The 55,879-nt window shown below is 68.5% G+C and carries 54 protein-coding genes and 1 tRNA gene; 25 read left to right on the top strand and 30 right to left on the bottom strand.

Going from position 1 to position 55,879, the window contains the following annotated elements:
* Window positions 1-146 precede the first annotated feature (146 nt).
* The 3 genes from SLQ33_RS29865 to aroA are packed head-to-tail and all read right to left on the bottom strand — an operon-like array spanning window position 147 to window position 3,316.
* Window positions 147-995 carry an aldo/keto reductase gene (locus tag SLQ33_RS29865; protein WP_319457530.1) on the bottom strand — a complete coding sequence of 283 codons (849 nt, stop codon included), beginning with the start codon at window positions 993-995 and terminating at the stop codon, window positions 147-149.
* 42 nt (window positions 996-1,037) lie between these two features.
* A complete protein-coding gene (rsgA, locus tag SLQ33_RS29860) occupies window positions 1,038-2,018 on the bottom strand; it encodes a ribosome small subunit-dependent GTPase A (RefSeq protein WP_319457529.1) in 981 nt (326 codons plus the stop codon).
* Window positions 2,015-3,316 (bottom strand): 3-phosphoshikimate 1-carboxyvinyltransferase, encoded by a 1,302-nt coding sequence (gene aroA, locus SLQ33_RS29855; RefSeq protein ID WP_319457545.1) that lies wholly within the window; start codon window positions 3,314-3,316, stop codon window positions 2,015-2,017. Before aroA ends, rsgA begins: the two co-directional genes overlap by 4 nt.
* Window positions 3,317-3,352: 36 nt before the next feature.
* On the opposite strand from aroA, the gene SLQ33_RS29850 reads away from it, so the two are divergent.
* Window positions 3,353-4,108 (top strand): SOS response-associated peptidase, encoded by a 756-nt coding sequence (locus SLQ33_RS29850; RefSeq protein ID WP_319457528.1) that lies wholly within the window; start codon window positions 3,353-3,355, stop codon window positions 4,106-4,108.
* Between the two features lie 12 nt (window positions 4,109-4,120).
* Here the strand turns inward: SLQ33_RS29850 and SLQ33_RS29845 are convergent, their stop codons facing one another.
* From SLQ33_RS29845 to SLQ33_RS29830, 4 genes are all read right to left on the bottom strand, one after another.
* Window positions 4,121-5,275, bottom strand: coding sequence for an acyl-CoA dehydrogenase family protein (locus SLQ33_RS29845; RefSeq protein WP_319457527.1), 1,155 nt, complete (start codon window positions 5,273-5,275; stop codon window positions 4,121-4,123).
* A 121-nt stretch (window positions 5,276-5,396) separates the two neighbouring features.
* Window positions 5,397-7,049: a LuxR C-terminal-related transcriptional regulator gene (locus SLQ33_RS29840; protein ID WP_319457526.1), complete on the bottom strand. Its 1,653-nt coding sequence runs from the start codon at window positions 7,047-7,049 to the stop codon at window positions 5,397-5,399.
* A gap of 24 nt (window positions 7,050-7,073) precedes the next feature.
* Window positions 7,074-7,919 (bottom strand): NAD(P)-dependent oxidoreductase, encoded by an 846-nt coding sequence (locus tag SLQ33_RS29835; protein WP_319457525.1) that lies wholly within the window; start codon window positions 7,917-7,919, stop codon window positions 7,074-7,076.
* Between the two features lie 9 nt (window positions 7,920-7,928).
* Complete coding sequence (locus tag SLQ33_RS29830) at window positions 7,929-8,420, bottom strand: YbaK/EbsC family protein (protein WP_319457524.1); 492 nt, start codon at window positions 8,418-8,420, stop codon at window positions 7,929-7,931.
* Between the two features lie 203 nt (window positions 8,421-8,623).
* Between SLQ33_RS29830 and SLQ33_RS29825 the strand changes: the two genes are divergently transcribed.
* Window positions 8,624-9,274, top strand: a complete 651-nt coding sequence (locus SLQ33_RS29825; protein ID WP_319457544.1) for a sigma-70 family RNA polymerase sigma factor — start codon at window positions 8,624-8,626, stop codon at window positions 9,272-9,274.
* On the top strand, window positions 9,271-9,582 hold the full coding sequence (rsrA, locus tag SLQ33_RS29820; RefSeq protein ID WP_319457523.1) for a mycothiol system anti-sigma-R factor: 312 nt from the start codon (window positions 9,271-9,273) through the stop codon (window positions 9,580-9,582). The genes SLQ33_RS29825 and rsrA overlap by 4 nt, the downstream gene beginning before the upstream one ends.
* On the opposite strand, the gene SLQ33_RS33655 is transcribed toward rsrA, so the two are convergent.
* Complete coding sequence (locus SLQ33_RS33655; protein ID WP_090355725.1) at window positions 9,579-9,671, bottom strand: 50S ribosomal protein bL37; 93 nt, start codon at window positions 9,669-9,671, stop codon at window positions 9,579-9,581. The two genes, rsrA and SLQ33_RS33655, sit on opposite strands and share 4 nt — an antisense overlap.
* A gap of 142 nt (window positions 9,672-9,813) precedes the next feature.
* Here SLQ33_RS33655 and SLQ33_RS29815 point away from each other — a divergent pair, with 142 nt between their 5' ends.
* Complete coding sequence (locus SLQ33_RS29815; protein ID WP_319457522.1) at window positions 9,814-10,029, top strand: biotin/lipoyl-binding carrier protein; 216 nt, start codon at window positions 9,814-9,816, stop codon at window positions 10,027-10,029.
* Window positions 10,030-10,068: 39 nt separating this feature from the next.
* Window positions 10,069-11,568 (top strand): sensor histidine kinase, encoded by a 1,500-nt coding sequence (locus SLQ33_RS29810; protein WP_319457521.1) that lies wholly within the window; start codon window positions 10,069-10,071, stop codon window positions 11,566-11,568.
* Between the two features lie 72 nt (window positions 11,569-11,640).
* On the opposite strand, the gene whiB1 is transcribed toward SLQ33_RS29810, so the two are convergent.
* Together whiB1 and SLQ33_RS29800 are read right to left on the bottom strand one after the other, a co-directional pair.
* Window positions 11,641-11,895 carry a transcriptional regulator WhiB1 gene (whiB1, locus tag SLQ33_RS29805; RefSeq protein WP_319446023.1) on the bottom strand — a complete coding sequence of 85 codons (255 nt, stop codon included), beginning with the start codon at window positions 11,893-11,895 and terminating at the stop codon, window positions 11,641-11,643.
* 239 nt (window positions 11,896-12,134) lie between these two features.
* Window positions 12,135-13,115, bottom strand: a complete 981-nt coding sequence (locus tag SLQ33_RS29800) for a diacylglycerol kinase family lipid kinase (RefSeq protein WP_319457520.1) — start codon at window positions 13,113-13,115, stop codon at window positions 12,135-12,137.
* 57 nt (window positions 13,116-13,172) lie between these two features.
* Here SLQ33_RS29800 and SLQ33_RS29795 point away from each other — a divergent pair, with 57 nt between their 5' ends.
* The gene (locus tag SLQ33_RS29795) at window positions 13,173-13,595 is read left to right on the top strand and encodes a hypothetical protein (protein WP_319457519.1); all 423 of its coding nucleotides are present in this window, start codon (window positions 13,173-13,175) and stop codon (window positions 13,593-13,595) included.
* Here the strand turns inward: SLQ33_RS29795 and SLQ33_RS29790 are convergent.
* Genes SLQ33_RS29790 through SLQ33_RS29780 form a run of 3 tightly spaced genes read right to left on the bottom strand, consistent with a single transcriptional unit; the run spans window position 13,550 to window position 15,728 of the window.
* Window positions 13,550-14,029 carry a GNAT family N-acetyltransferase gene (locus SLQ33_RS29790; protein WP_319457518.1) on the bottom strand — a complete coding sequence of 160 codons (480 nt, stop codon included), beginning with the start codon at window positions 14,027-14,029 and terminating at the stop codon, window positions 13,550-13,552. The genes SLQ33_RS29795 and SLQ33_RS29790 overlap by 46 nt on opposite strands.
* A complete protein-coding gene (locus tag SLQ33_RS29785) occupies window positions 14,026-15,120 on the bottom strand; it encodes an isochorismate synthase (protein ID WP_319457543.1) in 1,095 nt (364 codons plus the stop codon). The genes SLQ33_RS29790 and SLQ33_RS29785 overlap by 4 nt, the downstream gene beginning before the upstream one ends.
* Entirely contained in the window at window positions 15,117-15,728 is a 612-nt protein-coding gene (locus tag SLQ33_RS29780; protein ID WP_319457517.1) for an acid phosphatase, read from the bottom strand. Before SLQ33_RS29780 ends, SLQ33_RS29785 begins: the two co-directional genes overlap by 4 nt.
* 89 nt (window positions 15,729-15,817) lie before the next feature.
* Between SLQ33_RS29780 and SLQ33_RS29775 the strand changes: the two genes are divergently transcribed.
* Window positions 15,818-16,612, top strand: coding sequence for an AAA family ATPase (locus SLQ33_RS29775; RefSeq protein WP_319457542.1), 795 nt, complete (start codon window positions 15,818-15,820; stop codon window positions 16,610-16,612).
* Here SLQ33_RS29775 and SLQ33_RS29770 read toward each other — a convergent pair whose 3' ends face one another.
* On the bottom strand, window positions 16,613-17,824 hold the full coding sequence (locus tag SLQ33_RS29770; protein ID WP_319457516.1) for a PQQ-binding-like beta-propeller repeat protein: 1,212 nt from the start codon (window positions 17,822-17,824) through the stop codon (window positions 16,613-16,615).
* Window positions 17,825-17,831: 7 nt separating this feature from the next.
* On the bottom strand, window positions 17,832-19,349 hold the full coding sequence (locus SLQ33_RS29765; protein ID WP_319457515.1) for a DEAD/DEAH box helicase: 1,518 nt from the start codon (window positions 19,347-19,349) through the stop codon (window positions 17,832-17,834).
* 211 nt (window positions 19,350-19,560) lie between these two features.
* Here SLQ33_RS29765 and SLQ33_RS29760 point away from each other — a divergent pair, with 211 nt between their 5' ends.
* The gene (locus SLQ33_RS29760; RefSeq protein WP_319457514.1) at window positions 19,561-20,265 is read left to right on the top strand and encodes a ferritin-like fold-containing protein; all 705 of its coding nucleotides are present in this window, start codon (window positions 19,561-19,563) and stop codon (window positions 20,263-20,265) included.
* A 4-nt stretch (window positions 20,266-20,269) separates the two neighbouring features.
* Here SLQ33_RS29760 and SLQ33_RS29755 read toward each other — a convergent pair whose 3' ends face one another.
* A complete protein-coding gene (locus SLQ33_RS29755) occupies window positions 20,270-20,965 on the bottom strand; it encodes a hypothetical protein (RefSeq protein WP_319457513.1) in 696 nt (231 codons plus the stop codon).
* Between the two features lie 218 nt (window positions 20,966-21,183).
* Between SLQ33_RS29755 and SLQ33_RS29750 the strand changes: the two genes are divergently transcribed.
* Window positions 21,184-21,432, top strand: a complete 249-nt coding sequence (locus tag SLQ33_RS29750; protein WP_319457512.1) for a DUF3107 domain-containing protein — start codon at window positions 21,184-21,186, stop codon at window positions 21,430-21,432.
* On the opposite strand, the gene SLQ33_RS29745 is transcribed toward SLQ33_RS29750, so the two are convergent.
* A complete protein-coding gene (locus SLQ33_RS29745) occupies window positions 21,419-22,090 on the bottom strand; it encodes a TetR/AcrR family transcriptional regulator (protein ID WP_319457511.1) in 672 nt (223 codons plus the stop codon). The genes SLQ33_RS29750 and SLQ33_RS29745 overlap by 14 nt on opposite strands.
* 99 nt (window positions 22,091-22,189) lie before the next feature.
* On the opposite strand from SLQ33_RS29745, the gene SLQ33_RS29740 reads away from it, so the two are divergent.
* The 3 genes from SLQ33_RS29740 to SLQ33_RS29730 all read left to right on the top strand — a co-directional run bounded on the left by SLQ33_RS29740 (window position 22,190) and on the right by SLQ33_RS29730 (window position 25,405).
* A complete protein-coding gene (locus SLQ33_RS29740) occupies window positions 22,190-23,230 on the top strand; it encodes a DUF3152 domain-containing protein (protein ID WP_319457510.1) in 1,041 nt (346 codons plus the stop codon).
* Between the two features lie 108 nt (window positions 23,231-23,338).
* A complete protein-coding gene (gene moeZ / locus SLQ33_RS29735) occupies window positions 23,339-24,514 on the top strand; it encodes an adenylyltransferase/sulfurtransferase MoeZ (protein ID WP_319457509.1) in 1,176 nt (391 codons plus the stop codon).
* A gap of 36 nt (window positions 24,515-24,550) precedes the next feature.
* Window positions 24,551-25,405, top strand: coding sequence for a TIGR02569 family protein (locus SLQ33_RS29730; protein ID WP_319457508.1), 855 nt, complete (start codon window positions 24,551-24,553; stop codon window positions 25,403-25,405).
* Between the two features lie 10 nt (window positions 25,406-25,415).
* On the opposite strand, the gene SLQ33_RS29725 is transcribed toward SLQ33_RS29730, so the two are convergent.
* Together SLQ33_RS29725 and SLQ33_RS29720 are read right to left on the bottom strand one after the other, a co-directional pair.
* Window positions 25,416-25,712 carry an MGMT family protein gene (locus SLQ33_RS29725; protein ID WP_319457507.1) on the bottom strand — a complete coding sequence of 99 codons (297 nt, stop codon included), beginning with the start codon at window positions 25,710-25,712 and terminating at the stop codon, window positions 25,416-25,418.
* A 2-nt stretch (window positions 25,713-25,714) separates the two neighbouring features.
* Window positions 25,715-26,497, bottom strand: a complete 783-nt coding sequence (locus SLQ33_RS29720; protein WP_319457506.1) for an alpha/beta hydrolase — start codon at window positions 26,495-26,497, stop codon at window positions 25,715-25,717.
* Between the two features lie 64 nt (window positions 26,498-26,561).
* Here SLQ33_RS29720 and SLQ33_RS29715 point away from each other — a divergent pair, with 64 nt between their 5' ends.
* The gene (locus SLQ33_RS29715) at window positions 26,562-29,669 is read left to right on the top strand and encodes an ATP-dependent DNA helicase (RefSeq protein WP_319457505.1); all 3,108 of its coding nucleotides are present in this window, start codon (window positions 26,562-26,564) and stop codon (window positions 29,667-29,669) included.
* Entirely contained in the window at window positions 29,666-32,893 is a 3,228-nt protein-coding gene (locus tag SLQ33_RS29710; protein ID WP_319457504.1) for an ATP-dependent DNA helicase, read from the top strand. The genes SLQ33_RS29715 and SLQ33_RS29710 overlap by 4 nt, the downstream gene beginning before the upstream one ends.
* On the opposite strand, the gene SLQ33_RS29705 is transcribed toward SLQ33_RS29710, so the two are convergent.
* Window positions 32,890-33,291, bottom strand: a complete 402-nt coding sequence (locus tag SLQ33_RS29705; protein WP_319457503.1) for a hypothetical protein — start codon at window positions 33,289-33,291, stop codon at window positions 32,890-32,892. The two genes, SLQ33_RS29710 and SLQ33_RS29705, sit on opposite strands and share 4 nt — an antisense overlap.
* Before the next feature lie 45 nt (window positions 33,292-33,336).
* Between SLQ33_RS29705 and SLQ33_RS29700 the strand changes: the two genes are divergently transcribed.
* Together SLQ33_RS29700 and nudC are read left to right on the top strand one after the other, a co-directional pair.
* Window positions 33,337-34,431, top strand: a complete 1,095-nt coding sequence (locus tag SLQ33_RS29700) for a potassium channel family protein (protein WP_319457502.1) — start codon at window positions 33,337-33,339, stop codon at window positions 34,429-34,431.
* A 1-nt stretch (window position 34,432) separates the two neighbouring features.
* Window positions 34,433-35,356 carry an NAD(+) diphosphatase gene (gene nudC / locus SLQ33_RS29695; protein ID WP_319457501.1) on the top strand — a complete coding sequence of 308 codons (924 nt, stop codon included), beginning with the start codon at window positions 34,433-34,435 and terminating at the stop codon, window positions 35,354-35,356.
* A gap of 43 nt (window positions 35,357-35,399) precedes the next feature.
* On the opposite strand, the gene SLQ33_RS29690 is transcribed toward nudC, so the two are convergent.
* A complete protein-coding gene (locus tag SLQ33_RS29690; protein WP_319457500.1) occupies window positions 35,400-35,642 on the bottom strand; it encodes a mycoredoxin in 243 nt (80 codons plus the stop codon).
* A gap of 81 nt (window positions 35,643-35,723) precedes the next feature.
* Between SLQ33_RS29690 and SLQ33_RS29685 the strand changes: the two genes are divergently transcribed.
* The 3 genes from SLQ33_RS29685 to SLQ33_RS29675 all read left to right on the top strand — a co-directional run bounded on the left by SLQ33_RS29685 (window position 35,724) and on the right by SLQ33_RS29675 (window position 38,629).
* Entirely contained in the window at window positions 35,724-37,862 is a 2,139-nt protein-coding gene (locus SLQ33_RS29685; RefSeq protein WP_319457499.1) for an ATP-dependent DNA helicase UvrD2, read from the top strand.
* 143 nt (window positions 37,863-38,005) lie between these two features.
* Window positions 38,006-38,185 carry a hypothetical protein gene (locus SLQ33_RS29680; protein ID WP_319457498.1) on the top strand — a complete coding sequence of 60 codons (180 nt, stop codon included), beginning with the start codon at window positions 38,006-38,008 and terminating at the stop codon, window positions 38,183-38,185.
* A 150-nt stretch (window positions 38,186-38,335) separates the two neighbouring features.
* On the top strand, window positions 38,336-38,629 hold the full coding sequence (locus tag SLQ33_RS29675) for a WhiB family transcriptional regulator (protein ID WP_319457497.1): 294 nt from the start codon (window positions 38,336-38,338) through the stop codon (window positions 38,627-38,629).
* Between the two features lie 26 nt (window positions 38,630-38,655).
* On the opposite strand, the gene SLQ33_RS29670 is transcribed toward SLQ33_RS29675, so the two are convergent.
* From SLQ33_RS29670 to SLQ33_RS29660, 3 genes are read right to left on the bottom strand one after another with little or no spacing between them, the layout of a single operon-like run.
* Window positions 38,656-39,996, bottom strand: a complete 1,341-nt coding sequence (locus SLQ33_RS29670) for an ABC1 kinase family protein (protein WP_319457496.1) — start codon at window positions 39,994-39,996, stop codon at window positions 38,656-38,658.
* A gap of 60 nt (window positions 39,997-40,056) precedes the next feature.
* A complete protein-coding gene (locus SLQ33_RS29665) occupies window positions 40,057-40,896 on the bottom strand; it encodes a TOMM precursor leader peptide-binding protein (RefSeq protein ID WP_319457495.1) in 840 nt (279 codons plus the stop codon).
* Window positions 40,897-40,951: 55 nt separating this feature from the next.
* Window positions 40,952-42,292 (bottom strand): zinc-dependent metalloprotease, encoded by a 1,341-nt coding sequence (locus tag SLQ33_RS29660; protein WP_319457494.1) that lies wholly within the window; start codon window positions 42,290-42,292, stop codon window positions 40,952-40,954.
* Between the two features lie 88 nt (window positions 42,293-42,380).
* Here SLQ33_RS29660 and SLQ33_RS29655 point away from each other — a divergent pair, with 88 nt between their 5' ends.
* Both SLQ33_RS29655 and SLQ33_RS29650 read left to right on the top strand, forming a co-directional pair.
* Window positions 42,381-43,403 carry a PDZ domain-containing protein gene (locus tag SLQ33_RS29655; RefSeq protein ID WP_319457493.1) on the top strand — a complete coding sequence of 341 codons (1,023 nt, stop codon included), beginning with the start codon at window positions 42,381-42,383 and terminating at the stop codon, window positions 43,401-43,403.
* A 108-nt stretch (window positions 43,404-43,511) separates the two neighbouring features.
* Entirely contained in the window at window positions 43,512-46,517 is a 3,006-nt protein-coding gene (locus SLQ33_RS29650) for a UPF0182 family protein (RefSeq protein ID WP_319457492.1), read from the top strand.
* A gap of 3 nt (window positions 46,518-46,520) precedes the next feature.
* Here SLQ33_RS29650 and trhA read toward each other — a convergent pair whose 3' ends face one another.
* A complete protein-coding gene (trhA, locus tag SLQ33_RS29645) occupies window positions 46,521-47,216 on the bottom strand; it encodes a PAQR family membrane homeostasis protein TrhA (protein ID WP_319457491.1) in 696 nt (231 codons plus the stop codon).
* A 304-nt stretch (window positions 47,217-47,520) separates the two neighbouring features.
* Between trhA and SLQ33_RS29640 the strand changes: the two genes are divergently transcribed.
* From SLQ33_RS29640 to SLQ33_RS29630, 3 genes are all read left to right on the top strand, one after another.
* Window positions 47,521-47,594, top strand: a tRNA-Met gene (locus SLQ33_RS29640).
* Window positions 47,595-47,783: 189 nt separating this feature from the next.
* The gene (locus SLQ33_RS29635; RefSeq protein ID WP_319457490.1) at window positions 47,784-48,395 is read left to right on the top strand and encodes a hypothetical protein; all 612 of its coding nucleotides are present in this window, start codon (window positions 47,784-47,786) and stop codon (window positions 48,393-48,395) included.
* Window positions 48,392-49,765, top strand: a complete 1,374-nt coding sequence (locus tag SLQ33_RS29630) for a hypothetical protein (RefSeq protein WP_319457489.1) — start codon at window positions 48,392-48,394, stop codon at window positions 49,763-49,765. Before SLQ33_RS29635 ends, SLQ33_RS29630 begins: the two co-directional genes overlap by 4 nt.
* Before the next feature lie 57 nt (window positions 49,766-49,822).
* On the opposite strand, the gene SLQ33_RS29625 is transcribed toward SLQ33_RS29630, so the two are convergent.
* Together SLQ33_RS29625 and SLQ33_RS29620 are read right to left on the bottom strand one after the other, a co-directional pair.
* A complete protein-coding gene (locus tag SLQ33_RS29625) occupies window positions 49,823-50,737 on the bottom strand; it encodes an MBL fold metallo-hydrolase (protein ID WP_319457488.1) in 915 nt (304 codons plus the stop codon).
* A 107-nt stretch (window positions 50,738-50,844) separates the two neighbouring features.
* A complete protein-coding gene (locus tag SLQ33_RS29620) occupies window positions 50,845-51,327 on the bottom strand; it encodes a MarR family winged helix-turn-helix transcriptional regulator (RefSeq protein ID WP_319457487.1) in 483 nt (160 codons plus the stop codon).
* 91 nt (window positions 51,328-51,418) lie between these two features.
* Here SLQ33_RS29620 and SLQ33_RS29615 point away from each other — a divergent pair, with 91 nt between their 5' ends.
* Entirely contained in the window at window positions 51,419-52,381 is a 963-nt protein-coding gene (locus SLQ33_RS29615; RefSeq protein ID WP_319457486.1) for an NADP-dependent oxidoreductase, read from the top strand.
* Between the two features lie 11 nt (window positions 52,382-52,392).
* Here the strand turns inward: SLQ33_RS29615 and SLQ33_RS29610 are convergent, their stop codons facing one another.
* Genes SLQ33_RS29610 through SLQ33_RS29600 form a run of 3 tightly spaced genes read right to left on the bottom strand, consistent with a single transcriptional unit; the run spans window position 52,393 to window position 55,833 of the window.
* Window positions 52,393-53,193, bottom strand: a complete 801-nt coding sequence (locus SLQ33_RS29610) for a CoA ester lyase (protein WP_319457485.1) — start codon at window positions 53,191-53,193, stop codon at window positions 52,393-52,395.
* Window positions 53,193-54,416: a CoA transferase gene (locus SLQ33_RS29605; protein ID WP_319457484.1), complete on the bottom strand. Its 1,224-nt coding sequence runs from the start codon at window positions 54,414-54,416 to the stop codon at window positions 53,193-53,195. Before SLQ33_RS29605 ends, SLQ33_RS29610 begins: the two co-directional genes overlap by 1 nt.
* Window positions 54,417-54,444: 28 nt before the next feature.
* Window positions 54,445-55,833: a citrate:proton symporter gene (locus SLQ33_RS29600; RefSeq protein WP_319457483.1), complete on the bottom strand. Its 1,389-nt coding sequence runs from the start codon at window positions 55,831-55,833 to the stop codon at window positions 54,445-54,447.
* Window positions 55,834-55,879 lie beyond the last annotated feature (46 nt).

Raw genomic sequence — 55,879 nt, 5'->3', positions numbered from 1 at the left:
AGAAAATCCTCACGCGCCGACTCCGGCACCTGATTGCAGCCATGCTTGCGAAACCCCATCGAACAACACCCCAAAACAATTCAGGTGTTGCAGCGATCACTTGAGTTCAAGCGCACTTCCTCGCCCTGAGCGCTATTTCAATGCGGCTACTTCGGCACGTAGTCCATCGTGTCGGGGTTCGGCCCGATGCGGCCCGGCTCACCCTGATCCAGCGCGGTCAACGCGTCGACGTCCGCCGCGCTGAGCTCGAAGTCGAAGAGCTCGAGGTTCTCCTTGATCCGCTGCGGCGTCACCGATTTCGGGAAGACGATGTCGCCGCGCTGAACGTGCCACCGCAGCACCACCTGGGCCGGCGAGCGGCCGACGGTCTCGGCGATGCCGGTGATCACGGGGTCGTCGAGCACCTTGCCCTGCGCGATCGGCGACCACGGTTCGGTGGCGATGCCATGCTTGGCGCCGTAGCCGCGGAGCTCGTCGTTGGTGAAGTACGGGTGCGCCTCGATCTGATTCACCGCGGGCACGGTGTTCGTCTCGCTGGCCAATCGCTCGAGATGCGCGATCTGGAAGTTCGACACCCCGATGCTGCGGGCGCGGCCGTCCGCCTTGAACTCCTCGAGCACGCGCCACGTCGATGGGTAGTCACCGCCGTACAGCGTCGGCAGCGGCCAGTGGATGAGGAACAGGTCGACGTAGTCGAAGCCCAGCAACTCCAACGTCTGATCGAAGGCTCGTCGCGCGTCGTCGGGTTCGTGAAAGCCGTTGTTCAACTTGCTGGTGACGTAGACGTCGGCGCGGTCGACCCCTGCGTCCCGAATGCCCTGCCCGACGCCCTTCTCGTTCTGGTACATCTCGGCGGTGTCGATATGCCGGTATCCGATGTCGAGCGCGGTCTTCACCGCCGTCGCGGTCTCGTCGGGTTTGATCTGGAACACCCCGAACCCCAGCTGCGGGATGCGGTGGCCGTCGTTGAGTTCAATGGTTGGTACGTTGCTCATCGCCCTAGCCTGCCCCGTCCGCCTCGGCGTCGCACGATTGGGTTAGTCCTCGCTCATCGCCGTCAGCAGCCGGCGGGCGGCAGCCACGCGGTCGGCGGCGTGGCCCGACATGGTGTCCAAGACGCACTCCGGATCTGCGGGTGGACCCATGTGGCCGCACCCCCTGGGGCAGTTCTCGATGGCCTCGGCGAGATCCGAGAACGCCAGCATCACGTCCTTGGGCGCGATGTGGGCCAAGCCGAACGACCGAATGCCCGGTGTGTCGATCACCCAACCCGAACCGTGCAGCGGCAGGGCCACCGACTGTGACGAGGTGTGCTTGCCCTTGCCGACGCCGGACACCACCCCGACCGCGCGGTGGGCGTCGGGCACCAGCCGGTTGACCATCGTCGACTTGCCGACCCCGGAGTGGCCGACCAGCACCGTCGACTTGCCCTCGAGCAGTCGGTCGACCGTGTCCAGTTCGTCGTTGCGGCCCGCGGTCACGACCTGCAGGTCCAGGCCCGCGAACTGCGCCGCGAAGGGTTCGGGCGGCGCGAGGTCCGACTTGGTCAGGCACAGGATCGGCGTCAGCCCGCCCGTATAGGCGGCGATCAGCGACCGTTCGACGAAACCGGTGCGCGGCGGAGGATCGGCCAGGGCCACCACGATCAACAGCTGATCGGCGTTGGCGACGAGGACGCGCTCGGTCGGGTCGGTGTCATCGGCGGTGCGGCGCAACACCGTTCGGCGTGGGCCGCGGCGCACGATGCGGGCCAGCGAGTCGGGCTTGCCCGAGAGGTCGCCGACGATGTCCACGTCGTCGCCGACGACTATCGGAGTGCGGCCGAGTTCGCGGGCGCGCATCGCCACCACGATCCGCTCGGGGTCGCCGCCGAGCGCGCAGCCCCAGCGGCCGCGGTCCACGGTGACCACCATCGCGTCGAGGGCGTCGGAGTGCTCGGGTCGGGTCTTCGTCCGCGGCCGCGAGCGCTTGCCCGGGCGCACCCGGACGTCGGACTCGTCGTACTCGCGGGCGCTCAAGGGAGTGAACCGGCAACCTGCCCGGTCAGCATGTCCGCCCACATCCCCGGAAAGTCGGGGAGCGTCTTGGCGGTGGTGCCGATGTCCTCGACCTCGACGCCCGGCACGCGCAGCCCGACGATCGCGCCCGCCGTCGCCATCCGGTGGTCGGCGTATGAGCGCCATACCCCCGAGTGAAGCGGCCGCGCGGTGATGACGAGCCCGTCGTCGGTCTCCTCGCACTGTCCGCCGAGCCCGTTGAGCTCCGCGGTCAGCGCCGCGAGCCGGTCGGTCTCGTGGCCGCGCAGGTGTGCGATTCCGCTCAGCCGCGACACCGACCCCGGCGCCGCGAGCGCCGCCAACGCCGCGACCGAGGGAGCGAGTTCCCCGACGTCGTGCAGATCGGCGTCGAATCCCGGGTACGAGTCCGGACCCGTCACCTCGAGATGTGAATCCATATGGCGGACAACGGCTCCGACTGCACCGAGCAGCTCGACGATCACGTCGGACGGTTGCACACTGACGGCCGGCCACCCCGTCACCCGCACCTGGCCGCCGGTGACGATCGCCGCGGCGAGGAACGGGACCGCGTTGGACAGGTCGGGTTCGATGGCCCAGTGACGTGCCGCGATCGGACTCGGTTCGACGCGCCACCGGTTGGCCGTCGCGTCGTCGACGGTGACGCCCGCGTCGCGCAACATCGCGACCGTCATCGCGACGTGCGGTGCCGAGGGAACCGCCGTGCCGGTGTGGATCACGGTCAGTCCGTCGGTGAACGTCGCGCCGGAAAGCAGCAGCCCCGAGACGAACTGGGACGACGCCGAGGCGTCGATCTCTATAGCGCCGCCCGCGACGGCACCCGTGCCCGAGACGTGGAACGGCAAGGCGTTGCCGTCGAGTGCGACGCCCAGCCCCCGCAGCGCGTCGAGCAGGGGAGCGATGGGTCGCGCGCGGGCCTGTTCGTCGCCGTCGAAGGTGACGAACTCGGTGCCGAGCGCGGCGATCGGCGGCACGAAGCGCAGCACCGTGCCCGCCAGCCCGCAGTCGATGACCACCCCTGGCGCCGGCCTGACGGCGCCACTGACAGTCACGTCGCCGCCGTCACCGTCCACGGCGAGGCCGAGGCTGCGCAGCGCGCCGATCATCAGGTCGGTGTCGCGGCTGCGCAGGGCGCCGCTCACCGTCGACGCACCCTGGGGCGCGGCCAGCGCGGCGAGTACGAACGCCCGGTTGGTCTGTGACTTCGAGCCCGGCACCGTGACGGTTGCGCGCACGGGCGCGGTGGTCGATGGGGCGGGCCAGCTATTCACGGTGACCATCCTGCCTTGTCGCACCGATCTGGAACCATGGACTTCATGTGTGGGCGATTCGCGGTGACGACCGACCCGGCGTTGCTCGCCGAGAAGATCAAGGCCATCGACGAGGCGACGCCGGCCCAGAAGGACGTTCCGCAGCCGAACTACAACGTGGCGCCGACCACCACCGTCAGTACCGTCGTCAAGCGCCACGCCGAGCCCGACGACGAGTCGACCCGGCGCGTACGGCTGATGCGCTGGGGACTGGTCCCGCCGTGGGTCAAGACGGGCGAGGACGGCGGCCCGGACACCAAGAAGGGCCCGCTGCTGATCAACGCCCGCGCCGAGACGGTCACCACGTCGGGCGCATTTCGCAACTCCGCCAAGGGCAAGCGGTGCCTGGTGCCGATGGACGGCTGGTACGAGTGGCGTGGCGAGAAGGGGGCCAAGACGCCGTTCTATATGTACGGCGCCGACGGTGAACTGCTGTACATGGCGGGGTTGTGGTCGACGTGGCGGCCGAAGGACAGTCCGAAGGACACGGCGCCGTTGCTGAGCTGCACCATCATCACCACCGACTCGGCGGGCCCGCTCGCCGAGATCCACGATCGGATGCCGCTGACCATCAGCGAAGCTGACTGGGACCGTTGGCTCGACCCCGACGCGCCGATTGACGAAGGATTGCTGCGCGGTCACGGCGACCTTGATCGCATCGAGATCCGGGAGGTATCGCGCTTGGTGAACAGCGTGCGCAACAACGGCCCGGAGCTCATCGAGCCCGCGGAGCCGGAGGCCGAGCAGGCGACGCTGCTGTAGCCGGCGGTCGCGTCAGAACACGACTACGTCGATGTCCTGCCCTGCGAGAACGGCTCCGGCTGTGGTCAGCGTGTCCGGCCTGATCAGGAAATGCTGGGTGATGGCGTGAATGTCGCGCAGCCGGCGCTGCAGCGGGCTATGAGCGTAGATGGAGCTGCCTCCGCCGGCTTGGTAGGCGAAATCGACCACGGCTGCCGCCCGGGCCGTCGCCCACGCCGCCGTCGAACGGATCCGCGCGCGCATTTCAAGACTGAACGGCGACCGGCCGACAGCCGCCGCCCAGGCCGAGTCGGCTGCCTCGTACACGAGACCGTCGGCCGCGCGCAGTTCGGTGTCGGCGTTGGCCAGCTGATGCTGGAACAGCGGGTTGGTCGCCAGCGGGGTGGGAGCGAAGAGCGGGATCTTGCCTGTGGCCAGGGCGAGGATGTCGTCCATCGCACCATGGGCCACACCGAGCGCCGCACTGGAGATGGCCAGCGCGAACAGCGTCGGCGGCGGGATTCGCACCAGCGGCTCGTCTAGGCACGGCTCGGCCTCCAGCGTGGGGAACGCGCGTTCGGCCGGTACGAAGACCTCATTGGCGGTGAAGTGGTGGCTGCCGGTGCCGCACAACCCGGACACTTTCCAGGTGTCCTCGAGCTCCACCTCCGAGGCGGCGAAAACCACTGTCAGCATTCGCTGTTCGCCGCCGACATCTTCGAAACAGTTGCCGAACAGCCAGCCGCAGTGCTCGCAGCCACTGGCGAACCCCCACCGCCCGTTCACCCGGTAGCCACCGTCGATGCGGTCAGCCGAGCCGCCCGGCCCGATTACCCCTCCGACGATCACATCTGAGCCGTCGGTGAAGATGGCGTCGAACGTCTCCCTTGGCAGCCCGGCAAAGTCGTACCACGAGCCAGAGCCGATCATCACCGTCCAGCCAACTGACGCATCCGCCCGACTGACCGCCTCGTACACCCGCATCGCGTCGGGGAACTCGACCCCCAATCCGCCGTGACTGGGCGGGAGGAGCATCCGCAAACACCCCGCGTCCTTGAGCTCGCGGAGCAGGTCGGCGGGCAGTCGGCGGGCCCGCTCGATCTCGGGTGCCCGGCCGCTGATCGTCGGCGCGAGATGTCGTACGGCAGCCAGGACGTCCCCGGCTGTGGTGGCCGCGGTGGTGGTCATGTCGCGATCCTCTCCTGTTGTCGCGTATCTAGAAGGTGACCACGCGACTGTTTGCGCCCGCATCGGCGCGACCACCCAAATCGGGCGCGGCGGCTGGTGGGTGGTTTCACCCACACGACCTTCAGACGAGGTTGTGCGCGTAGGCGAAGGCGGTGGCCGCGGTCCGGGATGACACATCGAGCTTCGTCAGAATATTGCTGACATGCCGATCGATGGTTCGCTCGCTGAGCCCGATCTGCTCGGCGATGAGCTTGTTCGAGCTGCCTTCGGCGACCAGGCGCAGCACCTGCAGTTCACGTGGGGTCAGCCCGCGGGCGCCTCCCCGGAGCTTCACCTCGATGAGCGCGTCCAGCCGTGTGACTTCGGGATTCGCGCCCAGCCGGTCGAATACGTCGCGGGCGGCCGCCAACTCCCACGCCGCCGAATCCTCGTCGCCGAGCTCCCGGCACGCGCGCCCGAGCATCGTGCGCACCTGCGCCACCTCGTAGGGCGCCTCGACGTCTTGCCAGGCTTGGCAGGCCTCACGCAACGCGATCAATGCTGCGCCGGCATTGTTTTCGGCCAGCTCGACTGCGCCGAGGGCTTGGGCCGCCATCGCGGTCAGCACGTCGCGGCCATAATCCGCCGCGATCGTTGCCAGCTCATGGGCCCCCGCTCGCGCCTCCGGGACATCACCAGCCGAGAGCAGTATCTCGACATACGCCGGGAGCAGCCTCGCTCGCCTGCCGCGGTCAATGGTTTCGGCGAGCATCCGCCGGATAGCCGCTGCCGCTGCGTCGGTGCGCCCCTGGGCGAGCCACAAAAGTGCCAGGCCCGGTTGCGGCTGCCAACCCATGTCATATGCGTCGCGGTAGGCCTGCTCGGCCTGGACGAACTCCCCGCGCAGCCGGTAGATCTCGGCCTGTCGGTATCGGCCGGCACCCGTAGCAGGCTCCCCGGGCATCAAGCGATCGCAGGCACGGCGGGCTTCCTCGATTGCGGCCGGCCACGCGCCGTGGAGCTGAAGCACACCCGCGCGGTGCACCAGGCAGATGCCAGTGAAGGTGACCATCTGGGATTCCGAATCACACCAGCGGCCAAGTGCGTCCGTCCATTCCTGGGCCCGTCGGGCGTCGAACACTTCCTCGCAGGCGTCGATCGCCTGGCAGTAGATCAGTCCGGTGAACAGCGGTGACGCCAGGTCGCCGGCGACCACGGCGACCATCGCTTCGTCCAGAAGCGCGATGCCCTGTGTAACGCCGCCCTGCTTGATGCTCACCCGGCCCTGGGCGTGCATCGCGAACGAGACCAGGTCGACGTCGCCGAACTGTTCGCCGATCTCTGCGATGACCGCGGCGTCGTCCAACGCGGCCTCCAGGTCGCCGCCCGCGCCCATGTGCGCAAGCACCGCGGGCACCAGCAGGTATCCGCTCTCGACACAGTCACCGCGGCGACCGAGCAACCGGTTTCCTCTTGCGACCCATCCGTTGGCCCTGGCCGGCTCACCGCAGTTCAGCAGACCCAGACTGATCCAAAACGTGCAGCGCGCAGCGCTTACCGCCTCGCCGGCGTCGAGGTATCGGGTGTAGGCGCGCTCCAGCGTGCGGATGGCCTCGTCATCGCGGTTCGTCAGGTAGGCGGACTGAGCCATCCGCTCGAGATCGTCGGCGGCGAGCGGCCGATCTTGGTCAGACGCCGACAACTCCGCGAAGGCGTCCAGCCAGGCCCGCCGCCGGTAGGCAGCTCGACCCCGGGCCAGGTGGCCCTTGGCTTTTCGCTCGCCGGTCGTGTTCACCGCGACCCTCTCGCACCAGGTGCGCTACACCGGGGTGTAGCCCGGCGGGTTGGCGCTCTCGACCCAGAAGTCCACACCGAGGTCTGATCCCGGGATGCAGTCGTAGGCCGATAGATCGGTGACGCCCGATTCCAGCAGCACGTCCTCGCACAGCAGGGTGTTGCCGGTGTAACTCGAGGGCTTGGTCAGCACGGCGTACGCGGCGTCGGAGTACACCTCGGGTTTGCGTGAGCGGGCCATCGATTCCTCGCCGCCGAGCAGGTTCTGCACCGCGGCGGTGGCGACCATGGTGCGCGGCCACAACGTGTTGGAGGCGATGCCCTCGGCCCGCAGTTCCTCGGCAATGCCCAAGGCGCACAACGTCATCCCGAACTTCGCCATCATGTACGGCGTGGGCTTCAGCCATTTCGACTCGAGCAGGATCGGCGGGGACAGCGTCAAGATGTGCGGGTTGTCGCGCCCCTTCATGTGGGGGATGCACGCCTGCGACACCGCGTAGGTGCCGCGCACCTGGATTCCGTTCATCAGGTCGAAGCGCTTGAGCGGCACGTCCTCGATGGAGCCGAGGTTGATCGCCGAGGCGTTGTTGACGCACATGTCGATGCCGCCGAACTGCTCGACCGCCTTGGCGACCGCGCTGGCCACCGAGTCGCCGTCGCGGACGTCGCCGACGATCGGCAATGCCTGCCCACCGACCTCCTCGATCTCCTTGGCCGCGGTGTAGATGGTGCCGGGCAACTTGGGGTGAGGTTCGGCGGTCTTGGCGACCAGCGCGATGTTGGCCCCGTCGGCGGCGACGCGCTTGGCGATCGCGAGGCCGATGCCCCGGCTCGCGCCGGAGATGAACATGGTCTTCCCGGAGAGCGACATGGGCTCACCCTACGATGCGACGATCTCCGCGGTCACGGCGTTGGTGAGCCTCACCAGGTCGGCGGGAGCAAGCGCGACGTCCCAGCCGCGCTTGCCCGCGCTGCACAGCACCCGGTCCCACGCCAGCGCCGACGCGTCGACGACCGTCGGCAACGGCTTGCGCTGGCCCAGCGGCGAAATGCCGCCGATCACGTAGCCCGTCGACCGCTCGGCCGCGGCACGCTCTGCCATGGCCGCCTTCGGTACGCCCAGCGCGGCGGCAGCCGCCTTGAGCGACAGCTTCGCGGGCACCGGCACCACCGCGACGGCCAACCCCCTTGGCAGCGCGATGACCAGCGTCTTGAAGATCTGCTCGGCGGCCATGCCCACGGCGGAGGCCAGTTCGGTGACCGCCTCATCACCGAACGATTCGGCGCGCGGGTCGTGGTGGTACTGCAGCACGTCGTGCGGGACACCGGCGGCGACGAGGGCCGCGATCGCGGGCGTTGCTGCACGTGCCATCGGAGTAACCCTAGAGCGGAGCGGGAACAAGGGCCCCAGCACACGCTGTTGTTGGAGGCAGTCAGAGCGGGCCGGCGAACTCGTCGGTCCCAACCTCTAGGATCAGGAAGGGGACCTTGGTGCCCACGGTGAGCTTGGAACGTCCGGTGATCGTGTTGGACGTGTTCGCCGGTACCGCAGCCGAAGGGACGGTGTCGAGCCAGATGACCGACGTCGACGGGTCAGCGCCCGCCGCGCCTGGAGACGAGCGCCCGGAAACCGACGCCGAGCTCACGGCGCGGTTCGAGCGTGACGCCATCCCGCTGATCGACCAGTTGTACGGCGGCGCCCTTCGGATGACGCGCAATCCGGCCGATGCCGAGGACCTCGTCCAGGAGACCATGGTCAAGGCCTACTCGGGCTTCCGCTCGTTCCGTGAGGGCACCAACCTCAAGGCCTGGCTGTACCGCATTCTGACCAACACCTACATCAACAGCTACCGCAAGAAGCAACGTCAGCCCGCCGAGTATCCGACTGAGGAAATCACCGACTGGCAGTTGGCAGCCAACGCCGAGCACACCTCGACGGGGCTGCGTTCAGCCGAGGTCGAGGCGTTGGAGGCGTTGCCCGACACCGAGATCAAGGCGGCGCTGCAGGCGCTGCCTGAGGACTTCCGGATGGCGGTGTACTACGCCGACGTCGAAGGCTTCCCGTACAAGGAGATCGCCGAGATCATGGACACCCCGATTGGGACGGTGATGTCCCGGTTGCACCGCGGACGCAAACAACTTCGCGAACTGTTGGGCGGCGTCGCTCGAGAGCGCGGCTTCCTGCGGGGCCAGCAGGCGGATGCCCCCGAGGAGGTCTCGTCATGAGTGGCGACCAGTTCAACGACGAACACGAGTTCCGCCCGCCGGTAGGTCCCGTCGACCCCGACCATCCCGAATGCGCGGCGGTGATCGCCGAGGTATGGACGCTGCTCGACGGCGAGTGCTCGGCCGAGTCGCGAGACAAGCTCAAGCATCACCTCGAGGAATGCCCGACGTGCCTACGCCACTACGGCGTCGAGGAACGCGTCAAGACATTGATCGCCACGAAGTGCAGCGGGGAGAAGGCGCCCGAAAGCCTGCGGGCGCGGCTGCGCATCGAGATCAGCCGCACCACCATCATCAGGGGCGGCTAGCGCACCGACTTCGAGCCGGCGTTGGGACGCTTGCCGTGGTTGGCCTTCGTGTGCTTGCGGTCACGCTTCTTGCGGCCACGCTTGGCCATGGTCGGTCCTCCGTTGGGTGCGAAAAGAATCAGTAGCTTGCCTGCCAGTGTCTCATGGTCGCGGCACTGCATTACAAATCGTCCCGTGTGGTTCGATGGACTCCGGCAGGCAGACGCCGACACAGCGACGAGTGGAGTGAATATGGCCGAGGACGTTCGCGCCGAGATCGTGGCCAGTGTGCTCGAGGTCGTGGTGAGCGAGGGCGATCAGATCGGCGAGGGCGACACGCTCGTCCTGCTGGAGTCGATGAAGATGGAGATCCCGGTGCTCGCCGAGGTCGCTGGCACCGTCACCGAGGTCAAGGTCGCCGTCGGCGACGTCATCCAGGCTGGCGACCTCATCGCGGTCATCAGCTAGGTGCCGGCCGCCGGCTCGCCAACGCCAGTCTGATCCGCCATGTCAACCCTCGGTGATCTGCTGGCCGAGCACACGATGCTGCCCGGCAATGCCGTCGACCATCTGCACGCCGTGGTGGGCGAGTGGCAGCTGCTCGCGGATCTGTCCTTCGCCGACTACCTGATGTGGGTGCGCCGCGAAGACGGTGAACTGGTCTGCGTCGCGCAGGTGCGACCCAACACCGCACCCACCGTGCTGCTCGCCGACGCCGTCGGCACGCTCAACGTGCTCGCCGACATGCCCGTCGTGACGTCCGCGTTCGAGTCCGGACACATCGGGCGGGAAAGTGATGCGGGACAGGGTGATTCGCACGACACCAGCTGGCTGAACGTCGAGGCGGTTCCCGTCCGGCACGGCAACCAGGTGGTCGCGGTGCTGACCCACCAGACCGCATTGGCCGACCGGCGCAAGGCCAGCCCACTCGAACGCGCCTACCTGGATTGCGCCCGCAACCTGTTGCACATGCTGTCCGAGGGCACCTTCCCGAACGTCGGCGACCTAGCGATGTCACGCTCCAGCCCCCGCGTCGGCGACGGGTTCATCAGGCTCGACGTCGACGGCGCCGTCGTCTTCGCCAGCCCGAACGCCATCTCGGCCTATCACCGGATGGGGCTCACCGCCGAACTCGGGGGGCACAACCTCGTCGCGGTCACCCGCCCGCTGATCTCGGACCCATTCGAAGCCCAGGAACTCGCCAACCACGTGCGGGACTCGCTCGCCGGCGGGTCGAGCATGCGCATGGAGGTCGACGCGGGCGGCGCCGCAGTCCTATTGCGGACCTTGCCGCTGGTGGTCCACGGAGCGGCGGCGGGCGCGGCGGTGCTGATCCGCGACGTCACCGAGGTCAAGCGCCGCGACCGGGCGCTGCTGTCGAAGGACGCCACCATCCGTGAGATTCATCACCGGGTGAAGAACAACCTGCAGACGGTCGCGGCGCTGCTGCGGCTGCAGGCCCGTCGCACCAACAACGCCGAGGGCCGCGAGGCGCTCATCGAGTCGGTGCGGCGGGTGTCGTCCATCGCGCTGGTCCACGATGCGCTGTCGATGTCGGTCGACGAGGAGGTCAACCTCGACGCGGTGGTCGACCGGATCCTGCCGATCATGAACGACGTGGCGTCGGTGGACACGCCGATCCGGATCCTGCGCGATGGCGAGCTCGGCGTGCTCGACGCCGACCGGGCCACCGCGCTGATCATGGTGATCACCGAGTTGGTTCAGAACGCCCTCGAACACGCCTACGACGCGAAGACGGACCAGGGCTGCGTGACCATCAGGTCGGAGCGTTCGGCGCGCTGGCTCGACGTCGTGGTGCACGACGACGGCCGTGGTCTCCCGGAGGGCTTCAGCCTGGAGAAGTCCGACCGACTGGGCCTGCAGATCGTGCGCACCCTGGTGGCCGCCGAACTCGACGGCTCGCTCGGCATGCACGACGTGCCCGGCGGCGGCACCGACGTCGTGTTGCGCGTCCCGCTGGGGCGCAAGACGCGGCTGCCGCAGTAGCGGCCCACCCGACCCCAGACAGACCAACGGCCCCGGTTTGTCCGGGGCCGTCAATCGTGGTTCGTCTGCGAGCTAGACGCCCGTGCGTGCCTTCGTGCGCGCATTGCGGCGCTTCAGCGCGCGGCGCTCGTCTTCACTCATGCCGCCCCAGACGCCGGCATCCTGGCCGGAGTCGAGGGCCCAGGTCAGGCACTCAGTCGTCACCGGGCAACGGTTGCAGACCAGTCTCGCGTCAGCAATCTGAGCGAGTGCCGGGCCGCTGTTTCCCACGGGGAAGAACAGTTCCGGATCTTCGTCGCGACAGACCGCCTTGTGGCGCCAATCCATAGGTCACTACTCCTTACTATGTGCGCAGCAGAGCGCACGAGCTTTTCTTCGGCTGTTAACGCGTGCACACGAATGTTTCTGCACTGTTGCATCCGATGCTTTCACAGGCTGAACAGATGTCAATAGCGGCGCGTTAACACGTGGGCAATCTCACTGCGGGACCGTGTTACCTGACCCCTCAATCCGTTGTACTACACTGAATCCACTTGCGCCCTAATTCAGCCATAGTGATAGCGAAATCACAGGTCGGCGCGTTTTTCTTGAGAATTTGGGGGCGGTGCCACCACGCCCAACGCATCCGGAACGGCCCTGAACGTGATGGTTTCGCGCAGCCCGACGTAATCTCCGTCGATCTGGCAGGCCACCGGTGTGGCACTGGTCACCTGCAGCCACGGCAGGTCGTCGTCGCGGATGAGGTGACGCGCTTGGATCCGTGCTTTGCCCGACACCATGCGTCGCACCAGCCTCAGATTTGCCCACACGTTCATGCTCGTGGTGGCGAACACGCCAAGCCCCGTCTCGAAGGTGGTCGTTGGGTTCGTCCAGACGGGTCTGGCGTTGGCGTACGTCCATGGGCTGGAATTCGACACGAAGGCGAAGTGGACGTCGGTGATCGGCTCGCGGTTGGGCAGGTGCAACGTCAGCGTGGGCTCGCGGCGGGCGCTGGCCAGCAGCTCGCGGGTCGCGACCCGGATGTAGCGCGCGGCGGTGACCTTGCGGCCCTTCTCGCGCTGCGCCTCCACGGCGGCGACCACCGCGCCGTCGACGCCCATGCCCGCGGTGAAGACGGCCCAGCGCTCGCCGCAGTCCATCAACCCGATGCGACGCCACGGGGTGCCGCTGCGGTAGGCGGTAAGCAGGTCGATGAGCTGATTGGTGGCCTCGGTCGGGTCCGGGCTGATGCCGAGCGCACGGGCGAACACGTTGGCCGAACCGCCCGGCACCACTCCGACCGCGGGCATCGGTCCGGCGGGAATGCCCGAACCGCATTCGCCGAGGATGCCGTTGGTCACCTCGTTGACCGTGCCGTCGCCGCCATGCACGATCACGACGTCGATGCCGTCGCGCCGTGCGTCGCGGCCGATCTCGATGGCGTGTCCGCGGTGGTCGGTGTGCACGACGTTGAGCTCGACGCGGCTCTCCAACGCGTGCGCGAGCAGGTCGCGTCCGGCCGGAGTGGTCGACGTCGCATTCGGGTTGACGATCAGCACGGCGCGCACGACCACAGAGCCTAACCATGCGCGCGGTGCCGAGCCGCCCGCTCTACGCTCGATGCCGTGAACGTTCCCTCCCCTGCGACGGTGCGTCAGGCGGGCGTCGTCGTGGCGCTGCAGGGGGCCGTCCTTGTTGCCGTGGCTCTGGTGCTGGTGGTCCGCCACCTCGCTGGTGTCGAGGACCCGCGGTGGCTGAGCGGGTACGGGACCGCGGCGTGGTTCGCGATCATGGGCAGTGCCGTGCTCGCGGCTGGCTGGGCGCTGTGGACCGGCCGCCGATGGGGCCGGGGGATCGCGGTGTTCGCGCAGCTGCTGCTGTTGCCGGTCGCGTGGTACATGGCAGTCGACTCGCAGCGGTGGGAGTTCGGGGTACCTGTCGCACTCGTCGCGTTGGTCGTGCTCGGTCTGCTCTTCAGCCCGTCGGCGCTGGCCTGGGCCGCTCAGTACTCGGCGAGCGCGGACAACTCCGGCCCGGACACCCGGTAGGTGATCCACTCGTTCTGGGGTCGGCCGCCGACGGAGTCGTAAAGGGCGATCGCGTTGACGTTCCAGTCGAGCACCGCCCACGTCAGTCGGGTGTAGCCCGAGGACGTGCATTCGCGGGCGAGCGCGGCGAGCAGCGCCTTGGCCAGTCCGTGGCGGCGAAAGGCGGGGCGCACGAACAGATCCTCGAGATAGACGCCCGCGACGCCATCCCAGGTGGAGAAGTTGCGGAACCACAGCGCACACGCCGCTGGTTGACCGTCCACCTCCGCGACGTGGGCGTGAACGCTCGGTGCATCGCCGAACAAGGCCTCCCGCAACTGTTCTGCGGTGACGGTGCACTCGGCGGCGGCGTGCTCGAACGCGGCCAGTTCGTGCACCATGGCCGCCAGCTCGGTCTCGTCGCCCGGTTGGGCGAGTCGGATGCTCACAGTCATTGCTCGACTCCCAGTGCAGACAGGATGGTTCGGAACTTCGTCGTGGTCTCGGCGACTTCGTCGTCCGGATCGGATTCGGCGACGATACCCCCACCTGCCCTGGCCAGCGCGGAACGCCGGTCCGCGGAAAGCACGGCGCACCGGATCGACACCACCCACGTGCCGTCGCCCGCGGCGTCGCACCAGCCCACCGCGCCCGCGTAGAAGCCGCGGTCGCCCTCCAGTTCGGTGATGAGCGCGGCCGCCGCGTCGCGCGGCACTCCACCGACGGCGGGCGTCGGATGCAGGGCGACCGCGAGATCCAATGCGGTGGTTGATGATTCACGGATCCTCCCGGAGATGGGCGTCGACAGGTGCCACACCGTCGACGTGCTGCTCAGTTCGGGTTCGGAGGCGATCTGCAGGTCGACGCACAGCGGGTCGAGCGCCTTGCGCATCTCGTCGACGACGAGTTGGTGCTCGTGCCGGTCCTTCGCCGACTCGGCCAGCGCAACGCCACTGGCCCGGTCGACCGCGGGATCAGGGGAGCGTGGCGCCGAGCCCGCGAACGGGCGGCACGTGACGAGGTCGCCGCGCCGCGCGACGAGCAACTCGGGGCTCGCGCCCACCAACGCCGTGCCCGTGTGCTCGCCGCCCGCGGCGGTCAGGTCGGCGAAGAAGGTGTTGGCCCCGGCGTCGTCGGCCAGTCTGCCGATGACGGTGCCGGCGTCGAGCGCGTCGTCGGCGAGCAGGTGCAGCGCCCGCGCGAGCACCACCTTCTGCAGCTCGCTGTTCGGATCGTTGAGGGCGCGCAATGCGGTCGCGATGCGGGCCCGGTGCTCGTCGGGGGTGGGCGACATCCGCTCGATCCGAACGTTGGGCAGTGGCCGCGGTTGCCAGTCGGGGAGTGCGGCGGTGAAGCGCACCAGCTCCGGTCGGATCAGCGCGGTCGGGCCAGACACGTCAAAGGGCAAGGCGCCCAGGATGATCGGGGCTTCGCCGGTGGCCAGCGCCGCCCGCGCGTCGGCCAGCCGCGGGTAGGCGGTGTGCACGCCCTGGGCGACGACGACGCCGTCGCGGCCGGCGAGTAGGAAGGAAGGCTCGGCCATCACCTGGGCAGACACGGGTTGACGTGGCCGGTCAGGCCGAGCGCGGTCAGTTGGCGGACGCCGTGCTCGAATCCGCAAATGCCGATCGACGCTGCTGCCATGGAGAACCGAATGCCCTCATACAGGGGCTGCTCGATCCAGCGCGTGAGCACCGAACGCGAGAAGTGGCCATGCCCGACGAAGATCACGTCGCGTGACGTCATGTGCCCCAAGGCCATTGCGATGGCCGCATCGGCCCGCTGGCTGACCTGCGCGACGGTCTCGCCGCCAGGACAGCCGTGCGTCCAGACGAGCCAGTCGGGTACCGCCTTGCGGATGTCGTCGGTGGTCGTGCCCTCGTAGTCGCCGTAGTCCCACTCGGCCAGGAGTGGAGACACCTCGTCCACCTTCAGTCCGGCCAGTTCGGCCGTGACCAGCGCACGGTGCCTCGGGCTGCTGATCACCACGGGATCGCGCAGTTGTAGGTCGGCGAGTGCCTCCGCGGCCAACGTCGCCTGTTCGCGCCCCTCGTCGGTGAGGTCGAGATCGGTCCGGCTGGTGTGCTTGCCGGACTTCGACCACTCGGTCTCGCCGTGACGGAGCAGTAGGAGCCGGTGCCGGGTGATGCTCACCGAAGCGATTCTGCCCCACGGGCGGCGAGGTAGTTCGCGAGCGTGCCAGGATGAACACGTTCGGGGGCGAGCGGAGCGACGGGGAAGATATGACGCGGGTACTTGCGGTCGCCAATCAAAAGGGTGGGGTCGCCAAGACGACGACGGTGGCGTCGTTGGGCGCGGCGATGGCGGAGAAGGGCAAACGGGTGCTGCTCGTCGACCTGGATCCCCAAGGCTGTCTGACGTTCTCACTCGGCCAGGACCCCGACAAGCTTGCGGTGTCGATCCACGAGGTGTTGCTCGGCGACGTCGAGCCCGGCGCGGCGCTCGTCGAGACGGCGGAGGGCATGACGCTGCTGCCCGCGAACATCGACCTGGCAGGCGCCGAGGCGATGCTGCTGATGCGGGCTGGCCGCGAGTACGCGCTCAAGCGCGCCCTGGCCAAGGTGAGGGACGGCTTCGACGTCGTGATCATCGACTGCCCACCCTCGCTCGGGGTGCTGACGCTCAACGGGCTCACCGCCGCCGACGACGTCATCGTGCCGTTGCAATGCGAGACGTTGGCGCACCGCGGCGTCGGGCAGTTCCTGCGCACCGTCACCGACGTGCAGCAGATCACCAACTCGGACCTCGTGATGCTCGGTGCGTTGCCCACGCTCTATGACTCGCGCACCACGCACAGCCGGGACGTCCTGCTCGACGTCGCCGACCGTTACGGCCTTGTGGTGCTGGGGCCGCCGATCCCGCGCACCGTGCGGTTCGCCGAGGCGAGCGCCTCGGGCGCGTCGGTGCTGGCGGGTCGAAAGAACAAGGGCGCCATGGCTTATCGCGAGCTAGCCAACGCGTTGCTCAAGTATTGGAAGTCGGGCAAGGCGCTGCCGTCGTTCACCCCCGACGTGTAGTCAGGGGCCCAACGCCACCAACGTGTCGCCGCGTTGTTCGAGCAGGGTGCCGCCCGCGGTCGCGGGTATCACGGCGCTCTGCTGGGCCGGGCGGGTCAGTGCGAGGTGGCGTTCACCGGCTCCGGTCTCGGGGTCGAACACGTCGTAGCCGGTGGTCACCGGGACCAGCAGCCTGCCCGCCATGACCGTGCCCGGACCCACCGGGGCCTGCCCGCCGACGGGGCTGACGGTGTACTTGTAGCGCAGCCCGTTGGCGTCGAAGACCATGACGCCGTCGCCCGTCCACCAGGTCACGTAGTCGCCAGTGGTGGTCGCCACGGCCTGCGGCGACGCGGGCTTGGGCATCAACGTGCTGGCAATGACCGTCCCGGTCTCGTCGATGACGTCGACGGTCGGCTGAGGGGTCGGCCGGTAGATGGCCGTCGTGGTTCCGTTGACGGCGATGACCACCGCGGTGTCGTTCGGTACGCCCTTGAGCGGGACGTACTTGACCAGCGGCTCGTCTTCCTCCTTGTCGGCCCGCAACAGAGTGAGCCGCGGCTCCGTCTGCTCGGGGCACGACTCGATCACCGAGACCGCCGACACGCTGGCCGCCGCCGAGGTCAGCCGGCAGATCGGCTGGACGGGCACCTTCGGCTTGATGCGGGCGTCCAGCGCACCCCAGCTGAGCATGCGGACCATGTCGGAGCGCCACTGCTCGAGTCGGCTGTCGCCCCACGACAGCACGGTGGTGCCGTCCGACGAGATCCGCACTTGCGGGTCCGCGTACGCGGAACGGGTGGCGTCGCGGCGGCCGGTCTTGCCGTCGATGGTGCTGACTTGGCCGCAGCCGCGGTCGTCGGGATAGACGGCGACGGCGTTCTGGTAGACGTAGGTGACTCCGCAGAGTTCGGCGTCGCGGGAGTAGCTCCACAGCACTGCGCCGGTGACGGGGTCGCGGCCGTCGACCTGGCGCCCGTCGCCGGTGACGACGCTCCCCGCCGCGATGACGGGGCTGCGTGTCTTCGGGCTCGGCGCGTTCCACAGTTCCTTGAGCGTGGCCGGAACGTCGCGCGCCGCCTTCAGTGCCGGCACCGGGTTGGCGGCGGGGCGGCTGATCGTGGCCCGCGCGTCGCTGGTCCACCAGATCGTCGTGGCGGCGACTACGACCACGGCGACGATCGCCAGAGCCGCGACGAGGTCACCCTTGGTGCGGCGTTCCGGAGAGACCATCGACTCGCTAGCCGGTGGCGGTGGCAGCGCTGTTGGGACGACGCCGCCTACGACGCTTGCGGGCCGGGCTGGCCGATTCGTCCGAGTCGGACGACGGCGCCGGGGCATCGCCGTTCTCGACGTGACCGGTGGCCGACTGGCCGTCGCCGCCGCGGGTGCGCTGGCGGGTCCGGCTGCGGTTGCGGGCCGGCCTGTCGCCGTCGCGAGAGGATTCGCGCTTGTCGCCGTCGCGATCCCGCTTGGGCCGCTCCGTGGTGCGCGTCGCCTTGCCGATCGAGCCGGTGGCGTCGGCGGGAATGTCGAGCTCGGCGTACAGGTGCGGCGAGCTCGAATACGTCTCGACGGGATCCGGATTGTTCAGGCCGAGGGCCTTGTCGATCATCGTCCAGCGCGGCAGCTCGTCCCAGTCGACCAGGGTGACGGCGATACCCGTCTTCCCCGCCCGGCCGGTGCGGCCGATGCGGTGCACGTAGGCCTGCTCGTCCTCGGGGATCTGGTAGTTGATGACGTGAGTGATGTCGTCGATGTCGATGCCGCGGGCCGCGACGTCGGTGGCGACCAGCACGTCGACCTCGCCGGTGCGGAAGGCCTTGAGCGCCTTCTCACGCGCACCCTGGCCCAGGTCACCGTGCACGGCGCCGACCTTGAAGCCGCGCTCGGCGAGCTCGTCGGCAACCTTCTGGGCGGTGCGCTTGGTGCGGGTGAAGACCATGGTCGCGCCGCGCCCGTTCGCCTGCAGGATGCGCGCGACCGTCTCGACCTTGTCCAGCGCGTGGGCGCGGTAGGCGAACTGCTCGGTCGTGTCGTGGGTCTGGGACGATAGCGGCGCCTCGGCGCGGATGTGCGTCGGCTGGTTCATGAACGTACGCGCCAGCGTGATGATCGGACCCGGCATGGTGGCCGAGAAGAGCATGGCCTGGCGCTCGGTGGGGATCTGCTTGAGGATGCGTTCGATGTCGGGCAGGAAGCCCAGGTCGAGCATCTCGTCGGCCTCGTCGAGCACCAGCACCGAGAGCCCGCCGAGCTGCAGGTGACCCTGCTGGGCGAGGTCGAGCAGCCGGCCCGGGGTGCCGACGACGACGTCGACGCCCTTCTGCAGCGCCTCGATCTGGGGCTCGTACGGGCGTCCGCCATAGATGGACGTCACGGTGAACTTGCGGTCGGCGTGGCCCTCGACGTCGGCCCTCAGGTACTTGGCCGCGGTCGCGAGGTCGCCGTAGACCTGCAGGCACAGTTCGCGGGTCGGCACCACGATGAGCGCACGGGGAATGCCGCTGAGCGGGCGCTCCGGATCGGTGGTGATCTTGTTCAGCAGCGGCACGCCGAACGCGAAGGTTTTGCCCATGCCGGTCCTGGCCTGACCGATGAGGTCGTCGCCCGCGAGCGCGAGCGGCAGGGTCAACTCCTGGATGGCAAAGGGGTGTTCGATGCCCTCCTCGCGGAGCGCCCTGACGATTTCGTCGCGAACGCCGAGACTGGCAAAGGTGGTATCGGGTGTCGTGGGTGTTTCCGTAATTTCAGTCATGCGGTGCCAAATGGCCTTTCGATGTCATTCCTCGTTGGCGTCACGCGCGCACGAGTTTCGTCGAAAAAGCACCAGGGCCCAGGCCTTCGAGGAGGCGGACCAACATCGTGCACGCACATTTCTTCGGTAGTGACGAGCCACTACCACGCTCATCATAGCTGGTCGGCCTCGTGGGACGGGTGTCGCACGGCCCGCCGTCTACAGTTGGGCCATGACTCCGACGCAGCCTGCGGCCTCTGGTGAACGGACTGTGGAGCCCGCCGTCGTGGGCGTGTCGGCCGACCATCCCGGCGTCGCCGAGCTGTTTGCGTTGCTGGCCTACGGCGAAGTCGCGGCGTTCTACCGGCTGACGGAAGAGGCGCGCATGGCGCCCAATCTGGCAGGCCGGATCAACATGGCCAGCATGGCCGCCGCCGAGATGGGCCACTACGAGTTGCTGCGCGACGCGTTGGACAAGCGCGGCGTCGACGTGGTGCCGGCGATGACCAAATACGCTTCGGCACTTGAGAACTACCACCGGCTGACGACGCCGAGCACATGGCTCGAGGCCTTGGTGAAGACGTACGTCGGTGATGCGCTGGCCGCCGACTTCTACCTCGAGATCGCCGACACCCTTCCCGACGAGGCCGCCGACGTGGTGCGGGCGGTGCTGTCCGAGACGGGGCATTCGCAGTTCGTCGTCAGCGAGGTCAGGGCCGCGGTGACCGCCAGCGACAAGCAGCGTCACCGGCTGGCGCTGTGGTCACGCCGGCTGTTGGGGGAGGCCATCACGCAGGCCCAGTTCGTGCTCGCCGACCGCGACGAGCTGGTCGACCTCGTCGTGTCGAGCGGCGAGGGGCTTGGCCGGCTGACCGAGTTCTTCGAACGCCTTCAGCACACCCATAGCACCCGCATGCAGGAACTCGGGCTCGGCTAGCTGCCTACTTGGTGCAGTTGGCGATCAGCGTGTTGTTCGCCTGCGCTGCCACGACGGTGCCCGCGGCGTCGGTGATCGCGCAGTTGAGGTGACCCATCACGCTGGTCGCCGTCACCGAACCGAGCGTGACGCCAGGATCCAGCACCACCGACTTGCTCCACGGCAGCGCGACGTTGACTTCGGTCTGCAGCGCGCCCTGGCTGTCGGTGTAGATGACCGTGACCAGGTCGATGAGTTGCCTGCTGCCGGTCACCTGGTACGTGATGGTGCTTGGGGCGGGCGCGGGTGCGGCCTCGGGGACCGGCGCGGCCTCGGCCGACGGGCTCGGCGCGACGGTGGTGACGGTCTCCGGCGTCAACGGGCCGGTGGGCGCGGGGGCCGGCATGGACGGGTTGCGCGACGGCGCCTGCGAGGTGGCCGCGGGGCTGGTGGTGACCGAGGGCGGGCTGACGGTCGCGGACACCGATCCGCTGTCGCCGCCTCCGAGGATCACCACCGTGCAGATCACGGCGACCAGCAGTACCGCTCCGGCGGCCCCGGCGACCCACATCCAGCGTCGATCGAGCGGTTCGACGTACTCGTAGACGTCGTCCTCAACGTCGTATCCGTCGTAGTCCTCGATGACGTCGGTCTCGGCGTAGTCGTCGATTCCGGCCGTGCGTCGCGTGCCGGGGGAGTAGGTCGGGTATGGCCTGTTCATGCCGCGGTCCCAGGGTCGATTGGTTGGTGAATGGCCTGATGTTATCGGGGCAGAAGTGACGGATGAGGTTGACGCGCTGGCCGTTTGGTCACGGTCAGGACTCGGTTCTCCAACTCCGCTCGACGATGTTCGCCATCCGCGTAGCGACCGCGTCGGTGCGCCGCGGTGTGCGTCCACTAGCCTTCTGGGGACAACGCATTCGAATGAAGGAGTCCTGCGTGGAGGTCAAGATCGGCATTACCGACAGTCCGCGCGAGCTGGTGTTCAACAGCGCGCAATCGCCCAGCGAGGTGGAGGAGCAGATCACCTCCGCGTTGAGCACGGACCCGGGCGTGCTGGCACTGACCGACGAGAAGGGCCGACGCTTCCTGGTGCAGACGGCGCGCATCGCCTACGTCGAGATCGGTGCGGCCGACGGCCGGCGGGTGGGCTTCGGGGTCGGCGCGGCGTCGGCTACGACCGAGTAAGCGGCACGTGTGACAGTCCGCCCCAGGCGAACTGCACCGTGCCCTCGACCGCGTCCTCCTTGGAGATCGGTCGATTGTTGTTCAGCCAGTACCGGGCACAGTCGACGCTGGTGGACACCAGGCCGACGGCGATCATCCTGGCGCGGTGGGCTTCTAGCCCGGAGTCGCTACTGATCAATTCGAACACCGCGTCCGTACAGGATTCGGTGGCCACCCTCACCTGCGCAGAGACCTGCGGCTCGGTGACGTAGTCGTTCTCGAAGATCAGCCGGTAGCCCTGGCCGTCGTGCTCGATGAAGTCGAAGAACGCCCCCACCGCCGCGCGCAACCGCTGCCGGTTGTCGGTGGTGGTGCGCAGCGCTTGGCGCACTCCGGAGACCAGATTGTCGACGTGGCGCTGAAGCACCGCAAGGTAGAGCTCGAGCTTGCTCGAGAAGTGTTGGTACAGGACCGGTTTACTGACGCCGGCGCGATCGGCGATCTCGTCCATGCCCGCGGCATGGTAGCCGCGGTCGACGAATACCTCGCTGGCTGCGATGAGCAACTGTCCACGGCGTTCGTCGCGGGGCAACCGATTGCCGCGCCGATTACCGCTGGGGGAAGCGTCGTTGGACTGCTTCGCACCTCTCCTCTCGGCGGTGTTGGCCAGCTCGCTCATCGGCACGACACTACTACTCGCACCTGAGGCTGTCCGTCAACGACAGGCCCGGTGGCGCGCCAGAGCCTCCGTCGGCGCGCTCTGTGCCATCCTGGTTCGGTGACTTTCGACCCGGGGCGTCGCGGGGGCGGTCGTGTGCCCGTGCTGCGCAACGAGTGGCGGGAGCCGCTGCGCGCACAACGCGATCCGTTGGCCGAGGACGCGGGTCGGCTTCGGACCAATCGCGACGACCATCAGAAGTGGCGCAAGCAGACCTGGCTGGGCCGGTTCGTGTCGACCTACGGCTGGCGCGCCTACGCGCTGCCGATCCTCGCCGTCATCACCGGTGTCGTCATCTATCAGACCGTGACGGGCACGAGCACGCCGCAACCCGTCGAGGCGCAGGGGGCAGGCCCGGTCCAGGGGCCGCCGACCATCGACCCGGGCAGCACCTCGATCATCGGCGCCCCGCCGAAGGGCATGACGCAGTTCGACGCCAACCTGCCCACCGGCATCCTCCCGGACGGCGGGCCCTTCACCGAGGCGGGCGCCAAGACGTGGCACATCGTGCCCGGCACGTCGCAGAAGGTCGGCGAGGGCACCGTGAAGTCGTTCACCTACACCGTCGAGGTGGAGGACGGGCTCGACACCAACACGTTCGGCGGCGACGAAGCGTTCGCGCGCATGGTCGGCGAGACACTCTCCAACCCCAAGAGTTGGACGCACAACCCGCAGTTCGCGTTCACGCGCATCGACGACGAATCGCAAGGCAAGCCGGATTTCCGGGTGTCGTTGACCTCGCCGTTGACCGTGCGAGAGGGCTGCGGCTACGACATCCCGATCGAGGCGTCGTGCTACAACCCGGCCTACCTCGACGACCAACCCCGGGTCTTCGTCAACGAGGCACGGTGGGTGCGCGGCGCGGTGCCGTTCCAAGGGGACATCGGTTCCTACCGCCAGTACCTCGTCAACCACGAAGTCGGCCACGCCATCGGCTACCAGCGGCACGAACCGTGCGGCGAGAACGGTGCGCTCGCGCCGGTGATGATGCAGCAGACGTTCTCGACGAACAACGACGACGATGCGAGGTTCGACCCCGAGTCGGTCAAGCCCGACGGGCGGACCTGCCGGTTCAACCCGTGGCCGTACCCGATCGCCTGACGCACGCTGGTGGGCCGACCCCAGGGAAGGTAACCACCAGGATTACCGTTGAATCTGTGTGCCTGGTGTGATTGAAGCCAGCCAGAATTCGAAGCAAGGAGCGAGCCGGTGTCGCCGTTACCGCCGCTGGTCGAACCAGCCGCCGAGCTGACACGCGAAGAGGTCGCGCGCTACAGCCGTCATCTGATCATTCCCGACCTCGGCCTCGACGGGCAGAAGCGGCTCAAGAACGCGCGCGTGCTGGTCATCGGCGCAGGTGGGCTGGGCTCGCCAACGCTGCTGTACCTGGCCGCAGCGGGGGTGGGCACCATCGGCATCGTCGAGTTCGACGTGGTCGACGAGTCAAACCTGCAGCGCCAGATCATTCACGGCCAGTCCGACATCGGCCGCTCCAAGGCGCAGAGCGCGCGTGACTCGATCAAGGAGATCAACCCGCTCGTCGACGTCCGGCTGCACGAGGTTCGCCTCGAACCGGACAACGCCATCGAGCTCTTCGAGCAGTACGACCTGATCCTCGACGGCACCGACAACTTCGCGACCCGTTACCTGGTGAACGACGCCGCCGTGCTCGCGGGCAAGCCGTACGTGTGGGGGTCCATCTACCGCTTCGAGGGCCAGGTGTCGGTCTTCTGGGAGGACGCACCTGACGGGCTCGGGCTGAACTACCGCGACCTGTATCCCGAACCGCCGCCTCCCGGCATGGTGCCGTCGTGCGCCGAGGGCGGCGTGCTTGGCATCCTGTGCGCCTCGATCGCTTCGGTGATGGGCACCGAGGCCATCAAGTTGCTCACCGGCATCGGCGATCCGCTGCTCGGCCGGCTGATGGTCTATGACGCGCTGGACATGACGTACCGCACCATCAAGATCCGCAAGGACCCCGAGACGCCGAAGATCACCGAGCTGATCGACTACGAATTGTTCTGCGGCGCAGTGTCGGATGCGGCGTCCGAAGCCGCCGCCGGCTCCACGGTCACCCCGCGCGAGCTCCGCGACATGCTCGACTCGGGCCGCAAGCTGGCCCTGATCGACGTCCGCGAACAGGTGGAGTGGGACATCAACCGCATCGAGGGTGCGGAGTTGATTCCCAAGTCGGCGCTCGAGGCGGGCGACGGACTGGCCAAGCTGCCCCAGGACCGCACGCCGGTGCTGTACTGCAAGACCGGAGTCCGGTCCGCCGAGGCGCTCGCCGCGGTGAAGAAGGCCGGGTTCTCCGACGCGCTGCACCTGCAGGGCGGCATCGTCGCGTGGGCCAAACAACTCGAACCCGACATGGTGATGTACTGACGGCTTGTTAGCCGGAGCACGGCTTAGGCTGAGCTCGTGACTGTCGACCGGCCACCTGATCATGTGCTGGTGGCGTTCGGCCTCACCGGTCTTCGGCCGGTGCCGCTCGGTTCGAGTTGGGAAGGTGGCTGGCGCTGCGGCGAAGTCGTGGTGGCGATGGTTGCCGACCACGCCCGCGCCGCATGGTCGGCGAAGGTGCGCGAGACGTTGTTCGTCGACGGCGTTCGGCTGGCTCGCCCCGTGCGTTCCACCGACGGGCGGTACGTGGTCGCGGGCTGGCGCGCCGACACGTTCGTCACCGGCACCCCCGAACCCAGACACGACGAGGTGGTGTCGGCCGCGGTGAGGCTGCACGAGGCGACGGCGAAGCTCGAACGACCCAGATTCTTGACCCAGCCGCCCGGAGTGCCGTGGTCGGACGTCGACGTGTTCATCGCCGCAGACCGCGCGGCGTGGGAGGACCGGCCGCTGCACGCGCTGCCGCCCGGCGCGCGGGTGGCCCCAGGCTCGGCCGACGGAGCCCGGTCGGTGGAGCTGCTCACTCAACTCGCCGTCTTGCGCAGGCCCACCCGCGGCCCCAGCCAGTTGGTCCACGGCGACCTTTACGGCACGGTGCTGTTCGCGGGCACGGCCGCACCCGGCATCACCGACGTCACGCCCTACTGGCGCCCGGCGTCCTGGGCGGCGGGGGTGGTGGTCATCGACGCGCTGGCCTGGGGTGAGGCCGACGACGGGTTGGTGGAGCGGTGGGCGACGCTGCCCGAATGGCCGCAGATGTTGTTGCGCGCGTTGATGTTCCGGCTCGCGGTGCATGCCCTGCACCCGCGGTCGACGGCGGCGGCGTTCCCGGGCTTGGCACGCACGGCCGCATTGGTTCGGTTGGTGCTGTAGCCCGCTCGCGCTAGAACTGGTGTCGCACTTCCCGCAGCGGGACCCGGCCGTCGTTCGCGAGCACCCCTTCGGCGCGAAGCCGTTCCAGCTGCCTGGTGGCCAGGTGTGGGGCGGGCTTGCCCGACGCGCGTATCACCCGGTGCCACGGCAGGTCCGACGAGTCGGTGCGCATGACCCAGGCGACGATGCGCGGGCTGGAAAGCCCTGCCGCATCGGCGATGTCGCCGTAGGTGGACACGCGGCCCGGCGGTATCGACGCGACGAGTTCCCGGACGTGCTCCACCTGTTCTTCGGTGACCTGGGCCATGGTCAGCTCGCGAGCTTGCGGATCAACGCCGCCGTCTCGGCGGGTTTGGCGAGCGGGACCATGTGGTCGCAATCCCATTCCAGCAGTGTGAAATCCGCGCCGACGCGGGTGCCGAGCGCGGCGAGCAATTCGTCGCTGACGTACGCGGGGTCAGTGCGCGTGGCGCGCACCAGCGCGGTCGGCGTGCCGGCGCGGGGCAGCGCCATCGGCCGCGTCAACTCGCTCCAGTACGACAGCATGGCGGGCACGCTGATGCGCCAGCCGACGCGCCCGTTGGGCTGGGCGACGAGGTGCTCGTCGAGCTCCCTTTCGAGTTCGGCCTCATCGACCTCGCCCCACGACCCGGTCACCTTTTCCTCGCGGGCCTCGGCGCGGTCGGGGTAGTCCGGCGAGCCGTACATCTCGTCGGCGATCTCGCGCATCCAGCGACCGTCGAGGCCAACGGCGGGATCGAGCAATACCAAGCCTGCGACCAGGTCGGGCCGCGCCGCCGCGAGGCTCAGCGCGATCGCGCCGCCGAACGAATGCCCCACCACCAGCACCGGTCCCGCGGCCTCGGCGTCCACCAGCGCGGCCAGGGCCGCGACGTTGGCGTCGATGGTCCAGGGTGCGTCCCACGACGACCGGCCGTGTCCGAGCAGATCGGGTGCGGTGACGGAGAACTCGGAGAGGTGACGCGTCGCAAGGGTCTCCCAGCGTCGACCGTGGCCCGTGAGGCCGTGGATCGCGAGTATCTGGGCTGGCCGCTGCGGGCCGTAGCGGTAGACGTGCAACGCGTCGCTCATGGCGTCGATGCTGCCAGCCTGCGACGAGGCCGGCTTGTCGGACCCCCGTGGTGTCATTTCACCCATGCCGGCACCACACTCCACCCTGTCGCCCGAGGCGCTGGCGCAGCCTGGGTTGCGTGGCACCGTGCGGGTGGTGGGCGGCCCGGGTACGGGTAAGACCACGCTGCTGATCCGGGCGGCCGCGGCGCACGTCGCCGCCGGGGTCGATCCGGAATCCGTTCTGCTGCTGACGGGTTCGGCCCGGCTCGGCACCACTGCCCGCGCCGCCGTGACGGCCGCGGTGCTCAGCGACGGTCGCGCGGCGGTGCGCGAGCCGCTGGTCCGCACCGTCCACTCGTACGCGTTCGCGGTGCTCCGGCTGGCCGCGCAGCGCAACGGCGATCCGCCTCCGCGACTGATCACCAGCGCGGAGCAGGACGGCATCATCCGCGAGCTGCTCGCGGGCGACCTGGAGGACGGCGACGACGCGTCGGTCCGCTGGCCCGCCCAGCTGCGGCCCGCGCTGAGCACCGTCGGCTTCGCCACCGAGTTGCGCGACCTGCTGGCTCGCTGCGCCGAACGGGGCATCGATCCCATTGAACTGCACCGCATCGGCCGCCGGACTGGGCGCACCGATTGGATGGCCGCTGGACAGTTCGCTCAGGTCTACGAACAGGTCATGCTGCTACGTTCCGCCGTCGGCATGGCTGCGCCGCAGGCCACCGTGCCCGCGCTGGGCGCCGCCGAACTCGTCGGCGCCGCGCTCGAGGCGTTCGCGACCGATCCCGAATTGCTCACCGCCGAGCGGGCCCGGATCAGGCTGCTGCTCGTCGACGACGCCCAGCACCTCGACCCCCAGGCCGCCCGGCTGGTGCGGGTGCTGGCCGCGGGCAGTGAGCTCGCCGTCATCGCCGGGGACCCAAGCCAATCGGTGTTCGGCTACCGCGGCGCCGACCCTGCGCTGCTGCGTGGGGACGACGAGCCGGTGGTCGTGCTGGCCGAGTCGCACCGCTGCGCTCCCGCGGTCGCACACGCCATCAGCGGCGTCGCGCGCAGGCTTCCCGCCGCAGACGGGGCGTGCGGCATCACCGGCACGGGTGATGAGCCCGGCTCGGTCACGGTACGCATCGCGGCCTCTGCGCATGCGGAGTCCGCCGTCGTGGCCGATGCCCTGCGCCGCGCCCACCTCGTCGACGGGGTGCCGTGGTCGCAGATGGCCGTCATCGTGCGCTCGGTCCCGCGCGCCGGTGCGGCGCTTGGCCGGGCACTGATGGCGGCCGGCGTGCCCGTCGAGCAGCAGGCGTCCACCGTGGCGCTCGCCGAGCATCCCGCGGTGGCGGCGCTGCTGACGGTGCTCGACGCCACGGCCGACGGACTCACCGGCGAGCGGGCGCTCGCCGTTCTCACCGGGCCCATCGGCCGGGTGGACCCGGTGTCCATGCGTCAGTTGCGGCGCACCCTGCGCCGGGGCGGCGACGGCGCACGCGAATTCGGCGACCTGGTCGTCGACGCACTCCAAGCGGGCGCATCCGACCTCCCCGAGCAGCTGGCCCGCCCGGTGCGTCGGGTCCGGGCCGTGGTGGACGCCGCGTGCACCAGCTTCACCGCCGGTGAGGATCCGCGCTTCACGCTGTGGCAGGCCTGGCACCACTCCGGCTTGCAGCGACGCTGGCTGGCCGCCGTCGAGCGGGGCGGCTCGGGGGGCGTTCAGGCGGGCCGCGACCTCGACACGGTCACCGCGTTGTTCGACGTCGCCGAGCAGTACGTCGCGCGCACCACCGGCGCGACGTTGCACGGTGTGGTCGACCACGTTCGCGCGCTGGTACTCCCGCAGGGGCGCGACGATCGGTCCGGCGGTGAGGCGGTGGCGCTGCTGTCCGCGCACGCCGCGCTCGGCCGCGAATGGGACTTCGTGGTGATCGCGGGACTGCAGGAAGGGTTGTGGCCCAACACCGCTCCGCGCGGTGGCGTACTCGCCACGCAACACCTCGTCGACGTCATCGACGGCGTGGCCGAGGCCGGGGTGTCCAGCAGGGCGCCGGTGCTGGCCGACGAGCGGCGGCTGCTCGTCGCGGCGTTGGGGCGGGCGCGCGCTCGTGTGCTGGTGACCGCCGTCGACGGCGACGGTGACGACGGGGCCATCCCGTCGCCGTTCTGCGACGAGCTCGCCGCGTTGGCCACCGACCCGCCCGCGGAGTCGGAGCCGCCCAGCGCGGCGCCGCGCGTGCTATCCCCCGCGGCGGTAGTGGGGCGACTCAGGGCGCTGGTGTGCGCACCCGAGGGTGTCGTAAGCGACGACGTGCGGGCCTGCGCCGCAGCGCAACTCGCCCGACTGGCCGAGGCGGGCGTGCCCGGCGCCGCGCCGACGCAGTGGCACGCCACGACCACCACTTCCACCGACGCGCCGTTGTGGTCCGGCGACGAGCACGTCGTGACCATGTCGCCGTCCACGCTTCAGACGCTGACCGACTGCCCCCTGCGCTGGCTGTTGGAGCGCCACGGCGGCACCGACGGTCGCGACGTGCGGTCCGTGCTCGGCTCGCTCGTCCACGCGCTGGTGTCCAACCCGGGAGCCAGCGAGGACCAGATGCACACCGAACTCGAAAGACTGTGGGCGGAACTGCCTTTCGATTCGCAGTGGTATTCGGACAACGAGCTCGAACGCCACCGCACCATGGTGTCGACGTTCGCGCAGTGGCGCGCCCAGACCCGCCACGAGCTCACCGAGGCGGGCTCGGAGGTCGGCGTGGACGGCGTCCTGTCGCCCGGCGACGGCGGGCCCGGCGTGCGCGTGCGCGGACGGGTGGACCGGTTGGAGCGCGACGGGCAGGGCAGGCTGGTGGTGGTCGACCTCAAGACCGGCAAGAACCCGGTCAGCAAGGACGACGCGCAGCGCCACGCGCAGCTGGCCATGTACCAGTTGGCCATCGCCGAGGGGCTGGTACCCGACGGCGACGAGCCTGGCGGCGGCCGGCTGGTCTACCTCGGCAAGACCGGTGCCGCGGGTGCCACCGAACGAGCCCAGGACGCGTTGACGCCCGAGGCCTGCGACGAGTGGCGCACCAGCGTGCGGCAGGCCGCGGCGGCCAGTCAGGGTCCGCACTTCGTAGCCCGCATCAACGCCGGATGCACGCACTGTCCGGTGCGGGCCATGTGCCCAGCGCAGGCCGCGCTCAGCGGTGAATCGTGACGGCGCAATACGATCCGGCCGAGCTGGCGGATGCCCTCGGGGTGTTCCCGCCCACCGACGAGCAGGCGGCCGTCATCGCCGCCCCGCCCGGACCGCTGGTGGTGATCGCCGGCGCGGGCGCAGGCAAGACCGAGACCATGGCCGCGCGCGTCGTCTGGCTGGTGGCCAACGGCTACGCCCAGCCCGGCCAGGTGCTGGGCCTGACGTTCACCCGCAAGGCGGCCGGTCAGCTGTCGCGGCGCGTGCGCACCCGGCTGGCCCGGCTCGCGGGCGTCGGCCTGCTTCCGGGCGACGGCGCCGTTGACGAACACCCGAGCATCGGCACCTACCACGCGTTCGCGGGCACGCTGTTGCGCGAACACGGCCTGCTGCTGCCCGTAGAGCCCGCCGCCCGGCTGATCAGCGAAACCGAGTTGTGGCAGTTGGCTTTTCGCGTGGTGTGCGAGCATCCGGGCGCACTGGACACGGAGAAGACGCCCGGCACCATCACCGCGATGGTGTTGAGGTTGGCGGGCCAACTGGCCGAACACCTCGTCGACACCGACCAACTGCGCGACACCCACGTCGAACTGGAGCGGCTGGTGCACACCCTGCCCGCCGGTCCCCGTCAACGCGACGGCGGACCCAACCGTCGGCTACTCGGCATGCTCGCCTCGCAGACCGAGCGCACCGAACTCGTCCCACTCGTCGACGCGCTGCACCAGCGGATGCGCGCCGACAACGTGATGGACTTCGGCACGCAGATGTCGGCGGCGGCGCGGCTCGCGTCGACGTTCCCCACCGTCGGCGCGCAACTGCGGGAGCGCTACCGGGTGGTGCTGCTCGACGAGTACCAGGACACCGGTCACGCGCAACGCATCGCGCTGTCGTCGTTGTTCGGCGGGGGAGCCGACGACGGTTTGGCCCTGACCGCCGTTGGGGACCCCATCCAGTCGATATACGGCTGGCGCGGGGCGTCGGCGACCAACCTGCCGCGGTTCACCACCGACTTCTGCCGCTCGGACGGCACCCCGGCACCCACGCTGGAACTCCGCACCAGCTGGCGCAACCCGCCGCGGGCCCTGAAGCTGGCCAATGCGATCTCGTCGGAGGCGCGGCGCCGGTCGGTGGCGGTGCGCGAACTGATGCCACGGCCAGGCGCACAGCCCGGTGACGTCCGATGCGCGTTGCTGACGGACGTGGCGGGCGAGCGGGCCTGGGTAGCGGACCACGTCGCGCAGCGCTGGGACGAGGCCGTGGCGTCCGGCCGCCCGGTTCCGACGACGGCGGTCCTGGTGCGCCGCAACGCGGATGCCGCTCCCATGGCGGACGCACTGCGGGCCCGCGGGGTGCCCGTCGAGGTCGTCGGACTCGGTGGCCTGCTTGGCATCCCGGAGGTCGCCGACGTCGTCGCGACGTTGCGCCTCGCCGCTGACCCCACTGCGGGAGTCGCTGCGATGCGCGTGCTGACGGGGCCGCGCTGGCGACTCGGGGCCTCCGACGTCGCGGCGTTGTGGCGCCGCGCGGTGGAGTTGGACGGGCCGGGCGCCGCCCGATCGTCGGTGGAGGGCATCGTCGCCTCGGCGTCGGCCGATGCCGACGCGGCCTGCCTCGCCGACGCCATCTGCGATCCGGGTCGCGCCGAGCGCTACTCGCCGTCGGGCCATCAGCGGATCGTCGAACTCGGCCGGGAGTTGACGGCCCTGCGGGCCCAGCTGCAGCACCCGCTGCCGGAACTCGTCGCGGAGGTGCGCAGGATGCTCGGCGTGGACGCGGAAGTTCGAGCCGTACAACCGGTGTCCTCGGGATGGGCGGGTACGGAGCACCTCGACGCGTTCGGCGACGTGGTGGCCGACTTCGCCGCACGGCCTGCGCCGTCGGTCAGCGGTCTGCTCGGCTACCTGGACGCGGCCATCGAGGTCGAGCACGGGCTCGCTCCCGCGGACGTGGTGGTGGCCAAGGATCGCGTCCAGATCCTCACCGTGCACGCCGCCAAGGGGCTGGAGTGGGAGGTCGTCGCCGTGCCGCACCTGAGTGGGCGGGTGTTTCCCTCGACGGCCCAACGGCGAACTTGGCTGACCGACGCCGCCGAGCTGCCGCCGCTGCTGCGCGGTGATCGAGCGACGGTGTCCGAGCACGGAGTTCCCGTCCTGGACACGTCCGACGTGAATGATCGGAAGGCGTTGTCCGACAAGCTCGACGAGCACAAGCGCCAGCTTGATCAGCGTCAGATCGACGAGGAACGCCGGTTGCTCTACGTCGCGGTCACCCGTGCCGAGGACACGCTGCTGCTCTCGGGTCATCACTGGGGCGCCACCGAGGCCAAGCCGCGCGGCCCCTCTGACTTCCTGGTCGAGATCAAGGGCGTGATCGACGAGTCGACGGAGGCCGGTGCCCCGTGCGGCGTCGTCGAGCAGTGGGCACCGGTGCCCGCCGACGGCGAGTTGAATCCCATGCGCGACGGCGTGATCGAGCGGTCCTGGCCCGCGGCGGCGGATGGCTCCGGCGTGGACCGGGGCGCCGCACTGGTCGCCGCGGCCATGAAGGGCGAACTGACCAACGCCCCGGACGCGGACGGATTGGGGGCCGACGTCGACGCCCTGCTCGCCGAGCGGGAGCGCGCCGGTACCCGACCTCCGGTGGCGTTGCCGCCGCAGCTGTCGGTGAGTGCGTTGGTCGACATCGGGCGCGACCCCGACGGTGCGGCCGCCCGGCTCCAGCGCCGGCTGCCGGCGCGGCCCGACCCGCACGCGTTGCTGGGCACCGCATTTCACGAATGGGTGCAGCGATTCTTCCGTGCGGAGCGGCTGTTCGACCTGGAGGACCTGCCGGGCGCCGTCGACGGCGAACTCGGCCGGGCCGATGCGGACCGGCTGGCAGAACTGCAGGCGGCGTTCGCGGTATCGCCGTGGTCGGCGCGCACGCCGCTGGACGTCGAGGTGCCCTTCGACATGATGATCGGCGACACCGTGGTCCGAGGCCGGATCGACGCGGTCTTCGCCGACCCGGACGGCGGCTACACGGTAGTGGACTGGAAGACCGGCGACCCGCCCGGCAACCAGGAAGCGTTGCAGAACAATGCGATTCAGCTCGCCATCTACCGGATGGCCTGGGCCGCCACCCACGGGGTTCCGGCCTCATCGGTGCGCGCAGTGTTCCACTACGTGTCCAGTGGCCGTACGGTCAGTCCGGCGCGGCTGCCCGGCCACGACGAGCTGGCGAAACTGCTCCGGCAGGCCGCCTAACGCGGCGCGTTGCGGTACGCCTTCAGCGCCTGGGTGATCATCGGCACCTGCAGCGGCAAACGAGCGATGGTGCCGATGCGCGCCGCCCAGCCCTTGTCCCAGAACACCCGGACGGAGTTGATGTTCGCCGGGAAGACGGCGACGAATAGCGCGACGGCCGCCAGCGCCCCCAGCCGCCGGGTCCGCGGGGCCAGCAGCAGCGCGCCGGTCGCCACTTCGCCGACGCCGGAGGCCAGCGTGTAGAACCGCGGCGTGCCCGGCAGTTCGGCGGGGACGATCGTGTCGAACGGCTTGGGTGCCACGAAGTGAAGCACGCCCATGCCGACCAACATCGCGCCCATTCGCTGAGCGGTGGCCTGGCTGGGTGCGCTGTCGGCTGCTGGGGTGAGGGAGGTCATGGTTACATTGTGCTGTGCTGCGCCACAGGCGATCGTTGGGCCCTCGTGGCCGGGGGTAGGTTGCGTAGCCGACTGGATCGGCTCGAGCACAATCTGACTGATCGGCCGGACTCCGACCTGGTCGACATCCTCAACATTCCCGAGGGGTTCGTTAGCCCGGCCCGCAAGATCGCCATGCGCATTGTGTACGCGCTCGGCGCGCTGTTCGCCGCGGTCATGATCGTCTACTTCGATCGCCACGGCTACCGCGACATCGAAAGCGCACCGAACCCCAACGACCCGTTGTCGTTCCTGGACTGTCTGTACTACGCGACGGTGTCCCTGTCGACGACGGGCTACGGCGACATCACCCCGGTCACGCCATCGGCGCGGCTGATCAACGTCCTGGTGATCACGCCGTTGCGGATCGCCTTCCTGATCGTGCTCATCGGTACCACGGTCGAGACACTGACCGCTCAGTCGCGCCAGGCGCTGAAGATCCAGCGATGGAGGAGAAACGTGCGCAACCACACCATCGTCGTCGGTTACGGCACCAAGGGCAGGACGGCCGTCGCCGCGATGATCAGCGATGGCGTGAAGCCGGCCGACATCGTCGTCGTCGACGAGAACGTCGCCGCGCTCGAGCGGGCCAAGAGCGCCGGGCTCGTGACGGTCCGCGGCAGCGCCACCGACTCGGAGGTGCTGCGCTTGGCCAGCGCCCAGCACGCCGAGACGATCATCGTCGCCGCCAACCGGGACGACACCGCCGTCCTCGTCACGCTGACCGCGCGGGAGCTCGCGCCGCACGCCAAGATCATCGCCGCGGTGCGAGAAGGCGAGAATCAGCACCTGCTGCAGCAGTCCGGCGCCGACACCACCGTCGTGACGTCCGAGACCGCTGGCCGCCTGCTGGGCATCGCGAAGAAGACGCCCAGCGTCGTCGAGGTCATGGAGGACCTGCTCACCCCCGACGCGGGCTTCGCGCTCGGCGAGCGCGCCGTCGGGGTCAAGGACGTCGGTGCATCACCGCGCCACATGAAGGACATCGTGCTGGCCGTGGTGCGTAACGGTCAGCTGCTGCGCGTCGACGCACCGGAGGCCGACGCCGTCGAATTGGGCGACAAGTTGTTGGTCATCAAGACCGCAGCCGGCGAGGACTGACGTGGCGGACTTTGCACTGCGCAACGTGCCGCTGCTGTCGCGGGTCGGCGCCGACCGTGCCGACGTGCTGCGCACCGACGTCGAGGCCGCCGTCGCAGGCTGGCGCGACGCACTGTTGCTGCGGGTGGACAGGCGCAACCAGGTGCTGATCTCGGGCGGGCGCGTCGTGCTCGGCAAGGCGGCCAAGCTGTCCGACGCCCCCGTCGACCACGCCGTGTTCCTCGGTCGGATCGAAGACGGCAGGCACGTGTGGGCGATCCGTGGTGCGCTGGAGGGCCCCGAGGACCCCGATGCCGAGTCGGAGGTGCTCGACCTGCGCCGCGCGGGCACTGTCTTCGACGACGTCAGTGCGCAGTTGGTGGCGACGGCGACTGCGCTGCTGAACTGGCATGACAATGCCCGCTTTTCGGCCGTGGACGGAGCGCCGACCAAGTCCATCAAGAGCGGCTGGTCACGGGTCGACGCGGTCAACGGCCACGAGGAGTTCCCGCGGATCGACCCCGCGGTGATCTGCCTGATCCACGACGGGCACGACCGAGCGGTGCTGGCCCGTCAAACGATGTGGCCCGAGCGGCTCTTCTCGCTGATCGCGGGTTTCGTCGAGGCCGGCGAATCGTTCGAGTCATGTGTCGTGCGCGAGGTGGCCGAGGAGATCGGGCTGTCCGTCAGCGACGTCCGCTACCTGGGCAGCCAGCCGTGGCCGTTTCCGCGGTCGCTGATGGTCGGGTTCCACGCAATCGGCGACCCCGAGCAGGAGTTCGTGTTCAGCGACGGCGAGATCGCCGAGGCCGCGTGGTTCACCCGCGACGAGGTGCGCGCCGCGCTCGCGGATGGGGACTGGAGCAGCGACTCGCCGTCGCGGCTGCTGCTGCCGGGATCGATCTCGATCGCCAGGGAGATCATCGAGTCCTGGGCTTCGTTCTGATGTCGCCGCCGGGGCGGCTCCGGAGCAGGGGCTGATTCGCCCGTTATCCGCCGAGCTTGGCCTTGACCTGCTTGGCGCTCGGGTTGGTCAGCGTCGACCCGTCGGGGAACTTCACCGTGGGGACGACGTGGTTGCCGCCGTTGACCGAGCCGACGAACTGGGCCGCGGCGGGGTCGGCTTCGATGTCGACCTCGGTCCAGGGGATGCCCTCGGAGCGCAGCGCGGACTTCAGCCGGCTGCAGAAGCCACACCAGGACGTCGTGTACATGGTCAATGCGTCACTCATAGCGGGATCAACATATCGGATCTCCCGAACATGCCCCGGCTGAGCCATGCATTGTCGCCGGGCACTGCCAAGATGGACGCCATGTCCCTCGAGGCTCCGGCGACCGGCTCGGCCGCGCTGCGCGCCCTCGTCGACGATCTCGACGACGAGCAGCGCGAGGCGGTCGTCGCGCCCCGCGGTCCGGTGTGCGTGCTGGCGGGTGCGGGCACCGGCAAGACGCGCACCATCACGCGGCGCATCGCCTACCTCGTCGCGGCAGGCCACGTCGCGCCCGGACAGGTGCTCGCGGTGACGTTCACGTCTCGCGCCGCGGGTGAGATGCGGGCCAGGCTGCGGGCGCTGGAGCACGAGGCCGAGCTCGGCGTCGCGACGGGCGCAGTGCAGGCCATGACGTTTCACGCGGCCGCGCGTCGGCAGCTGCACTACTTCTGGCCGCGCGTCGTCGGGGACACGGGGTGGGAACTGCTCGACAGCAAGTTCGGCGTCGTCGCGCAGGCGGCCAGCCGCGCCGCCATGCAGGCCAGCACCGACGACGTGCGCGACCTCGCCGGCGAGATCGAGTGGGCCAAGGCGTCGCTGATCAGCCCGGAGGACTACGCCGCGGCGGTCGCGAAGGTGGGCCGCGACATCCCGTTCGACGCGGCCAAGATCGCGACCGTGTACGCGGGCTACGAGGCCGCCAAGGCTCGCCGCGACGGCACCACGCTGCTCGACTTCGACGACCTGCTCCTGCACACCGCTGCGGCCATCGAGACCGACGCCGCGGTCGCGCAGGAGTTCCGGGACCGGTACCGCTGCTTCGTCGTCGACGAGTACCAGGACGTCACCCCGCTTCAGCAGCGTGTGCTGAACGCGTGGCTCGGCGAGCGCGACGACCTCACCGTCGTCGGCGACGCCAACCAGACCATCTACTCGTTCACCGGCGCGACGCCGAACCACCTGCTGGAGTTCTCGCGCCGCTTCCCCGACGCCGCGGTGGTGCGCCTCGAGCGCGACTACCGGTCCACCCCTCAGGTGGTGTCGCTGGCCAACCGCGTCATCGGCGCGGCGCGCGGGCGGATGGCGGGCAGCAGGCTGCACCTCGTCGGCCAACGTGACCCCGGGCCAACGCCGACGTTCAACGAGCATCCCGACGAGGCGACCGAGGCGACCGCGGTCGCCAAGGCCATCCGCAAACTCGTCGAAGCGGGCACGCCGCCATCGGAGATCGCAGTGCTCTACCGCATCAACGCGCAGTCGGAGGTGTACGAGGAGGCGCTCACCGAGGCGGGCGTCGCCTTCCAGGTCCGCGGCGGCGAGGGTTTCTTCAGCCGACAGGAGATCCGGCAGTCGCTGCTCGCCTTGCAGCGCGCGGCCGAGCGGTCCGCCGAACCAGACAACGACGGGCCACTGCCCGAGGTGGTCCGTGCGGTGCTCGAACCCTTGGGGTTGACTGCGCAGCCGCCCGCGGGCACCAAGGCCCGCGAGCGCTGGGAGGCGCTGAGCGCACTGGCCGCACTCGTCGACGACGAGGTCGCGCAGCGTCCGACGCTGGAGCTGCGCGCACTGCTGACCGAGTTGCGCCAGCGCGCCGACGCGCGGCACCCACCGGTCGTGCAGGGCGTCACGCTGGCGTCGTTTCACGCGGCGAAGGGCCTCGAATGGGACGCCGTGTTCCTGGTGGGCCTCGCCGACGGAACGCTGCCCATCTCGCACGCGCTCTCCCACGGGCCCGACAGTGAGGCCGTCGAAGAGGAACGTCGACTGCTCTACGTCGGGATCACCAGGGCGCGCATGCATTTGGCGTTGAGTTGGGCGTTGGCGCGGCAGCCCGGTGGGCGACAGAGTCGTCGGCCGTCTCGGTTCCTCAACGGCGTCGCCCCGCAGGCGGCCACCGAACCGACGCCCAGCAAGCCGCGCCGCCAGCGCGGCGCCACTCCGCGCTGTCGGGTGTGCAACGGTGCGCTCGCCACCCCGGCCGCCATCATGTTGCGCCGCTGCGAGACGTGCCCGTCCGACATGGACGAGGAGCTGCTCGCGCAGCTCAAGGAGTGGCGGCTGGCCACGTCCAAGGAGCTCAAAGTGCCTGCGTACGTGGTGTTCACCGACAACACGTTGATCGCGATCGCCGAGACGCTGCCCACCGACGACGCCGCGCTCGTCGCGATCCCCGGCATCGGCGCCCGCAAGCTCGAACAGTTCGGGCCCGACGTGCTCGAGTTGGTCCGCCAGCGAGGGTGAAACCGCCAAGTTTCGCAAAAATCGTGCCAAATGTGCAGGTCAGAAAATCGCTTGTCGGTTTTGCATGTTAGCCTCTACGCTCAGAAGCGCCCGTACGGGGCGCATCGCGTCCAGTCAGAACACGCAGGAAAGGAGGGGCCAGCATGAACACGAATTCGTCCGATTTTAGCGGCGTAGGCGTTGCAGGCATGTCGTGGACCCTCCGTGTCGCTGGCGCCACGCCGGCGGCGCAGTCCGCGGCCATTGGGCACCATGCCATTCCGCGGCCCAAGCGCCGCACCGCCGCCGCGACCGTCGCGTCCGTGAATCGGGGCACCACCTAGGTAAGCCCTCGAGAAGCCAAATGGCCACGGACCCGACATCACCGGATCCGTGGCCATAGTCATTTCGAAGCCCGAAACGACCTGGTCGCAGATCCATCGAAGACAAACAGATGGCTCAGAACCGACAACGACCAGGAAGCAGGGAAGACGATGTCGACCGAGACGTGCGGAAAGGCATGCGGCAAGGCCGAACTGCCCGCGTTGCCGTGCCACGTCGGTGATGCGGACCTGTGGTTCGCCGAGAACCCCGCCGATCTGGAGCAGGCCAAGGTGCTGTGCGCCGACTGCCCCATTCGCAGGGAATGCCTGACCATGGCGCTGGAACGTGAAGAGCCGTGGGGTGTTTGGGGTGGCGAGATCTTCGATCGGGGAGCCATCGTGGCCCGCAAGCGGCCCCGTGGGCGGCCTCGCAAGAATCCGCGGGAAAACCCAGCGGCAGCCTGACCAAGGAGCCGCCTAGCGTGACGACGCTAGGCGGCTTCGTCGGCGAACCCTGGAATCAGTTCCAGCGCAAGCGCTTTCGTGGGGATGTGGGCGTCGAGCTGACACGAGATGGCGACGTTGGACGCGATGACGCGCATCGGGATGGCCAGTTTGGCCGGAATGTCCATCTGGCGGGCCGCTCTGATCTGGCCCGCCGCGCGGTCCGGCCTCATGTTCATGGCCGTCATCTTCTGCAGCCACTTGCGGGTGTAATGGAACACCTCGACCTCGATGGGTTCGACGTACTGGCGCAGCATGTCGTCGATCTCGCGAGGCGGGATCTGTTCACCCTTCTGGAGGAATCCGACTTTCTCCATCGTCGGAAGCAGCTTGTCGTAGTCCTTCTCGAGCGCGTAGCGCACCATCAAGCCGAGTTCGATCGGGATGCCGCCGGGTAGCGGGGCGACGGCACCGAAGTCGATGACGCCCATCTTGTCACCGGGCAGCAGCATGAAGTTCCCGGGATGGGCGTCGCCGTGCATCATCTCGAGCCGGCGCGGCGCGTCGTAGGTGAGCTCGAACAGTCGGCTGCCCATCAGGTCGCGCTGCGCCACTGTGCCGTCGCGGATGATCTTCGACAGCGGAATGCCCTCCATCCACTCCGCGATGACCACCTTGGGTGCGCTGGCGACGATCGCGGGCACCACGAAGTGGGGATGGTCCTTGTAGGCCTTGGCGAACGCGCGCTGGTTCTCGGCCTCGAGCCGGTAGTCGAGCTCCATTTCGGTGCGCTCAATGAGTTCGTCCACCACGCCCTGGATGTCGGCGCCCGGGGCGAGCTGCCGAAACACCGAGACCATGCGCCTCATGGTCTTCAGGTCGGCGCGCAGCGCCTCGTCGGCGCCCGGGTACTGGATCTTCACGGCGACCTCGCGGCCGTCGGACCACACGCCCTTGTGCACCTGGCCGATGCTGGCCGACGCGATGGGGGAGTCGTCGAACTCGGTGAAGCGTTCCCGCCATTTGGTACCGAGTTGCGCGTCGAGCACGCGGTGCACCCTGTCCGCGGGCAGTGGGGGAGCGTCCTTCTGCAACTTGGTCAGCGCCTCGCGGTAGGGCTCGCCGAACTGCTCGGGGACGGCCGCCTCCATCACCGAGAGCGCCTGGCCGACCTTCATCGCTCCGCCCTTGAGCTCACCGAGCACGGTGAAGAGTTGGTGGGCGGCCTTCTCCATCATCTCGGCGTTGACGTCGTCCTTGGACTTGCCGGTCAACCGTTTGCCGAACCCGAGCGCCGCGCGTCCGGCGATGCCAACGGGCAGGCTCGCCAGCTTCACGTTGCGGGCGGCACCTCCGCGCTTGATGTCTGCCACCCGACCATCATCCATGACCGACCTGAATGCCCTGCTGTGACGTGCCGAACACCGCCTGGTGAGTAGCTCGGGCGCTCAGCAGTCGCAGCGCGGATGCCGCGACCATCGGCGGGCGGTGGTGGTGCCTGTGCTGACGTCGAACTCGAGCGTGGTGTCGAGCGTCGGCGGCGGCTCGGGTGCCGGAGCGTCGTCGTCGCCGCCGATGGTCTTGATGACGCGGTGCACCTGGCTGAGTGCGAGCGCCGCCGTGGCCAGCACCGTGGCCCGGTCGGCACTGCCGACGGTGCCGCGAAGCTGGGCGGCCACCGCGGGCCAGTCGGCGTCGCGGTCGCTGCGGTGCAGGTCGGCGCAGCCCAGGCAGCTGGTGACGCCGGGGATCACCAGCGGCCCGATCAGGCCGGTGCCGTCCCGAACGCGGACCGGCAGGTGCGACACCTTCGCCTCGTGCAGTTCGCGCACCACCCGGGGATCAGCGACCAGGAAGTCCGAAAGCACCACCAGATCGGTGGTGGCCGGGGTGACGGCGGCGTGGGTGAGGTTGCTGTGTCGAACCTTGGCGCCCGAGCACCGCAGCGCACTGGCCAGCAGGTCGGACAGGGGACCGCGGCCGTGGATGCGGATGGACGCCGAGCGGGTGCGCGGCCGGCTGGTGGTGACCAGCCCAGCCTGGGTGAGGGACGCGACGAGCGCGGTCATCGCGTCGGTGTCGGTGACGCCACGGTTGCGCGCGAGGGTGCACAGCTCGGACATTGCGGTGCCCGACTGCATGGTCCGCAGCAGGTCGGCCAACGCTCCGGCGGTCAACCCGTCCGGTGGCCGGACCAGCATGGCGCGCCGTGGATCCCACCCGACCTGCACGGCACCGTCGGGCCGGACCAGCACCGGCAACGTCGGATTGAGCGTGTGGCACGACACGAGATGACTGTGCCACGCGCCCGCGACACCACGCCGAAGTTATCCACAGGGCAGGTCAGCCCTTGTCGTCGCCCTGCTCGCGTTCGAGGTCGGCGATGGCCTCGTCGATGCCACTGGTGTCGCCACCGACGATGCTGTCGATGAAGGCGGCGGGTTCGTCAAGGTCTTCGGCGCCGGGAAGCAGGTCGGGGTGCTGCCACACCGCGTCGCGCGCGTCGGAGCCAACGGCGGCGGTGAGCCGTTCCCACAGCACCGCGGCCTCGCGCAGCTTGCGGGGGCGCAGTTCGAGGCCGACGAGCGTCGCGAACGTCTGCTCGGCGGGGCCGCCCGTCGCCCGGCGGCGCCGCAACACCTCGGACAACGCCGCCGTGCCCGGGATCCGGTCGCCCAGCGCGTCGGTCACCACGGTCTGCACCCATCCCTCGATGAGGGCGAGCAGCGTCTCGAGGCGTTCCAGGGCCGCCACCTGTTCGGGGGTGGCCTTCGGCTCGAAGATGCCCTGGTTGAGCAGCTGTTCCATGGCGGCGGGATCACCGAGCGTTGCCGGGTTGAACCCCTTGGCGAGGTCCTCGATGCCGCTGGTGTCGATCTTCATGCCCTTGGCGAACGCCTCGACGGCGTTGAGCAGCTGGCTCGACAGCCACGGCACGTGGCTGAACAGCCGGTGATGGGCGGCTTCGCGCGCCGCCAGGAACGTGAGGATCTCGCTGCGCGGCTGCTCGAGTCCCTCGGCCAGCGCCTCGACCGCCTCGGGCATCAGTGCCGCCACCCCCTTGGGGCCGAGTGGGAGCCCAATGTCGGTGGAGGTCAACACTTCTCGGGACAGCTTGCCGAGCGCCTGACCCAGTTGCGATCCGAACGCCATGCCGCCCATCTGCGACATCATCGCCAGCAGCGGCCCGGCCATGCTCTTGGCTTCCTCGGGAAGCGTCGAGACCCACGCCGTCGACAGCTGCTCGGCCACCGGATCACACAGGCGCTTCCAGGTGTCCATCGTGTTGTCCACCCAGTCGCTGGGCGTCCACGCCAGAGCCTTCGTCGTGCCTGCGGGCAGTGCGGTCACGCCGTCGAGCCACGTCTCGGCCAACCGCACGGCGTCGGCGACGGCGGTACTGGTCCCCTCGGGCACGGGGGTGACGAAGCCGATCGAGCTGGACGCCAGCTGCCGGGCCAGGTCGTAGTTGACCGGTCCGGACTGCGTCCCGCCACCCATCACGTTGCCTGCGCCGCTGAACATCTCACCGAGCTTGGAGAAGATCTGGCCGAGGTCGGACATGTCGAAGTCGGACCCACCGAAGCCGAACGGATCCGACCCCGAACCGGGGTCCGGGTCCTTCTTGGGCTTGTCACGGTCGGGGTCGTCTCCCGCGGCGAAGCCGAAGGGCAGGTCAGCCATGCTTCAACGGTACTCACAGGACGGGCGCGAGGTCGCCACGCGGGTCACGCTGAGAGTGAACCCACACGTGAGCCTTACTGTGGGCGTCGTGAACAGGCGGATTTCGACGGTGTTTGTGGCGCTGGTGCCGATCGTGGCGTTCGGCGTGCTGCTGTCGGCGGTGACGGTGCCGTTCGTGTCGCTGGGGCCCGGCCCGACGTTCGACACCCTTGGCGAGGTCGAGGGCAAGGAAGTCGTCGACATCGAGGGCACCGAAGTCCATCCGACCGCCGGGCACCTCAACATGACTACCGTCTCGCAGAGCGACGGGCTGACGCTCGGTCAGGCGCTGGCGTTGTGGATGTCGGGCAATGAGCAGCTGCTGCCGCGCGATCTGGTCTATCCGCCGGACAAGTCCAAGGACGAGGTCAACGAGGAGAACAACACCGACTTCAAGCGCTCGGAGGACAACGCGGAATACGCCGCGCTGGCCTACCTGAAGTACCCGATGGCGGTGACGGTCGAGACCGTCACCGACCCGGGACCGTCGGCGGGCAAGCTGCAACCGGGCGACGCCATCGACATGGTGAACAACAAGCCCGTGGCCACGCTCGAAGAGTTCACCGCGGTGGTGAAGAACACCAAGCCCGGCGACCAGCTGATCGTCGACTACCGGCGCAAGAACGGCCCGCTGGGCACGACGACGATCACCCTTGGCACCAATCCCGACCGCGACCACGGCTTTCTGGGCATCGGCGTGCTGGACGCCCCGTGGGCGTCGTTCTCGATCGAGTTCAACCTCGCGAACATCGGCGGACCGTCGGCCGGGTTGATGTTCAGCCTCGCCGTCATCGACAAGCTCACCACCGGCGACCTCAACGGCGGGAAGTTCATTGCGGGCACGGGCACGATTACGGGCAAGGGTGACGTGGGCTCCATCGGGGGCATCACCCACAAGATGCTCGCGGCCAGGGAAGCGGGTGCGACGGCCTTCCTGGTGCCCGCGGACAACTGCGCCGAGGCCAAGACCGCTCACGAGGACGACATGCAGCTGATCAAGGTGGACACCCTCACGACGGCGGTGGACGCGCTGAAGACGTATTCCGCCGGTGGCGAACCTCCCCATTGCTGAACAGTCCCTGCCCGGTCGATGCGTAGAGTTGTGGCACGTCGACACGGTTATCGAGCCCGAGCGCGACGCCCCGAGCAGGTAGAGACACACCCGGACTGGAGTTGACGAGTGGGTATGCGCCCCCCGGCGAGGATGCCGAAGCTGACGAGACGTAGCCGGATTCTGATCGGCATCGCAGTGGCCGCCGTCGCGCTTCTGCTGTTTGGCGGACGACTCGTCGACACCTATGTCGACTGGCTGTGGTTCGGCGAGCTCGGCTACCGGTCGGTGTTCACCACCGTCCTGTTCACCAAGATGATCGTGTTCGTGGTGTCAGCGGTGCTCATGGGTGTCGTCGTGTTCGCGGCGCTGGCGCTCGCGTACCGGACCCGGCCGGTGTTCGTGCCCACCGCGGGGCCCAACGATCCGATCGCGCGTTATCGCACGGCGGCGATGTCGCGGCTCAAGCTTTTCGGCATCGGCATCCCCGTGGTGATCGGGGTGATCACCGGCTTCATCGTGCAGAGCCAGTGGGTGAAGGTGCAGATGTACCTGCACGGTGGTTCGTTCGGGGTGGCGGACCCTCAGTTCGGGTTGGATCTCGGCTTCTATGCATTCGACTTGCCCTTCTACGAACTGGTGTTGGGCTATCTGTTCGCCGCGACGTTCCTGGCGCTCATCGCGAACCTGTTGGGGCACTACCTGTTCGGTGGCATCCGGCTGGCCGGCCGCAGCGGCGCATTGAGCCGATCGGCCCGCATTCAGCTGGTCTCGCTGGTGGGCACCCTGGTGTTGCTCAAGGCCTTCGCGTACTGGCTGGACCGCTACGAACTGCTCAGCCACAGCCGCGCCGGCAAGCCGTTCACGGGTGCCGGTTACACCGACATCAACGCGGTGCTGCCCGCGAAGCTGATCATGCTCGGGATCGCCGTGATCTGTGCGATCGCGGTGTTCTCGGCGATCGTGTTGCGCGACTTGCGCATTCCCGCCATCGGCGTCGCGTTGCTGTTGCTGTCGTCGCTCATCGTGGGTGCGGGCTGGCCGCTCATCGTCGAGCAGATCAGCGTCAAGCCCAATGCCGCGCAGAAGGAAAGCGAATACATCAGTCGAAGTATCGCGGCCACCAGACAGGCCTACGGCCTGACCGACAACATCGTGACGTACCGCGACTACAGCGGCAACGCCCAGGCCTCGGCGCAGGAGGTGGCGGCCGACCGCGCGACGACGTCCAACATCCGGCTGCTCGACCCCACCATCGTCGGCCCGGCCTTCACGCAGTTCCAGCAGAGCAAGAACTTCTACTTCTTCCCCGAACAGTTGGCGATCGACCGCTACAACGGCCCCGACGGCAACCTGCGCGACTACGTCGTCGCGGCCCGCGAGCTAAATCCCGACCGGCTGATCGACAACCAGCGGGACTGGATCAACCGCTTCACCGTCTACACCCACGGCAACGGTTTCATCGCCTCGCCGGCCAACACGGTGCGCGGAATCGCCAACGACCCCAACCAGAATGGCGGCTACCCCGAGTTCCTCGCCAGCGTGGTGGGCGCCAACGGCAGCGTGGTCTCGCCGGGCCCGGCCCCGCTCGATCAGCCGCGCGTCTACTTCGGCCCGGTGATCTCGAACACGGCCAACGACTACGCGATCGTCGGCAAGAACGGTGCCGACCGTGAGTACGACTACGAGACCAACACCGAGACCAAGAACTACACCTACACCGGCTCGGGTGGAGTGTCCGTCGGTAACTGGTTGGCGCGCAGCGTATTCGCCGCCAAGTTCAGAGAACGCAACTTCCTGTTCTCCAACGTCATCGGGTCGAACAGCAAGATCCTGTTCAACCGCGATCCGGAGCAGCGCGTCAAGGCCGTGGCCCCCTGGCTGACCACCGACACCAGCGTGTACCCGGCCATCGTCAACAAGCGCATGGTCTGGATCGTCGACGGCTACACCACCCTGGACAACTATCCGTACTCGGAGTTGACGTCGCTGTCGACGGCCACCGTCGACTCCACCGAGGTGGCGCTGAACCGGCCGCTGCTCGACAAGCAGGTGTCGTACATCCGAAACTCGGTGAAGGCCACCGTCGACGCCTACGACGGCACCGTCACGCTCTACGAGCAGGACGAGCAGGATCCCGTGCTGCAGGCGTGGATGAACGTGTTCCCGGGCACCGTGAAGCCGAAGAGCGACATCAGCCCGGAACTGCAGGCGCACCTGCGCTACCCCGAGGACCTGTTCAAGGTTCAGCGCCAGTTGCTGGCCAAGTACCACGTCAACGACCCGGTGACGTTCTTCTCGACGTCGGACTTCTGGGACGTTCCGTTGGATCCCAACCCGACGGCCAGCAGTTTCCAGCCGCCGTACTACATCGTGGCGAAGGACATTGCGCAGAACGACAATTCGGCGTCGTTCCAGCTCACCAGTGCGATGAACAGGTTCCGGCGCGACTTCCTGGCGGCCTACATCAGCGCCAGTTCCGACCCGGCGACGTACGGCAAGATCACCGTGCTGACCATTCCGGGTCAGGTCAATGGGCCCAAGCTGGCCAACAACGCGATCACTACCGACACCGCGGTCAGCCAGGACCTCGGCGTCATCGGCCGCGACAACCAGAACCGGATCCGGTGGGGCAACCTGCTGACGTTGCCGGTCGCCGACGGTGGGTTGTTGTACGTCGAACCGGTGTACGCCTCACCGGGGGCCAGCGACGCGTCGTCGTCGTATCCGCGACTCATCCGCGTGGCGATGATGTACAACGACAAGGTCGGTTACGGCCCCACCGTGAGTGATGCGCTGACCGAGTTGTTCGGGCCGGGCGCAGGCGCGACGGCCACCGGACCCGAGCCGACGAACGTGCCTGCCGGACAGCAGCCGCCACCCGCCGCGCCACAGGGGCAGCAGGTGCCGCCCGCCACCCCGCCGGGCCGCGCTCCCGAGGTGCCCACCCCCATCGCGGCGGTTCCGCCGGGCGGTCCCGTGCAGCTGTCGGGGGCGAAAGCCGCAGCGCTGCAAGAGGTCAACGCGGCCCTGGACGGGGCGCAAAAGGCTCAGCAGAGCGGTGACTTCGCCGAGTACGGTCAGGCGCTGCAGCGGCTCGACGACGCGATGGCCAAGTACCGCGACGCCAAGTAGGGCTTAGAGGACGACGAACCACACCGCGACGTAGTGGCTGATGGCCGCTGCGGCGGTGAAGGCGTGGAAGAACTCGTGGTAGCCGAAGTGGTGCGGCCACGGGTTGGGCCAGCGGAAGCCGTAGAGCAGCGCGCCGACGTTGTAGAGCACGCCGCCAAGGACGAGCAGGCTCACCACGACCGGCCCGCCACCGTCGAGCAGGGTCCCCGCGAACCAGATGGCCGCGTAGCCGAGCAGCAGGTACAGGGGCACGCCGACCCATCGCGGCGCGGACGGCCACCACATCTTTAGCGCGACGCCCGCCGCTGCGCCAGACCAGGCGATGGTCAGCACTTGGGCTCCCGTTGCCGGCGGCATCGCCAGCAGCGCGAACGGCGTGTAGCTGCCCGCGATGAACACGAAGATCGCCGAGTGGTCGAGCCGCTTCATCCACTTCAGGGCCGTGGGAGAGTGCCAGTGCTTGCGGTGATAGATGGCGCTCACGCTGAACATGGCGACGATGCTGACGGTGTAGATCAGGGTCGCGACGACGGCCTTCGGTGACGATGTGAGCCACGCGGCCCAGACCAGCGCCACTCCGCCGAACACGGCGATGACGGCCGAGCAGAGGTGGATCCAGCCGCGGGCGCTCGGCCTGCCGATGAGGTCGGCGACGGTGTCGGCGAGGCCCTGGGGTAGGTCGTCGACGACGGGGGCCACCGGACCGTTCGGCGTGACGAGTTCCTCCGGGTCGGCTCGCCCGGAGGTGACGTTCGTACTTGGCGCCGAGGTACGTGTGTTCAGGTCGTCTCCGCTGTTGGGGGCGAGCCGGTAAGGCAGGCCATCGCAGATCGCGACGGCGCGGGACTGAGCCTACCTGCGACCGCGCGCCAACTCCTGCCAGTCGACACGGCGGAGCGTGCCCGGTTCGGGGTCGGCGCAGCCGCCGAATGGGGCGCTGTCATGGCCCTGAGCACGCGATTTGGAGTCCTGCCGACGCACTGAGTAACCTTGTGTTCACCATCGCGGGGTGGAGCAGCTCGGTAGCTCGCTGGGCTCATAACCCAGAGGTCGCAGGTTCGAATCCTGTCCCCGCTACTAGGTAGAACGGCCCCCGGAGATCACTCCGGGGGCCGTTCTCATTGGCTTTGGGAACTGGAGCGACCGGCACCGAGTGGCGGCGTAAATACGGCCAATCTTGTCGCGGAACTGGCTGGGGCGCCCCCGCACTGGTTGCGGATGGTTTTGCCGCCGTCATACGGGTTGTCGTAATGCGAGACTGGCAAGGTGAACCATGTTCTGCGGACAGGCGTTCTGGGAGATCTACCGCTGCGGGATTTCATTGTCTCGCCTGGCTTCGCTGGCGTAGCGGCGCTGCTCGCGGCGATCATCGCATCGTGTGCTGTGCTCTACGGGGTTCGAAGGGCCGGTAAGCGGTCCCAGCAGCTGCTTGAGCAGCGGGAACGCGATCTAGAACAGACTCGTGGCGATGCGCAGAATGCGCTGGCGGTGGCGCGCTGCTGGGAGCGGTGGCAGTGGGTGGTCGAAACCGCAGGGATAGAGCCTGCGGTCAGCGAGGGCGCCACCCTGGGTCTTGGGCCAGCGGTAACCCTGGAGCTGCTGCGTGGGCTGCTCCGTGATGCCGAGCAACTCGGCGACGACACGCTCGCCAAGGCCGTAGTGGTTTACCAGGAGCAGCTCTTGCTGGTGCTGGCACAGCAGGGCGGTCCCGTTGCTGAACTCGCGGTAGCCACGACGGTGCAGTCGCCAGATGGCCAGCTCGACGACAAACCAGCGTCGTCGGCGCACCGGAAGCCCGACACCGCGACGCCAACGACGGCCGGTGAAACGTCTTCCGCCACGGTGAAAGACAGCGGGGGAGGGCGGCGGCGCCGATGACAACCACGCGGCAACACATTGAGGACCTCGACGTCGACAGGTGGGCGACGTTGACACGACGCGCGGCGGTGGAGGCCCTCGCGGCGGCCGAGCGGTTGGGCATGCAGCCGCGTGCCGAATCGGTCGCATTGGCAGGGATGAGTGAGCGTGAACTTGTCCAACACCGCAAACGCAACGGCCCACCCGTGCCACGCCGGTCGCTGGCGATGCAGCTCGTCGAGGCCGACCATCTACGGCGTGTGGCCGAGGAGCAGGCCCGCCAGGCGCATCAGGGCAGGCTGGACGCCGAGGCGGCGGCCACGCTGGCTCGGGCTGAAGCCGGGGAATCCGCGCGCGTTGCTACGGCGGCGGCTGAGCGGGTCCGCGCAGTGGAGGCCGAGGCCGCACGCAAAGATGCTGAACGTGCAGCAGAGCGGGCGGCCGATCAGAAGGCGGTGCAGCAGGCGCAAGCCGAGACCGAACGGATCCGCAACGGTGTGGCAGCTGAGGTAGCGGCAGCCGAGGAGAAGGTTCGGGCTGCGGAGGCACGTGCCGTCGAGCGGAGCACCGAACGGACAACGGAGCGGGCGGCCGGGGAGAAGACCGTGCAGCAGCTGCAAGCCGAGATCGAACGGGTCCGCGCAGGTGCGGCGGCTGAGGTGGCGGCAGCCGAGGAGAAGGTTCGGGCTGCCGAGGTACGTGCGGAACAGCGGAGCGCCGAACGGACAACCGAGCGGGCGACGGGGGAGGAGGCCGTACAGCGGGTGCGCCTCGAGCTGGAAAAGGTGCGCTCCGACGCGGCCACTGAGGTGGCAGCGGCGCGTGGGCAGGCGAGCGGTGACGTCGCTGCTGCGCGGGAAGCCGCAGACGCCGAGGTCGTTGCCGCGAGGGAAGCCGCAGTGGCAGAGATCGCCCACTGGCGGGCCCATGCCGCGGATATGGAGCGATGGGCGCGAGCCGAAGTATCGACCCAACTGTTGACGATTCCCATCCCGCCGTTGGAGGTGCGCGCCCGAATCGGGTCTGCCGAAAGTACGGTCGACGCGCTGTACCAGATCGATTACGTGCTGGAGGTCGGACTGGCTGAGGAGGTGGAGTCGCAGTTCGCGCCCGATCTCGAGTTCACGCGCAACCTCACATGGAAGGTGCAGCAGCAGGCTAAGGACCTGTCCAGCGAATTGGCGAATCTGTCCATGCGGTACGCCGACCCATCCCAGGCGGAGGTCGCCGCTAGCTACGCCGAGGCCGCGGCTGACGCCTATCGCGCGATTCTGCAGCGCATAGACACCGCCGTCCAGCGGCTGGGAAGCCGCTTCCACAGCCCAGATGCCGAGATCATCGCGGCGGTCACCGCCATGCTCGCCGACCTTCGGGCTCAAGGTCTTTACTAGATGGTCTGACGGCCCCCGGACCTCACTCCGGGGGCCGTTTTCATTCCATCAAGCGGGTCAGTAATCCCAGACCGCCGGCACGCAGCGAAACGCGTCGCCGGCCGCCGTCACGTGGCAGACGGACGGGAACGGCAGGTGAGTGGCCACCAGCGCCTCACCCGTCGACGCCAGTTCCCGCAACAGGCTGACCCGGACGCGGGCTGCCTCCTCGGGGTCGTGTTCGAAGCCGTTGAACCACTCGGGGTGCTCGAACGCGACCTGGAACACGGCGTCGCCGGCGAACGTCAGCCGGTCGTCGCCGGACGCCAGGCGGACGATGCTGTGCCCGGGGGTATGGCCGCCGGTGCGACGGGCGAGCACACCCGGCGCCACCTCGTACTCCGTGTCGAACCGCCGCAGCTGACCGCGGTACTCCTCCAAGAATTGCGTGGACGCCGACCGCAGCGCGTCCGGCACCCCCTGCGGCATGTGGGTGCGGGAGAAATCGGGCGACTCCCAGAACTCGGCTTCGGCGGCCGCCACGTGGACCCGCAGGTCCGAACTCAGGTGGCGCCGCAGCCCGTCGCCGAGCAGCCCCCCAACGTGGTCCATGTGCATGTGGGTGAGCACCACGTCGGTCACGGCTGCGGGGTCGACGCCTGCGGCCTTGAGTCGCAAGGCCAACTGACCGGCCCGCGGGAAGTCCGGGAACTCCACCCCGAGCCCGGCGTCGATGAGTACGGTCTGGTCGCCGCTACGCACCACGGCCACGTTCAGCGGCCACTCGAGCACCTCCGGCGGCAGGAAATTGTCGCCCAGCCAGCCCGACAGGTCGGCCGAATCGACGTTGTAGGCCAGCGTCTCGGCCGCTATCGGTAGCACCCCATCGCTGATCACTAGCACCTCGATGTCGCCGACCTGCATCGCGTAGCGCGACGGAACCAACTCGTCGAGCCCCTGGCTACCGAGGTGTGAAATGTTGTCCACGCTCATGATTTCTTCTCCTGACCGCCGTGCCCGACGAACTCGTGACTGACCCTTCTTCCCGTCGAACGCGAGCCGGCTCCGGAGTTCATCCCAATGGGGAAGTCATTGAGTTGTCAGTGACGTTTGCGCGGGGCAGCGGAGCGGGGTGGTCGGCCACGCATGTGGTCGCGGGCGCGACTCATGAGGTTGCCGAGGGTGCGCACGTCCTGATCAGACAGCGGGTCGAACAGGAGGTCGTGGACGACTTGGATGTGGCCAGGCAGGACCTTGGCGACACGGGCTCGGCCCGCCTCGGTGATGGCGACGACGGTGGCGCGCTGATCGTGGGGACTGGCTTCGCGGGTGATGAGCCCGGCCTTTTCCAAGAGGCCGGCCTGATGGGTCAGGCCGCTACGGCTGTAGACCACGCCGTCGGCTAGCTCGGTCATGGTGAGTGGCTGTTGGGTGTCGACGAGTTTGGCCAGGATCTCGAATTGCACGTAGCTGAGGTCGCCCTCGGCCTGCAGCTGCTGGCGCACGGCGTACTGAAGCAGGCTGGCGGCCTCGGTGAGGGCGAAGTAGGTGCGCATCTGCTCGGGCTCGAGGGATTTGGCCACGCTGCGATCATAGAGGGAATGCTTCGACCTCGAAGCAAGTTATTCCTGACGTAACTGCTTCAACATCGAAGCACCTACGAAGGAGGAAATCATGAAGGCTGTGCGCTACCACCGCTACGGCGGCAGCGAGGTTCTGCAGTACGAAGACGTTCAAACGCCCACGCCGGGCGCGGGACAGGTTCTGGTGAAGGTCGCCGGAACGTCGTTCAACCCGGTCGATGCCGGCATCCGCGGCGGCTACCTCACGGAAGCCTTCCCGATCACGCTCCCACACGTGCCGGGCATCGACGTCGCGGGCACGATCGCCGAGCTCGGTGACGGGGTGACGGATTGGAACGTGGGCGACGCTGTCGTGGGGCTTCTTCCGATGGACACCGACGGTGCCGCCGCCGAGTACGTGCTCGCGCCAGCCGAGGTGCTGGCCACCGCGCCGCGGTCGGTGGCACTGGCCGATTCCGCCGCGCTGCCGACCGTCGGGTTGACGGCGTGGCAGGCGTTGTTCGACGTCGCCGCATTGAAGGCCGGGCAGACGATCCTGATCAACGGCGCGGGGGGAGCGGTCGGCGGTTACGCCGTCCAGCTCGCCAAGCAGGCCGGCGCCGTCGTCACCGCGACCGCGAAGGCGGCCAGCGCCGACCGGCTGCGCCGCCACGGAGCCGACGAGATCATCGGTTACCTCGACTACACGGCCGCCCCGCTGGCTGTCGACGGGCAGCCATTCGACGTGGTGCTCAATCTGGTGAGTACGACACCGGATGAGACCGCGGCGCTCGCGAGCATCGTCGCCGACGGCGGGTTCCTGGTCGGCACCATGACATCGGGGCCGGAGGATCCGGCACGTCGAGTCCGCACGCAGCGGGTCTTCGTCCACAGCGACGCCGCGCAACTGGCCGGCCTCGTCGGCCGCGTCGACGCCGGACAACTCCGGATCGACGTCGCCGACCGCCGCGCGCTGACCGAGCTCGCCGCGGTGCACGACGATGCCGACGCTGGTCGGCTACCCGGCAAGACGATCCTCGTTCGCGCCGACGTGGAATCTTCGACCTTGCCGTAGGTGCTCAGCGATCAGGATGAAAGCGATTCGGCCAGCCGCATGATCTTGCGTGCGCGCTCAGCAACGGGCAAGTCAACGAATTCTCCGTCTGGTAGGCGAATGGCCGACCCATTTGCGTTGTCGAAGGCATCGATGACACCCCGCGCCCACCGCACTTCGTCTTCACGCGGGCTGAATTCGGCGTGGATGACCGGGAGCTGAGAGGGGTGGATTGCCGACTTGCCGAAGAAGCCGAGCGAGCGGCTGAGGCACGCCTGACGCCGAAGTCCCTCGGTGTCTTGAAGATACGGATAGACGCTGTCTATCGGCGGCTCGAGTCCCGCCGCCCGGGCGGCCACGACCAGGTGTGAGCGCACGTACTGCAACGGCGCGTCGCCGCTGGTGACTCCCAGGTCCTTCTGCAGATCGATCCCGCCGAGGGCGAGATACGTGACTCCCGGCTCTGCGGCGATGGCAATCGCGTTCGCGACGCCCTTTGCGCTTTCGATCGCACAGATCAGGGGTTTGCCGGGCGCCCGGTCGACTACCCAGCGAACGTCGTCCACCGACTCGACTTTGGGAATGCGAATGCCGTATGCGAGTGCGGCAATCGCGTGCAGATCCGCTTCTGCGAGTGGCGTTCGGGCGGCGTTGATCCTCGCCCAGGCGGAATGGTGTCGGAGAGCTTTGGCGACGTTGTGTCGCGCGGCCACTTTGTGTTCGGGCGGGACGGCGTCTTCCAGGTCGAGTATTACGGCGTCCGCGCCCGCGTCGAAGACCTTGCCGACGAGCTTCTCGTTGTGGCCGGGGGCAAACAAATAGGTGCGGTTCACTACATCACGCCTTTTGCTGCCAGTGTCGCGAGTTGTTCTGGATCGAGGCCGAGTGCTTCGCGGTAGAACTGCTCGTTGTCCTGGCCGAGCCGGCGGCCGCAGAACCGAATGGAGCCGGGCGTTTCGAGCATGCGGACCATGAGGTTCTGCATTTTCACTGGGCCGAGGTCTTCGTCGTCGACGGTGGTGATCGCTTCGCGGGCGATTACGTGCGGGTCGTTCATCAGTTGCTCCACGTCGTAGATCGGTGCCAGCGCCGCGCCGACTCGCTCGAACTCCTCGGTCACCTCGGTCAACGGACGGGCGGCGATCCACTTCGCGACGGCGTCGTCGAGAAGGTCGCCGTTTCGACTGCGCTCACCGGCCGAAGCGAACCAGGGCTGCTCGACGATGTCGGGTCGACCGACCAGGCGCATGACTCGCTCCGCGACCGAGGTGGCGCTGGCGGAGATGGCCACCCAGCGACCGTCTTTGGTGAGGTAGGTATTACGTGGGGCGTTGTTCGGCGAACGGTTGCCCTGCCGACCGGGAATGGTGCCGAGCTGGTCGTAGGCAGTGGGCCCCGGGCCCAGGATTGCAAGCAGTGGTTCGAGCAGGGACAAATCGATGACTTGACCGCGGCCGCCCGCCTCTGGGGTGGCACGGTGGTACAGCGCCGTCATCACGGCGAATGCCCCTGCGATCCCCGTCACCCCGTCGGCCAGACCGAACGGAGGGAGCGTCGGTGGGCCGTCCTCGTCTCCTGTTTGATGCGCGAACCCGCTCATCGCTTCGGCGAGGGTTCCGAAAGCGCGTCGGCTGGAGTATGGACCGATCTGACCAAACCCGGTGACACGCAACATGATTAAACCCGGGTTGAAGGCATGGAGCCGTTCGGGGCCCAACCCCCATCGCTCCAGCACACCTGGACGGAAATTCTCGACGAGCACATCGGCATCTCGTGCGAGGGCGCGGAGGATCTCTTGGCCGTCGTGCGTACCGAGGTTGAGTGTCACACACCTCTTGTTGCGCGAAATGACCTTCCACCACAGGCCGTGACCGTTCTTATTCGCTCCGTGCGATCGCGCCGGATCACCGCGCGGGTGCTCTACCTTGATGACGTCGGCGCCGAAGTCGCCAAGCAACATGGCGGTGATCGGCGCGGCGTACACCGTGCTGATGTCGAGCACACGGATGCCCCGTAGCGGGCCGGACACTGCCTCGTCCGCGTTTGGATCGTTCATGAGACTCCTTGTGGCTAATGGTGTTTGGTCACAGCGGAATCTGTCCCAGCGCCACGCCGACCGCCAGCATGGACAGCGAGACCAGTGCGGCGCGCCAGAGCACCTTCTTGTGGTGGTCGGCGAGGGATACGCCTGAGAGAGTCACCAGCAGCAGAATGGCCGGCACCAGCGGGCTCTGCATGTGGAAGGTCTGCCCGGCGATCGATGCGCGAGCGATTTCGGCGGGCGCGATGCCGTAGGTCGACGCCGCCTCGGCGAGCACGGGCATGACGCCGAAGTAGAAGGCATCGTTGCTCATGAAGAACGTGAACGGCAGGCTCAGCACGCCGGTGACGACGGCCAGGTGGGGCCCCAATGCCGAAGGCAGGATGTGGATCAGCCAGTGGGCCATCGCTTCGACCATGCCGGTGCCCTGGAACACGCCGATGAGCACCGCAGCGGCGAACACCATCGCCACGACCGAGACGATGCTCGACGAGTGGCGTGTGATCGCTTCCTGCTGCTCCTTGACGCGCGGGAAGTTGATAACCAACGCGATTGATGTGGCCGCGATGAACAGCACCAGAAGCGGCAGCACGTCGATCACCAGCATGACCAGCAGTCCTGCGGTAAGAGTGGCGTTGAACCAGAACAGTTTTGGCCGCAGTGTCGGCCGCAGCGGGTCGAGGCCGTCCACGAACCGGTCCTCATCGTCGTCCGACCCCGCACCGCCAGAGGCGCCACTCTCCGAGCCGTCACCCGACACGATCCGATCCCCGCCGGAGCCCACGGCGACCAGCGACGGTTCCGCGGTCAGAGCCAACTTGCCGATGCGGCGCCGCTCGGCCAAACCCAGGTGCACCGCGAAGAGCAGTACGACGACGAGGCCGACCACCATTGCGGGAATCATCGGCACAAAGACCTCGGACGGTGAGATGCCGAGCGCAGCGGCGGCCCGGGCGGTCGGCCCGCCCCACGGCAGGATGTTCATCGCGCCATTCGAGAGGCCGGCGACGACGGTGAGCACAACCGGGCTGACCTTCAGCTTCAGATAGAGCGGCAGCAGCGCCGAGGTGACGATGATGAATGTCGTGGACCCGTCGCCGTCGAGGGACACCACCATGGCCAATAGGGCTGTTCCGACAACCAGACGCATCGGATCGTTTCGGACGATCCGCAGAATCCATCTGACCAGTGGATCGAACAAGCCGACGTCGATCATGATCCCGAAGTAGATGATCGCGAAGAACAGCAGCGCGGCCGTCGGCGCCACGGCCTTCATTCCGTCGGCGACCATGTTGCCGATGCCTAGTCCCGCGCCGGCCAGGAGGCCGAACACAATCGGCACTGCGATCAGGCCGACGACGGGAGTAGCCCGTTTCGACATGATCAAGAACATGAAGACCGCCACCATCAGGAAGCCGAGTGCTACCAGCATTGCCACTCCTCGTCCGCGATCCTGAGGTCATGTGATCGCGATAACG

The organism is Mycobacterium sp. RTGN6, assembly GCF_033804605.1.
Lineage (GTDB): Bacteria > Actinomycetota > Actinomycetes > Mycobacteriales > Mycobacteriaceae > Mycobacterium.
This window is presented reverse-complemented; position numbering and strand designations above follow the sequence as displayed.

Bases quoted from the DNA above. Each gene is read 5' to 3' on its own strand.
- SLQ33_RS29600 (WP_319457483.1), bottom strand. From the start codon at position 55,833: ATGCTGGTAGCACTCGGCTTCCTGATGGTGGCGGTCTTCATGTTCTTG.
- SLQ33_RS29755 (WP_319457513.1), bottom strand. From the start codon at position 20,965: ATGAACAGGCCATACCCGACCTACTCCCCCGGCACGCGACGCACGGCC.
- SLQ33_RS29725 (WP_319457507.1), bottom strand. From the start codon at position 25,712: ATGGCCCAGGTCACCGAAGAACAGGTGGAGCACGTCCGGGAACTCGTC.
- SLQ33_RS29605 (WP_319457484.1), bottom strand. From the start codon at position 54,416: ATGAACGATCCAAACGCGGACGAGGCAGTGTCCGGCCCGCTACGGGGC.
- SLQ33_RS29765 (WP_319457515.1), bottom strand. From the start codon at position 19,349: ATGACTGAAATTACGGAAACACCCACGACACCCGATACCACCTTTGCC.
- SLQ33_RS29615 (WP_319457486.1), top strand. From the start codon at position 51,419: ATGAAGGCTGTGCGCTACCACCGCTACGGCGGCAGCGAGGTTCTGCAG.
- SLQ33_RS33655 (WP_090355725.1), bottom strand. From the start codon at position 9,671: ATGGCCAAGCGTGGCCGCAAGAAGCGTGACCGCAAGCACACGAAGGCC.
- SLQ33_RS29675 (WP_319457497.1), top strand. From the start codon at position 38,336: ATGTCGACCGAGACGTGCGGAAAGGCATGCGGCAAGGCCGAACTGCCC.
- SLQ33_RS29865 (WP_319457530.1), bottom strand. From the start codon at position 995: ATGAGCAACGTACCAACCATTGAACTCAACGACGGCCACCGCATCCCG.
- SLQ33_RS29850 (WP_319457528.1), top strand. From the start codon at position 3,353: ATGTGTGGGCGATTCGCGGTGACGACCGACCCGGCGTTGCTCGCCGAG.
- SLQ33_RS29670 (WP_319457496.1), bottom strand. From the start codon at position 39,996: ATGGATGATGGTCGGGTGGCAGACATCAAGCGCGGAGGTGCCGCCCGC.
- SLQ33_RS29705 (WP_319457503.1), bottom strand. From the start codon at position 33,291: ATGACCTCCCTCACCCCAGCAGCCGACAGCGCACCCAGCCAGGCCACC.
- SLQ33_RS29815 (WP_319457522.1), top strand. From the start codon at position 9,814: ATGGCCGAGGACGTTCGCGCCGAGATCGTGGCCAGTGTGCTCGAGGTC.
- SLQ33_RS29720 (WP_319457506.1), bottom strand. From the start codon at position 26,497: ATGAGCGACGCGTTGCACGTCTACCGCTACGGCCCGCAGCGGCCAGCC.
- SLQ33_RS29830 (WP_319457524.1), bottom strand. From the start codon at position 8,420: ATGGCACGTGCAGCAACGCCCGCGATCGCGGCCCTCGTCGCCGCCGGT.
- SLQ33_RS29680 (WP_319457498.1), top strand. From the start codon at position 38,006: ATGAACACGAATTCGTCCGATTTTAGCGGCGTAGGCGTTGCAGGCATG.
- SLQ33_RS29660 (WP_319457494.1), bottom strand. From the start codon at position 42,292: ATGGCTGACCTGCCCTTCGGCTTCGCCGCGGGAGACGACCCCGACCGT.
- whiB1 (WP_319446023.1), bottom strand. From the start codon at position 11,895: ATGGATTGGCGCCACAAGGCGGTCTGTCGCGACGAAGATCCGGAACTG.
- SLQ33_RS29690 (WP_319457500.1), bottom strand. From the start codon at position 35,642: ATGAGTGACGCATTGACCATGTACACGACGTCCTGGTGTGGCTTCTGC.
- rsrA (WP_319457523.1), top strand. From the start codon at position 9,271: ATGAGTGGCGACCAGTTCAACGACGAACACGAGTTCCGCCCGCCGGTA.
- SLQ33_RS29810 (WP_319457521.1), top strand. From the start codon at position 10,069: ATGTCAACCCTCGGTGATCTGCTGGCCGAGCACACGATGCTGCCCGGC.
- SLQ33_RS29630 (WP_319457489.1), top strand. From the start codon at position 48,392: ATGACAACCACGCGGCAACACATTGAGGACCTCGACGTCGACAGGTGG.
- SLQ33_RS29790 (WP_319457518.1), bottom strand. From the start codon at position 14,029: ATGACTGTGAGCATCCGACTCGCCCAACCGGGCGACGAGACCGAGCTG.
- aroA (WP_319457545.1), bottom strand. From the start codon at position 3,316: ATGGTCACCGTGAATAGCTGGCCCGCCCCATCGACCACCGCGCCCGTG.
- SLQ33_RS29760 (WP_319457514.1), top strand. From the start codon at position 19,561: ATGACTCCGACGCAGCCTGCGGCCTCTGGTGAACGGACTGTGGAGCCC.
- SLQ33_RS29685 (WP_319457499.1), top strand. From the start codon at position 35,724: ATGTCCCTCGAGGCTCCGGCGACCGGCTCGGCCGCGCTGCGCGCCCTC.
- SLQ33_RS29745 (WP_319457511.1), bottom strand. From the start codon at position 22,090: ATGAGCGAGCTGGCCAACACCGCCGAGAGGAGAGGTGCGAAGCAGTCC.
- SLQ33_RS29825 (WP_319457544.1), top strand. From the start codon at position 8,624: ATGACCGACGTCGACGGGTCAGCGCCCGCCGCGCCTGGAGACGAGCGC.
- SLQ33_RS29625 (WP_319457488.1), bottom strand. From the start codon at position 50,737: ATGAGCGTGGACAACATTTCACACCTCGGTAGCCAGGGGCTCGACGAG.
- SLQ33_RS29775 (WP_319457542.1), top strand. From the start codon at position 15,818: ATGACGCGGGTACTTGCGGTCGCCAATCAAAAGGGTGGGGTCGCCAAG.
- SLQ33_RS29715 (WP_319457505.1), top strand. From the start codon at position 26,562: ATGCCGGCACCACACTCCACCCTGTCGCCCGAGGCGCTGGCGCAGCCT.
- SLQ33_RS29835 (WP_319457525.1), bottom strand. From the start codon at position 7,919: ATGTCGCTCTCCGGGAAGACCATGTTCATCTCCGGCGCGAGCCGGGGC.
- SLQ33_RS29845 (WP_319457527.1), bottom strand. From the start codon at position 5,275: ATGACCACCACCGCGGCCACCACAGCCGGGGACGTCCTGGCTGCCGTA.
- SLQ33_RS29770 (WP_319457516.1), bottom strand. From the start codon at position 17,824: ATGGTCTCTCCGGAACGCCGCACCAAGGGTGACCTCGTCGCGGCTCTG.